34 protein-coding genes, 2 pseudogenes and 1 riboswitch are annotated in these 40,533 nt (G+C 42.7%); of the genes and pseudogenes, 22 read left to right on the top strand and 14 right to left on the bottom strand.

Translation table 11 applies throughout. The features are described from left to right. Positions 1–297: 297 nt before the first annotated feature. The 3 genes and pseudogenes from IM462_RS03475 to IM462_RS03465 all read right to left on the bottom strand — a co-directional run bounded on the left by IM462_RS03475 (position 298) and on the right by IM462_RS03465 (position 1,676). Positions 298–753, bottom strand: coding sequence for a GtrA family protein (locus IM462_RS03475; RefSeq protein WP_287700305.1), 456 nt, complete (start codon positions 751–753; stop codon positions 298–300). A 137-nt stretch (positions 754–890) separates the two neighbouring features. Continuing rightward, positions 891–1,103: pseudogene (locus tag IM462_RS20940) on the bottom strand (glycosyltransferase); the annotation flags it as partial. Between the two features lie 360 nt (positions 1,104–1,463). Continuing rightward, positions 1,464–1,676, bottom strand: coding sequence for an Hfq-related RNA-binding protein (locus IM462_RS03465; RefSeq protein ID WP_002756689.1), 213 nt, complete (start codon positions 1,674–1,676; stop codon positions 1,464–1,466). 61 nt (positions 1,677–1,737) lie between these two features. Here IM462_RS03465 and dapF point away from each other — a divergent pair, with 61 nt between their 5' ends. After that, a complete protein-coding gene (gene dapF / locus IM462_RS03460; protein ID WP_287700301.1) occupies positions 1,738–2,583 on the top strand; it encodes a diaminopimelate epimerase in 846 nt (281 codons plus the stop codon). A 58-nt stretch (positions 2,584–2,641) separates the two neighbouring features. On the opposite strand, the gene IM462_RS03455 is transcribed toward dapF, so the two are convergent. Then, positions 2,642–2,854, bottom strand: coding sequence for a CAB/ELIP/HLIP family chlorophyll-binding protein (locus IM462_RS03455; protein WP_002732553.1), 213 nt, complete (start codon positions 2,852–2,854; stop codon positions 2,642–2,644). Between the two features lie 503 nt (positions 2,855–3,357). On the opposite strand from IM462_RS03455, the gene IM462_RS03450 reads away from it, so the two are divergent. The 3 genes from IM462_RS03450 (at position 3,358) to hisB (ending at position 6,573) form a co-directional block, all read left to right on the top strand. Further along, on the top strand, positions 3,358–4,017 hold the full coding sequence (locus tag IM462_RS03450) for a hypothetical protein (RefSeq protein WP_287700300.1): 660 nt from the start codon (positions 3,358–3,360) through the stop codon (positions 4,015–4,017). 223 nt (positions 4,018–4,240) lie between these two features. Further along, positions 4,241–5,734, top strand: a complete 1,494-nt coding sequence (locus IM462_RS03445; protein WP_287700298.1) for an energy transducer TonB — start codon at positions 4,241–4,243, stop codon at positions 5,732–5,734. A 209-nt stretch (positions 5,735–5,943) separates the two neighbouring features. Next, complete coding sequence (gene hisB, locus IM462_RS03440; protein ID WP_002801689.1) at positions 5,944–6,573, top strand: imidazoleglycerol-phosphate dehydratase HisB; 630 nt, start codon at positions 5,944–5,946, stop codon at positions 6,571–6,573. A gap of 30 nt (positions 6,574–6,603) precedes the next feature. Here hisB and thrC read toward each other — a convergent pair whose 3' ends face one another. Then, positions 6,604–7,713 carry a threonine synthase gene (thrC, locus tag IM462_RS03435; RefSeq protein ID WP_287667207.1) on the bottom strand — a complete coding sequence of 370 codons (1,110 nt, stop codon included), beginning with the start codon at positions 7,711–7,713 and terminating at the stop codon, positions 6,604–6,606. 502 nt (positions 7,714–8,215) lie between these two features. Here thrC and IM462_RS03430 point away from each other — a divergent pair. Together IM462_RS03430 and IM462_RS03425 are read left to right on the top strand one after the other, a co-directional pair. After that, a pseudogene (locus IM462_RS03430) lies at positions 8,216–9,538 on the top strand (hypothetical protein); the annotation flags it as partial. Positions 9,539–9,841: 303 nt separating this feature from the next. Continuing rightward, on the top strand, positions 9,842–10,612 hold the full coding sequence (locus IM462_RS03425) for a class II glutamine amidotransferase (protein WP_353737342.1): 771 nt from the start codon (positions 9,842–9,844) through the stop codon (positions 10,610–10,612). Positions 10,613–10,614: 2 nt separating this feature from the next. On the opposite strand, the gene IM462_RS03420 is transcribed toward IM462_RS03425, so the two are convergent. Next, positions 10,615–11,343 carry an ABC transporter ATP-binding protein gene (locus IM462_RS03420; RefSeq protein WP_149976549.1) on the bottom strand — a complete coding sequence of 243 codons (729 nt, stop codon included), beginning with the start codon at positions 11,341–11,343 and terminating at the stop codon, positions 10,615–10,617. A 75-nt stretch (positions 11,344–11,418) separates the two neighbouring features. Between IM462_RS03420 and IM462_RS03415 the strand changes: the two genes are divergently transcribed. Then, complete coding sequence (locus IM462_RS03415) at positions 11,419–12,129, top strand: Uma2 family endonuclease (protein ID WP_287714832.1); 711 nt, start codon at positions 11,419–11,421, stop codon at positions 12,127–12,129. 102 nt (positions 12,130–12,231) lie between these two features. On the opposite strand, the gene psaC is transcribed toward IM462_RS03415, so the two are convergent. Then, positions 12,232–12,477 carry a photosystem I iron-sulfur center protein PsaC gene (gene psaC / locus IM462_RS03410; protein ID WP_002764973.1) on the bottom strand — a complete coding sequence of 82 codons (246 nt, stop codon included), beginning with the start codon at positions 12,475–12,477 and terminating at the stop codon, positions 12,232–12,234. A 251-nt stretch (positions 12,478–12,728) separates the two neighbouring features. On the opposite strand from psaC, the gene acs reads away from it, so the two are divergent. Further along, the gene (gene acs / locus IM462_RS03405) at positions 12,729–14,699 is read left to right on the top strand and encodes an acetate--CoA ligase (RefSeq protein ID WP_287700294.1); all 1,971 of its coding nucleotides are present in this window, start codon (positions 12,729–12,731) and stop codon (positions 14,697–14,699) included. A gap of 434 nt (positions 14,700–15,133) precedes the next feature. Continuing rightward, complete coding sequence (locus tag IM462_RS03400) at positions 15,134–15,667, top strand: hypothetical protein (protein ID WP_287700292.1); 534 nt, start codon at positions 15,134–15,136, stop codon at positions 15,665–15,667. Between the two features lie 225 nt (positions 15,668–15,892). Here the strand turns inward: IM462_RS03400 and IM462_RS03395 are convergent, their stop codons facing one another. From IM462_RS03395 to rimI, 4 genes are all read right to left on the bottom strand, one after another. Next, complete coding sequence (locus IM462_RS03395) at positions 15,893–16,399, bottom strand: DUF1269 domain-containing protein (protein ID WP_287700290.1); 507 nt, start codon at positions 16,397–16,399, stop codon at positions 15,893–15,895. A 96-nt stretch (positions 16,400–16,495) separates the two neighbouring features. Next, positions 16,496–17,113, bottom strand: a complete 618-nt coding sequence (locus IM462_RS03390) for a CP12 domain-containing protein (RefSeq protein ID WP_002756663.1) — start codon at positions 17,111–17,113, stop codon at positions 16,496–16,498. Between the two features lie 90 nt (positions 17,114–17,203). Beyond that, a complete protein-coding gene (locus IM462_RS03385) occupies positions 17,204–18,394 on the bottom strand; it encodes a glycosyltransferase family 4 protein (protein ID WP_287700288.1) in 1,191 nt (396 codons plus the stop codon). A gap of 38 nt (positions 18,395–18,432) precedes the next feature. Then, the gene (gene rimI / locus IM462_RS03380) at positions 18,433–19,011 is read right to left on the bottom strand and encodes a ribosomal protein S18-alanine N-acetyltransferase (protein ID WP_287700287.1); all 579 of its coding nucleotides are present in this window, start codon (positions 19,009–19,011) and stop codon (positions 18,433–18,435) included. A gap of 787 nt (positions 19,012–19,798) precedes the next feature. On the opposite strand from rimI, the gene IM462_RS03375 reads away from it, so the two are divergent. Both IM462_RS03375 and IM462_RS03370 read left to right on the top strand, forming a co-directional pair. Next, positions 19,799–20,779 (top strand): sodium-dependent bicarbonate transport family permease, encoded by a 981-nt coding sequence (locus IM462_RS03375; RefSeq protein WP_287700286.1) that lies wholly within the window; start codon positions 19,799–19,801, stop codon positions 20,777–20,779. A gap of 73 nt (positions 20,780–20,852) precedes the next feature. After that, positions 20,853–21,170 carry a P-II family nitrogen regulator gene (locus tag IM462_RS03370; RefSeq protein WP_002801670.1) on the top strand — a complete coding sequence of 106 codons (318 nt, stop codon included), beginning with the start codon at positions 20,853–20,855 and terminating at the stop codon, positions 21,168–21,170. Between the two features lie 219 nt (positions 21,171–21,389). Here IM462_RS03370 and IM462_RS03365 read toward each other — a convergent pair whose 3' ends face one another. Beyond that, entirely contained in the window at positions 21,390–21,968 is a 579-nt protein-coding gene (locus tag IM462_RS03365; protein ID WP_002733879.1) for a DUF3172 domain-containing protein, read from the bottom strand. A gap of 188 nt (positions 21,969–22,156) precedes the next feature. Further along, positions 22,157–22,287, top strand: a riboswitch (cyclic di-AMP (ydaO/yuaA leader). Positions 22,288–22,519: 232 nt separating this feature from the next. Between IM462_RS03365 and IM462_RS03360 the strand changes: the two genes are divergently transcribed. From IM462_RS03360 to IM462_RS03345, 4 genes are all read left to right on the top strand, one after another. Beyond that, positions 22,520–23,857 carry an ArsB/NhaD family transporter gene (locus IM462_RS03360; protein ID WP_287700285.1) on the top strand — a complete coding sequence of 446 codons (1,338 nt, stop codon included), beginning with the start codon at positions 22,520–22,522 and terminating at the stop codon, positions 23,855–23,857. Between the two features lie 107 nt (positions 23,858–23,964). Next, positions 23,965–24,573: a glycosyltransferase gene (locus IM462_RS03355; RefSeq protein ID WP_287700283.1), complete on the top strand. Its 609-nt coding sequence runs from the start codon at positions 23,965–23,967 to the stop codon at positions 24,571–24,573. 54 nt (positions 24,574–24,627) lie between these two features. Next, a complete protein-coding gene (locus IM462_RS03350) occupies positions 24,628–26,643 on the top strand; it encodes an ABC transporter ATP-binding protein (protein ID WP_287700281.1) in 2,016 nt (671 codons plus the stop codon). A gap of 238 nt (positions 26,644–26,881) precedes the next feature. Next, positions 26,882–28,252: a DNA cytosine methyltransferase gene (locus tag IM462_RS03345; protein ID WP_287700279.1), complete on the top strand. Its 1,371-nt coding sequence runs from the start codon at positions 26,882–26,884 to the stop codon at positions 28,250–28,252. 16 nt (positions 28,253–28,268) lie between these two features. On the opposite strand, the gene IM462_RS03340 is transcribed toward IM462_RS03345, so the two are convergent. Beyond that, positions 28,269–28,508 (bottom strand): type II toxin-antitoxin system HicB family antitoxin, encoded by a 240-nt coding sequence (locus IM462_RS03340; RefSeq protein ID WP_287700277.1) that lies wholly within the window; start codon positions 28,506–28,508, stop codon positions 28,269–28,271. Positions 28,509–28,646: 138 nt separating this feature from the next. On the opposite strand from IM462_RS03340, the gene prfC reads away from it, so the two are divergent. From prfC to IM462_RS03305, 7 genes are all read left to right on the top strand, one after another. Further along, a complete protein-coding gene (gene prfC / locus IM462_RS03335) occupies positions 28,647–30,281 on the top strand; it encodes a peptide chain release factor 3 (RefSeq protein WP_271931761.1) in 1,635 nt (544 codons plus the stop codon). A gap of 111 nt (positions 30,282–30,392) precedes the next feature. Then, positions 30,393–31,103 carry a lysophospholipid acyltransferase family protein gene (locus IM462_RS03330; RefSeq protein WP_287700273.1) on the top strand — a complete coding sequence of 237 codons (711 nt, stop codon included), beginning with the start codon at positions 30,393–30,395 and terminating at the stop codon, positions 31,101–31,103. Between the two features lie 196 nt (positions 31,104–31,299). Then, positions 31,300–32,331 (top strand): GntR family transcriptional regulator, encoded by a 1,032-nt coding sequence (locus IM462_RS03325; protein ID WP_287700271.1) that lies wholly within the window; start codon positions 31,300–31,302, stop codon positions 32,329–32,331. 246 nt (positions 32,332–32,577) lie between these two features. Further along, the gene (locus IM462_RS03320; RefSeq protein ID WP_287700269.1) at positions 32,578–33,702 is read left to right on the top strand and encodes a vWA domain-containing protein; all 1,125 of its coding nucleotides are present in this window, start codon (positions 32,578–32,580) and stop codon (positions 33,700–33,702) included. Positions 33,703–33,719: 17 nt separating this feature from the next. Next, on the top strand, positions 33,720–36,875 hold the full coding sequence (locus tag IM462_RS03315) for a tubulin-like doman-containing protein (RefSeq protein WP_287700267.1): 3,156 nt from the start codon (positions 33,720–33,722) through the stop codon (positions 36,873–36,875). A gap of 91 nt (positions 36,876–36,966) precedes the next feature. After that, entirely contained in the window at positions 36,967–39,573 is a 2,607-nt protein-coding gene (locus IM462_RS03310) for a coiled-coil domain-containing protein (protein ID WP_287700266.1), read from the top strand. A gap of 22 nt (positions 39,574–39,595) precedes the next feature. Continuing rightward, positions 39,596–40,237, top strand: a complete 642-nt coding sequence (locus IM462_RS03305) for an OmpA family protein (RefSeq protein WP_287700265.1) — start codon at positions 39,596–39,598, stop codon at positions 40,235–40,237. A gap of 1 nt (position 40,238) precedes the next feature. Here the strand turns inward: IM462_RS03305 and IM462_RS03300 are convergent, their stop codons facing one another. Further along, a complete protein-coding gene (locus IM462_RS03300; RefSeq protein WP_287700264.1) occupies positions 40,239–40,430 on the bottom strand; it encodes a hypothetical protein in 192 nt (63 codons plus the stop codon). Positions 40,431–40,533: the final 103 nt, after the last annotated feature.

The raw sequence follows: 40,533 nt of genomic DNA, 5'->3' as shown, positions 1-40,533 counted from the left end.
TATCAACAACTCATGCTTGTAAAGCTTGTACAATAGGGCTTTGAGTTTTTGTTAGATTGATATTTATCAACTTTAGAGCATTGCTGGACAGAGAGGGAGCTTGGGGAATTTTCTACAGTGTAAGTTCGGAAGAACCAAAAAACTTGATAATTATCATTGATAAAATCCCACAAGCAAAGAATAATTTGTTTATATCTTCGCAAAATATTCTCGTCAATAATTGTTTTTTTGCCATAATATTTACTGCACTTAACTAAATTAACAACGCCGAAATTGATCTACTAATAACAAGGAAAACTATCTGCTCTTATGGTCTTTTTTATGCTTATTTAAACCACGAAAACTCCAGTGTTTGTGCAAGAAAAAATTATAAAACATTAAACCTGCACTCACAATTACTACCGATGCCATGTACCATAGTTTAAATACTTCTACCAAAATAAACATCCAAGCCACGTTAATTAATAAGCCAGAAAACATCACATTATAGTATTTTATCAATTCTGGGAAAAACATTTTTATACTTGTATTAAAAGTATAAAACTTATTTAGGCAAAACCCAATAAAACTTGTATAAATTAGAGCAATAACTACCGATGCAATGTAATGAAATTTGATTTTTTCAGTTAATAAATATATGGAAACAGTATAAATAATATTACAAGTTAAACCAAAAATAAAAAATCGTCGAAATTGTTGACTAGATAGTAAAGAACAAAATTTGTAAAAACTCTTTTGAAGTAGATTAATCATAATTTAGATTACTTTGGCAATAACTTGTTTTACACGATAGTAACTACTATATCGAATAGAGATAAACTGTCCTCACATATTCAAATCCCTCATGATCATAGTCCCCTTTCTGGGATAGGAACCACCCGCGCCCCTCAATTAGTGGCAATTTCCTGGGAACCATCGCTACTGCCATTATCGGCGATTAGCACCTCTCCCGCAATTTTCTGTCATTCCAGATAATCTCGTGCTTTGCCGATACAGGTAGCCAGGGTTTCCGCCTCGTTGAGACAAGGCATGACGATCGATAATTCTAGAGTAGGTATCTGCTCCTTAGAGGCGGCATCTGCCATGACCTGATTTTCCAGCATAACAATGGCGGTGGAGTCGTTTTGCCCAAGAGTATAACAGGTTATGTACAGCAGTGTCCCAAATTGTTAGCAGACAATCTGCTTATTCTTTTTCCTCTGAGCGGCAATCTATATCTGAAGTTGAATGGCGATCGCTCGGCTGGACTCTCTGACTTTCTTGATTTGGCAATTTGACCCAAATTTTTGAGCAACTGAAATTCTGATGCTATCCTCGCCATCCCACCTGATTATTTGCTAAAATTCATGGCCAAATCTCCTTAACCCCAACTGACCTTACATTTGCTCAAAAGCTATCTGCTTGCTACTGAATTTTTGATGCGTCCGGGACGCATCCCACGGCCAAATATCGCCAATTTCCCCCTAGGCTTTGGGTCTTAAATAAACTAGAGACTGTTGCCAAATTAAAGTGGGTTTATCGTAGTGATCAACCAGGTATAGACAGTTAACATCTTGCCAAAGGATGCGACCAACGAGCAGATCATCGGTGCTTAACTTAATTTCTACTTCCCGTTTCTCTTGAATATAGCTCTGTACTTGTTTAATACTCGGCAGACCAGGATCGAATTGAGACATAATGAGTTTATCGATGAGGTGTTCATCCTCTATTATTCCTGTTGAGTAGCTTTTATTGACGATGAGAATCCCCTTCACCAAATATCAAGGCCTGGGCAATGATTTTATTTTGATAGATAACCGTCACAGTCCCGAACCCCTGATCACACCAGAAATGGCCGTGGCTATGTGCGATCGACATTTTGGCATCGGTGCCGATGGCGTGATTTTTGCGCTTCCCGGCCAAGCAGCAACCGACTACACCATGAGAATTTTCAACTCTGATGGTTCGGAACCGGAAATGTGTGGTAACGGTATTCGCTGTCTAGCCCAATTTATCGCCCGTTTAGAGGCTAACAACGCCATTGGCCGCACCTATCGTATTCATACTCTAGCAGGAACGATTATTCCCCGTTTAGAAGCCAATGAACAGGTAACGGTTGATATGGGACCGCCGCAACTACTAGGCAGTGAAATCCCTACCACTTTGGTCAATGGATCAGAAAAAGTCCTCGCGGTTCCCCTAGAGGTGGAGGGTAAAGATTGGTTAGTTACTTGCGTTAGTATGGGTAATCCCCACTGTGTCACTTTTGTGGATGATCTGGCCTCTATTCCCCTAGAAACTATCGGGCCAAAATTTGAGCATCATCCAGTTTTTCCCCAACGGACTAATGTGGAGTTCGTGGAAGTAATCGCGCCGGATTATATGAAGATGCGTGTCTGGGAAAGAGGAGCGGGAATTACTCTCGCTTGCGGTACTGGTGCTTGTGCTGTGGTAGTGGCTGCCCTATTGACGGGCAACTGCGATCGCAGTTGTACCGTAGAACTGCCCGGTGGTTGTCTTCAGATTCACTGGTCCCAAACTGATAACCGGGTTTACATGACAGGTCCTGCTAAAGCTGTTTTTGAGGGCATTTACACGGTCTAAACCAACCCGCTAGGACGGGGACTGAACTCCCCGAACAGCGCGACGGGATTGTTAATTCTTAGAGACTGGTAATCCAAGCAATGATTCCTTTACCAGTTAACAATTCAATGGCTAAAAGAGAGACAAAGCCAATCATAGCTAGTCTGCCATTCAATTTTTCAGCTTTTTTGGTAAAACCGAGACTGCTAGAACTATCAACGTACATTTTCGGTTCAACAGCAAAATTATTCAGTCTTCCTTGTTCTTCGGTGGTGTAGCCGCGGGCAGTCATGGGGAGGCTCCTTTTGTATGCTTATGTTAAGAAGTGTAACACATTGTTAAGTTATGTTGCAAGTTTTAACAAAAAATTTCTGGGGACTCAGAAAAACTCGATGAGGTGGTCAGTCAACGGCAGGGTTCTAGGCTGTCAGGGTAGTGCTATAGTTCTACCTTATCTGGGTTTATCGATAAAATTTTGCCTTTTTCTTGACAAATTAGTCAGATTGTGGTACCAAAGAGGTATAAACTCGATCGCCTGATCAAGAAAAAGACAAAAACTATCTTAAGGTTGCCAGAGGACTGCCGTTAAACCCCGTAGGGGTTAGCGGGGGATAAATTGCCACCAAAAGCGAACCCAATCCTAGGGAGTCAACTTGTCTTGAGGGAAGATGCTGGGAAGGGTAAGTGTGGGGAGAATAGGGGAAAAACCGCTAGGAAAAACCTGAATAGAATCTTAGTATATAGAGTGGCTAGTAGCCGTAAGTAACGATCGCGCTCACTGTTTTTGTAAATTCTATGGCAGAGATTAGCCCAGAGATCAACCTCATGCAGATAGCGACTATACTCAACCAATATCGATTTGAAATGAGAGGATACAAAGCGCAGGAATTAATCGAGCGCTGGTTGCCCACCTATTCGCTAAATTGGATTCGCATGGCGATTTTAGAAGCACTCTATCAGGGACGTTACAAAGTCATTTCGGTGGAGGAAATCCTCAAAATTTGGCACCGTCGCGGCCATCCTACCTTTCATTTTACGGGGGAATTCGAGCGATTGGTTTGTAAAAACCTGCCAGATTCCCAGTTAAATGGCAAAAAAACAGCAGTTATCCCTAAACAGGAAAAGATCAATATACTTTCTGCCACCCTTGAGCGGCCTTATCCAGAGCCACAAGCGGAAGCCACAAGGGAAGATTCTCTACTAAACTTAGAAACTTCTCTTTTTAATGATCCTCGCAAAGGTATGAGTGATCTGGAGGAATTATTCTCACAGTTAACCCCAGAAACGTCCAAATTCCTTAAATTAGAATCAGTACCTAAATCGCCTAACGGTCATGGAACTAGGGAGAATTTTTCGGCTAATTTTAAACCGGTAATCGATGAGTTTATCCCTTTGTTAGACCCTTCGGAATTATATCCCAAATTAAAAGCTGTGGCTCGATCGCAGTATAAGTAGGGTTGACTGAAAAAGTTTTTCCTAGGGGCAGGGTGTGGGGTGTGGGCTTCGGCCGTGAGCTCAGCGTTCGACCGAGCTCACGCCGAGGTCCGAACGGGTGTGGGGTGTGGGGTGGTGGGGTACTGACACCAATTAATTCCCCGCCCTCAAGAAAAAAAAATCGCCTTGACGATTAGAATAGAGTTAACTTTTCCCCTCAAGGCTCTGCTCAATTAACTAGATTATGACATCCTCCTATTTTGGTCTAGAAACCGAAGAAAATAAACTAATTAACTCTAATAATCTCTCGTTCGCCGCTTCTCTTGGTATTCACGGCCTAATTTTAGCGATTATCTTACCTAATTTCCTCAATAATCCAGCGCAGGAGCCAAAAAAAGAGTTACGCAACGTCAATCTGATTGAATTGAATCCTCTAGAGCAGTCACGTCTTCCCAGTCTTGACTCCTCCCTGTCCAGCTTACCCGGACTGCCTAACCTCAATTCGTCTTCTTCCTCTTTGCCTCCTCTCCCCCCCATGGATGGCATCCATAACAGCACCTTACCTCCTTTACCCTCGGTTTCTTCCCTTCCCCCTTTACCTTCCTTACCTGCTTTACCTCCCCTCTCCTCTTTACCCTCCGTCAATATCTATTCCCCTCCCGTGGCATCTATTCCCTCTCCGGGTAGATTACCGATTCCTCGCAATTTTCCCACTTCTACCGCCAGTTTACCTAGTCCTCCTTCTGTTCCCACGCTGCCAGAGAATAATAATCTACCTAGGGAGACTAATAACCAGCAGCCCCAGCCTTACTTTGATCCCTACCAAGATAATCTAACTTTAGATAGATTGCGAAATTCGCCCCTTAGTGCATCGCAACAGGCGCAGGAACAATTAAACAATTCCTTGGCCCGCACACCGGAGCCGAATGGTCAATCTCCCCTCGATGAACAGCGTCGTCAACAATTAATGTGGGAAATGCGGGAACGTTTGCGCTCCCTAGAGGCGGACAAAAGCAATACCAGTAACGAGGAGGCCATGAGAAATCAGGTGGATTGGCTGGCCAGAGTCCAAAAAAGTAATCCTAACGCCTTAAATGAACTAAATCAGCCCAATCAGGGCAGCAGAGGCATAACTACCGTCAATTTGACTGGTAATTATCCCGCCACGGCTTGTTCCCGTCAATTAGCGGGGACGGCGGTTTATGGGGTGACGGTGGATGCTCAAGGGCGCCTCAGCAGTGAACCCCAGTTGATTAAAAGTGCCGGCTTCCCGATTTTCAATCAACAGGGGGCTAGGGAAGTACGCTTAACTCGCTTTAATAATCCCAGTGGTGAGTCGAGAATCTATCAGGTGCGAGTCAGTTTTGCCCCTAACCCGGAAGTGTGTCGAGGTGCGATCGCTAATCCCCCAAAACCGGAGGGTAGTAACCTCAATACTCGTAACTCCCCCCCCGTAACGCCAGCAATTGAAACCCCGCAACCCGCCGTTAGTCCCCAACCGGATAACGTCAAGCCGCCCGAAACCACAGGTCCAAATCCAGTCCAAACCCAGCCAGAACCGCCCAAAGAAGCGATAATCGAAGAAAAAGCCCCAGAAGCTCCCCCCCAAACCCCCGCTCTCAATCAGCCGGAGGTTTCCCCCGCTAGTCCCCCCACTAGCCAAAATCCTCAACCCCTGAGCGAGGAAGCCTTGCCCCCGGGTCCGCCGGCGGAAGCTAAAACTGAACCAGAAAGTTAGGCCTTTTCAGTTATCAGTTATCAGTTATCAGTTATCAGATGTGAGTTTTAAGTTTACTGATTACTGAAAAAAACTCTCATCTCCCTAGTCCATAATTCGATCCCTCCTTAATCCCCCCTTAATAAGGGGGGGCCGATCCCCCCTTAATCCCCCCTTAATAAGGGGGGCATCTGATAATTTTTAACGGCTACCTACTTATTTTTACTTAAATGATTTCCACTTCCCAGATACCCGATTCTTTTGTCTCACCTTGCCGTCGCGCCTCCGTTAGTCGTACTACCAAAGAAACCGATGTACAGGTGACGATCGATCTTGATGGTAGCGGCAATTGTCGCGCCCAGACAGGAATTCCCTTTCTTGATCATATGTTGCAGCAAATCGCCTCCCACGCTGCGATCGATCTCGATGTGCGTGCCACCGGAGATCTAGAAATTGATGACCATCACACCAATGAAGACGTGGGAATCACCCTCGGACAAGCTTTACTGCAAGCTTTAGGCGACAAAAAAGGGATCGTCCGTTTCGGGCATTTTGTCGCCCCTCTCGATGAAGCTTTAGTGCAGGTTGCCCTCGATTTTTCCGGTCGTCCCCACCTCAGTTATGGTCTAGAAATTCCCACCCAAAGAGTGGGAACCTACGATACTCAGCTAGTGCGGGAATTTTTTGTTGCTTTGGTCAATCACAGTCAAATGACCCTACATATTCGCCAATTAGACGGGATTAATTCCCATCATATTATTGAGGCTACTTTTAAAGCTTTTGCCCGGGCGATGAGTGGGGCCATAGCGATCGATCCCCGTCGCGCCGGTATAATTCCCAGTTCTAAGGGAGTTTTATAGAAGCGCTGCTTAACCCGAATTAACGTTAGCTTAGAAGCCCATAATTTGAGCCACTTGGGTTAATTCGGGCGCAATCCCAGATTTTAGTTGGTTATTGCTGTATTTTACCGCCGAATCTGGGTCTTTTAGTCCATTTCCCGTTAAAACACACACTACGGTGGCCCCATCGGGAACCTGTTGATGCACTTTTAATAATCCTGCCACAGAAGCGGCGCTGGCTGGTTCACAGAAAACCCCCTCTTGGCCCCCTAAAATCCGATAGGCTGCCAATATTTCCTCATCACTGACTGCGTGAAATTGCCCTTGACTAGCGTGACTAGCAGCCCAAGCTTTTTCCCAGTTAGCGGGGTTGCCGATACGGATAGCCGTGGCTAGGGTTTCGGGATGGTCAACCGGTTGTTTAGAGATAAAAGGGGCGGCCCCGGCGGCCTGAAAACCCATCATCTTCGGCAGCTGGTCACATTTACCTATCTGGTGATACTGACAGAATCCCATCCAATAGGCGCTAATATTGCCCGCGTTACCCACGGGAATACATAACCAGTCGGGGGCATTACCCAAGACATCGACAATCTCGAAAGCGGCGGTTTTTTGACCCTCTAAACGGTAGGGATTGACGGAATTGACTAAAGTTACGGGATAATTTTCTGATAGTTGGCGGACAATCTTGAGGGCATCATCGAAGTTGCCATTAATAGCGATGACTTCCGCTCCGTACAATAAAGCTTGGGCCAATTTTCCTAAGGCTACATAACCGTCGGGGATAATCACAAAGGCCCGCATCCCGGCCCTTCTTGCATAGGCTGCCGCCGCCGCCGAGGTGTTCCCGGTACTGGCACAAATCACCGCTTTTGCCCCTTCTTCCTTAGCTTTCGAGATGGCCATGGTCATGCCCCGGTCTTTAAAGCTGCCGGTGGGATTTAAGCCATCATATTTGACAAAAACCTTGACATCGCGCCCGATTTGTGCTGAGAGATAGGGGGCGGGGATCAGGGGTGTATTGCCTTCTAGGAGGGTAATTACAGGGGTTTTACTGCTTACGGGCAGAAATTGGCGATATTCTTCGATCAAACCGCGCCAGCCGCCGATAGACGAGGATTTAGTGGGTGATTGGGGGATCGATCGAGAAATAATTGTCATAGCCTTAAGGATACAGATTTGATTAGATGGCCTGATTTCCCATTTTATCCAATAAGCAGGCAAAAAAATTAATCTTGATCGCCTGGTTGGGATTCATGGGGGTTAAAACAGGGCTGTGAGGAGATAACAGGCAATAACAGCAAATAAATGGACTTTTAAGCAAAAAAATAGTTATTTTATCGCTATAAATCTGATTTTTTGCCCTTTTTTCTTTCAAAAGTTGATTTAATTAGCTGGTTATAATTAAATTGAAGATGGCTCCCCCCTTAATCCCTTGATAAGGGGGGTTTGATCCCCCCTGCCCCCCTTGATAAGGGGGGTGCCGAATAGTAGGGTTGATTCATGAATCAACCCTACCTTGAGGGGGTTTGATCCCCCCTGCCCCCTTTGATAAGGGGGGTTTGATCCCCCCTTAATCCCCCCTTGATAAGGGGGGTGTTTGACAGTTAACACCTACCTACTTAATAAACCATCACCGGGTAAATAGCTAGAGATAAAAATTATGAAGGAAAGTACCGTCCCCTCCATTAATCTCGCTCCTAAACTCAGACGCGATTTATCTTTACGGAATCCCTTTGATTATCTTTTGCTGTTGTACTGGGTGTTTTATTTTCCCCAAGCAGTGCGCTGGTATGTGGAAACGAGAGACGGCGGCGATAACCATACCGTACAATTGCGTCTAGGGATTCAGGGTCTTCTCTTAACTGTAATTACCCCTCTGATTATCTGTAGCATAGCAGCAAATTTAGGACTTTCTGTTAATTGGGTGGGCGTGGCGTTCGGCGTGGTGTGGGGCGTGGCGTTCGGCGTGGTGTCGGGCGTGGTGTCGGGCGTGGAGTGGGGCGCGGTGTGGGGCGTGACGTCGGGCGAGGCGTTGGGCGTGTTGGGCGTGGTGTTGGGCGTGGTGTGGTGCGCGGTGTGGGGCGTGGTGTCGGGCGTGGTGTTGGGCGTGGTGTTGGGCGTGGTGTGGGGCGGGGTGTGGGGCGTGGTGTGGGGCGTGGTGTGGGGCGTGGTGTGGGGCGTGGTGTGGGGCGGGGTGTGGGGCGTGGTGTGGGGCGTGGTGTTTATATTCGCCTTTTTCCGTCCTGATAATTGGCTAATCGGGCTTTTGGCGGGCCCCCAAGGGCGACTTTTTCCCCGTATTACCCTTCTACCGCTGCCGGGGTTAACCTCGACTCTACAACAATGGTTACAGCAAGACTGGGAAACGGCTATTAATAACCTCAATCAATACCTTCGGTACAGCCGCCAGTTTATTCCTGTCCTTGCCGCCGTTAATCGCGTTTTACCGCAATTCCCAGAGGCAGAAATTATCTATCGCGTCTCCCGTCTGGCAGAAAATCCCTCCGATTGGCAATTGTTAAAATATGCGTCCGCGTCGGCGAAACTGTTTTCTTGGTCTGACAGCCAAATCCGTCTAGATACTCCTGCTCGCGCCGCTGCCGCCGGTTTTTGGTATCTTCACCAACAGGACACCGAAAAAGCCGAAAAAGCCTTTGCTGTGGTACGTTCCCTCGCCTACGGGGAAGAAATGTATAGCCTCGCCCAAACTTTACACCGATTTAGTCAGGCTGCAACTCTCGATAGTATCGCTTCCCTGAAAGTTGCCCCCATTGCCGCAGAACCGTCATTACGTCCGCAAACTTGGCAAGCTATCAGCAGTTTAAATCGAGTTATCGCAGAAATAGCTTTAGTCCAGAGAAGTAGAGATCGGATTATCGGGGAATTAAGCGATATAATCGACCGACAGGCTGCCAATTTACCCCAAGCAGAAAAAGCATTAATCCTTTCTATCGCCCAAAAATGGAAAACTTGCTGTTCTTCTAGCTTGTAAGCTAAGACGCATTTAAACCGCTTTTTCTTAGATTAGCCGAATCTCCCGCCCCTGCCCCTAGGGTTGATTCATAGTAGGGTTGATTCATAGTAGGGTTGATTCATGAATCAACCCTACCCTGCCCCCCTTGATAAGGGGGGTGTCTGACAGTTTTTAACACCTACCTACTTAGTGCCAGATTAATTTCTTAGCTAGGATAGGCAAGAGGCAGCTAGAAAAAATTCTCCTGTCTCCTGTCACGGCTGCTGGCAGTAAGTAATTTTGCCGGCATCTGATATTCAAACTCAAGCAACTATGTGTCAACTTTTAGGCATGAATTGTAATGTCCCCACGGATATCTGTTTTTCCTTCGAGGGATTTTGTGCGCGGGGGGGAAAAACCGACGAACATCGAGACGGTTGGGGAATCGCTTTTTTTGAGGGTTTAGGTTGTCGAACTTTTATTGATGTTAAACCCTCGATCGCTTCTCCGATTGCGGAATTAATTAAAAACTATCCGATCCATTCTACCAATGTTATCGCCCATATTCGCAAAGCCACCCAAGGAGAAATTAAACTAGAAAACTGTCATCCTTTTCGGCGGGAATTGTGGGGAAAATATTGGGTTTTTGCCCATAATGGTCATTTAGAAAATTTCTCACCTCCTGCGGGAGATTTTTATCAACCGGTTGGGGACACGGATTCGGAAAAAGCTTTCTGTTTAATTCTTAATACCCTGCGAGAGACTTTTCCCCAGGGCAAACCCTCCCTACAACAACTCTATCAAGTCCTAAAAACTATCACAAACTCTATCGCTTGTCAAGGAATTTTTAATTATCTTTTATCCGATGGTGAACATTTTTTTGCCCATTGTTCGACAAAATTAAGCTATATAATCCGTCAATATCCTTTTGCCCATGCTCATTTAATTGATGAAGATGTGAGCGTTGATTTTCAAGCTTTAGCTCATCCCGGCGATCAAGTGGCAATTATTGCCACTACACCCTTAACTGATAATGAAGTTTGGACACCGATTAATGCAGGAGAATTATTAGTTTTTCAGGAGGGCGCAGCAATTTTAAGTTAATCTTACCAGTGGTCACTTTGTCGAGATTTTTCTAAGTCAATTAACTGAGTTTTTAGCCCTAACCAATCTAATTGATGGGCGAGGCAATCTGAACCAATTTTTCCCGCTTCTAGATAAATGACTCGCTCGGCAAATTCCTCTAAAAAATCCAGTTGATGATTGACCATAATTATCGTCATTGAACTTTGATTATTTAATACTTCTAATAACCTGCTGGCCGTGCCTGTATCTAAAGCAGAGGTGGGTTCATCTAATAACAGTATGCTCGGTTCTAACAGCAAGGCTCTGGTAATTGCCACTAATTGTCTTTGTCCTAAAGATAATTCTAACTCTCCGCGCTCAAACCACTGTTCGGGAATTTTTAATAGGGATGTCCAACGGTCAATTCTATTATTAATTTCGGCAGGAGTAAGTTTTTTTAATTGCAAAGGATAAGCGAGAGCATCTCGAACAGTCATCCCTAATAATTTCGACTCTTGTAGCAATAAAACTATCTGTTGTCGCAGGGAAATAACCGGTATTTCCCTAATCGATTTACCTTGAAAATAAATATTTCCCGTGCTTGGTTCCTGCAAACGATTTAACAATCGTAAAATAGTCGTTTTTCCTGCCCCAGATGCTCCGACAATAGCTAACTTTTCTCCTTGCTTGATGCTAAAAGTAATATCTTCTAACAGATAAGCACTGCCCCGTCGGATAGCTAAATTTACTTGCTCTAGTTCTAAAATCAAGATCCGTCTTTTCCTTACTTAGTTCAAATTTATTATATAATAAAAATAGCCCAATCAGTTCGGCAGGTATTCCCCATGGTTAGTCAAGTTAACAAAAACGAGATTATCTATCCTGAGAGCGACGGTAAACCGATGGCAGATAATACTAAACAATTTCACTGGATAGTAACGATTAAGCAGAATCTCGACTGGTTATATATCGATGATCCCCAGGTATTTGTAGCGGGGGATCTGTTGTGGTATCCCGTGGAAGGCCAGCCGAAAATTGCCGATGCTCCTGATACGATGGTAGTATTTGGCAGACCGAAAGGCGATCGAGGTTCCTACAAACAATGGCAAGAAGATAATCTTGCTCCTCAAGTCGTCTTTGAGATTCTTTCTCCCAATAATACCTCCATCGAAATGGCCAAAAAATTGCTATTTTATGATCGCTATGGAGTCCAAGAATACTACGTCTATGATCCCGATGATAATAGTCTAGAAGCTTGGCAGCGAATTGGTGACAGTTTAGACAGTGTTAGTGAGGTTAATAATTGGGTGAGTCCCCGTTTAGGCATTCGTTTTGCCTTAACCGACGAGTTAAAAATTTATCGTCCTGATGGTACTCAATTCTTGTCCTACAGCGAAATTAATCAACTACTGGAGCAGGAAAAGCAACGGGCAGAAAATGAACGCCAACGCGCAGAAAATGAACGCCAACGCGCAGAACAGGTCAATCAGCAGTTAGCAGAAATGGAGGCAAAACTGCAAAAATATCGTCAACTTTTTGGGGAATTACCTAACTAAAATCTTCACTAGCGACGGGAGTATAACGAAAAAAGAGGACTGGTTAGTCCTCTTAACAAGATTAGTTTTCGCTAAATGATAAACACAGAATGATTGCCGGGCCTAGTAGGCTAGACCCATGCTGCGGGTGGTTTCTGCTCCGAGATAAACCCGAATGCTCAAGAAATCCGTCGGACAAGCGGTTTCGCAACGTTTGCAACCAACACAATCTTCCGTGCGGGGGGAAGAGGCAATCTGGGCAGCTTTACAGCCATCCCAGGGGACCATTTCCAGCACGTCGAGGGGACAAGCCCGAACGCATTGGGTGCAACCGATACAGGTATCGTAAATTTTAACGCTATGAGACATTGAATTATGACTCCTTACCGAGTGTTCTCCATGTTAAATTTCGGGTTTATCGGTTAGTTTACCTTACAGCGATCTGTTCATCGCTTGATCGGTGACATAACTTTAAACTCTGTAACACTTGGGGCTAAATGGCGATCGCTAGTCGGGGATCGGGTAATCCTAAAATAGCCTTAAAGAATTGCTTGCCGGGGTTACGGGGGGAACCGAAAAAGGTAATCTGGATCGCAAGATAATTTATTTCGTTTGCCAGTATGACAGAAATAGCGATCGAATCGATCCTACAGGAAAATCGGCTGTTTCCCCCCAGTGCCGAATTTGCTCAGAATGCCACCATTAAAAGCTTTGAAGAATACCAGCAACTCTACGCCAAAGCCAAGGCCGATCCCCCAGCTTTTTGGTCCCAATTAGCCGAAAAAGAACTATATTGGTTTGAAAAATGGTCAGAGACTCTTGACTGGCAGCCCCCCTTTGCTAAATGGTTCGTCAACGGCAAGATTAATATTTGTTACAACTGTATTGACAGACATCTCACCACCTGGAGACGCAATAAAGCCGCCATCATCTGGGAAGGAGAACCGGGGGACAGCCGCACCATTACCTACGAACAGTTACACCGAGAAGTCTGTCAATTTGCCAACGCTTTAAAGGAATTAGGCGTTAAAAAAGGCGATGTGGTCGGAATTTATATGCCGATGATTCCCGAAGCGGCCATCGCCATGTTAGCCTGTGCCAGAATTGGTGCGCCCCACAGTGTAGTTTTTGGGGGATTTAGTGCCGATGCTTTGCGCGATCGTCTTAATGATGCGGCCGCTAAGGTGGTAATCACTGCCGATGGTGGTTTCCGCAAGGATAAAGTCGTTGCCCTCAAGGAACAGGTAGATCTGGCTCTAGCCGATAATAGCGCCCCCAGTGTGGAAAAAGTTCTCGTTGTCCAACGCAGCAAGGAACCCATCAATATGGTTGCCGATCGCGATTACTGGTGGCATGATCTACAAAAACAGGTATCTGCTAACTGTCCGGCCGAACCGATGGATAGCGAAGATATGTTATTTATCCTCTATACCAGTGGTTCCACCGGCAAACCGAAAGGAGTCGTCCACACCACCGGCGGTTATAATCTCTACACCCATGTCACCTGCAAATGGATTTTTGACCTGAAAGACACCGATGTTTACTGGTGTACTGCCGATGTGGGTTGGATTACCGGCCATAGTTATATCGTTTACGGACCGCTTTCCAATGGTGCCACTACGGTAATGTATGAAGGGGTTCCCCGTCCCTCTAATTTAGGCTGTTTTTGGGATGTAATCGAGAAATATCGCGTTAATATCTTTTATACTGCCCCCACTGCTATCCGCGCTTTTATCAAAATGGGTGAGGATATCCCCAATAGCCGGGATTTATCCTCTTTGCGCTTACTGGGAACCGTGGGAGAACCGATTAACCCGGAAGCGTGGATGTGGTATCACCGAGTTATCGGTAAGGAAAAATGTCCGATTGTCGATACTTGGTGGCAAACGGAAACCGGGGGAATTATGATTACTCCCTTACCCGGGGCAATTGCCACCAAACCGGGGTCAGCAACCCTACCTTTCCCCGGTATTATGGCCGAAGTGGTGGACTTAGACGGTAATCCCGCCCAAGCGAATGAGGGGGGTTATCTGGTGGTCAAACATCCCTGGCCCGGTATGATGCGAACAGTCTATAAAAATCCCGATCGCTTCCGCAATACCTACTGGGAACATATCGCCCCCAAAGATGGCCAATATCTCTATTTTGCTGGGGATGGTAGCCGTCAGGACGAAGACGGTTATTTCTGGGTAATGGGGCGCGTTGATGACGTGATGAGCGTTTCTGGCCACCGTTTAGGGACAATGGAGATCGAATCAGCTTTAGTATCCCATCCTGCGGTAGCAGAGGCGGCTGTGGTGGGACGACCGGATGAAATTAAAGGGGAAGAAGTCTATGCTTTTGTGACTCTTGAGGGGCATTATGAAGCGAGTCCGGAGTTAGCGCAAGCATTAAAAGACCACGTTGTCAAGGAAATTGGCATTATTGCCCGACCGGGAGAAATCCGTTTTACCGATGTGCTGCCAAAAACGCGATCGGGTAAAATTATGCGTCGTCTCTTGCGAACTTTAGCATCAGGTCAAGAGATTTCCGGTGATACTTCTACTCTAGAGGATCGATCGGTTTTGGATAAATTGCGCCAAGGTGCGTAATTTAATTGGCGGTTTTTCCTAGTAGTTAGGGTGAGGAATAAGAGTTAATCTTATCTCACTCTAACGGGAGTGATTCTCGGTGAACATATTTGCTCAAGCACCAAATCTATAGCTAATAATAATCCTCTTTAAAAGGTATAGGAGAATGGGAAGTGTGGAGTCGGTTGTCAATACCAAATTAGCTAATAAGCTCTCTTAATTTTTTGTGTGATAAGTTTAGATTATCTAGAAGCGATCAATCTTTGTGTCCTTTGTGTCTTTGTGGTTCGTTCCAGTTGGTCTCGCGTAGCGAGCGCGTTGCGACCGCCAGCAGGAATGTATCCTATAATATATTTTACCCACCTAACCCAAGAGAGCCGATCATACTTCATGTTTATAAGAAAGGCTGTAATAATTAAAGATAAGAGCGAATTGAAATTATAGGAGTTTAATCAATGACCACCACCACTACTACCGATAATGATTTAAAAAGACTAGAAGATTTAATCCTTAATGGACAGAAGATAATCGAACATCGATTCAACGAGATCGACAATCGACTCACTACCATGGACAATCGACTCACTACCATGGACAATCGACTCACTACCATGGAAACTCGACTGATTGACGTGGACAATCGACTCGCTACTGTGGAAACTCGACTCACTACCATGGACAATCGACTCACTACCATGGAAACTCGACTCATTGAGGTTGACAATCGATTGAAGGTGATCGAGAATGGACAAGCGGAAATAAAAGCTGATGTCAAAACTATTCAAAAAGATACTACCGATTTAAAGATTGAACTCACGGAAGTTAAAGGTGATATTAAAACTCTTGATAGTAAATTTGATGACATGAATAAACGCTTAGAGAAAGTCGAAGGAACCCAAAAAAATCAAATTTGGACATTGATAACTGTCCTAAGTGGTTCCTTACTAGCCGTGGGATTTAGAAGTTTTTTTATCAACAATAATCCCTAATCTCAGCAAGATAATTGCTATATAACAGTTTTATGAGAAAGGCTGTTAATTAATCGTCGCTGTTCCTTGTTCCCTTCTCTTAGCATTAACTTGAATTTTGTCTGGCTACTTCAAATGACTGATAACTAATATTAATAATTATCGTACCTCATGAGATTAGGAAATTCTCTAAAAAAGCAAAAAGGGAAATATATTCCCTTTTTCTAGCTTTTATGGACCCAGATCCTAAACGATTTCGGGTTTAACACCTCTTTGGTCGAGAACTTTCTGTAATTCCGCTTCGTCGGTTTTGGTCAAAGAAGTGCGTAACACTTTACCTCCGTAGGGGGCCACTTCATCGAGGACCTTATCGGGGGTAACTTTTTGGACGAGAACAAAGAGAGCAGATGTACCTGGCTGCAGGGTTTCTCCCAATTCCCGCATAAAATTGTCATCCACACCGATATCACTTAAAGCACCTCCCAAAGCGCCACCAGCAGCACCGAGGACGGCCCCTAATAAAGGGGATAAAAAGAGCATTCCGATTAATAACCCCCAGAAACTGCCACTAGCGGCTCCCGCTGCCGTTAAATTGACCGCTTGCTTGAGTTTAATCTCACCATCTTTGTTTTTAACCACTACGGCAGCATCTTCTAGCTCGATGAGATGTTCCCGTTGCAGCTTGGCCAAAGTTAAACGAACTTCTTCCGCTTTAAATTCGTCCTCATAGGCGATGACAAATAGATCAGCCATAGTTTTTCCTCGATTATTAACAAATAAAACCTTTATACACTACTTTTGCCGGATTAAAAGTTTGAGGTACGGGAGAATACCGAAAACCCATGGGGATTAGGTGTCATAAATACGCGCTTCAAAAGCATCGGGATTTTCTTGACAGTATTCCTCAAAATAGGTTTTTTCCGGTTTTTTAGCGCGTTGGTGTGCCAATTCTGCCTGTAATTCCTCAACAATATCCCAAGCTGCGGCACAATCGGGAGAATTTCCTCCTTTTTCAGCACAGACTGCCCGGGCAATATCTCTAGCTTTGATAATCTCCGCTTCTAAATCAAGACTGCGGGGCTTTTCGACGGCGTTACCTTTATGGAGAATGTCACTAACAGAGATAACACCGAGCAAACCGCCTTTAATTACCGGTGCGAAACGAATACCGGTATTAGCAAATAAGCGGGCCACATATTCAACCCCGAGGTCGGGATTAATCACGATGCAGGGTTTGCTCATCACTTCATAGACGCGCACTTTTTGCGGATCTTGACCGAAAGCGACGACTTTATAGACAATATCGGTTTCGGTGATAATTCCGTAAGCATCTTCATCGTGACGGCGATCAACAATGAGAGTTCTAATGTTCTTTTCTCTCATCAATTGCACCGCTTTGGCAACGGTTTCAGAACCTTTAATCTTGGCCACCTCCGTGGTCATAATTTCAGCTGCTTTCATAGTCATATTTGGAGAAGTTAAGTTGTGCCTTTGTTATTTTAGGGTATAAACTGACCCCTAATACTGACGGCTGACGGCTAAAAAACCGCTCCCTGATTAACGCCATTCCACCAGTTGTCGTTCTTGGACAACCAAACCATATACTGTCTCGGTTTGACGGGCTAAATTCGCCCAATGAAAGCGTTTTTCTAGGTCTTCATAGGCGTTATTAACTAATTTTTGGGCGTATTCGGGATGATTTAAAACCTCCAAAATGCCCCAAGCGAGGGAATCGGGATTATTGACCCGGGTGACAATTCCCGTTTGACCATGACGGACAACTTCCGGAAAACCGCAGGTATCGGAAACTACCACGGGAACCCTAGCGGCGAAACTTTCCAGGGCGACAATGCCAAAAGGTTCGTAAAGACTGGGAAAAACGGCACAATCGGCCACGGTTTGGAAGCGATCGAGGTTTTCATCGGACATAAAGCCCGTAAAATAACAATGATGCCAGATACCGAGATGCCAGGCCTGTTGTTTAAGTTTGTCGGTATTGCCGCCACCGATAATAACAAATTTAGTTTTAGCCCCAGTCTGAGCGAGGACTTTTGGGGCAGCGTTGAGTAACACTGAAACCCCCTTTTCAAAGGTCATGCGCCCGACGTAATAGACGATTTTTTCGTGATCTTCGGCATATTGACGACGAAAAGCTCGGTAATCAAAGTTAGGGTCTCTTTGCTTTTTCTCGGCCCGAATACCGTTATAAACCACATCGATTTTATCCCAGGGTGCGCCCAAAGCTCGATGGACTTCATGACGCATATAGCCGGTACAGACGATGACGCGCCAAGCATTATAGACGAGGGTTCCCTCTTTGCCGGCGATATAGCGTTGGGTGTCGGTGTGCAGTCCGTTATAACGTCCGTATTCCGTGGCGTGAATCGTGGCAATCAGGGGTATTTTAAAGAGATGTTTCAGGGCGATGGCTGCATCCCCTACTAACCAATCGTGGGCGTGAACAAGGTCAAATTTTCCGTATTCGGCGATTATTTTGCCGCCTTGTTGTCCCATGCTGTTATTCATGTTGACCACCCAATGGAAAAAGTCATTGCCGGGGGGTACGGGGACGCGGTGGATGTGAATACCTTCCACCAGTTCATAACTGGGGGCCTGACCGAATTCGATCGTGATTAAATGGACTTCATGACCGAGTTTGACGATTTCGGGATAGAGTTCGGCGACATGACGGGCGATACCGCCCACTAATCGCGGTGGAAATTCCCACGCTAACACTAAAATCCTCATTTTTCCCTAACCTCGACCTGATTTAAGCTGGTAAGTAATCATTGCATCCCCATGGTATCTATTTTGGCTCTGGTTTCTTCCTCTAATTGCCACTCTCCCTGCGCCAGTCTTAAGAGGATTTCTTGTCGCCACTTGCTTAATTGTTCCTGAAAAGCGGCCGTTTGTAGATCGTTGCGCCAGAAAATTAGGGCTGATTCGCCAGTTTGCGGATAATAATTTTTGCGCTCTCCAGCGATGCGGAAGCCAAAATGCTCGTAGAGTGCGATCGCTGACTGGTTCGATACCCTTACCTCTAGCGTAGCCCTTTCCAGTTGTCTTTGTACAGCCTTTTCAAGCAGTTTGTAGAGAAGCAGTTTTCCTAATCCTTGTCTTTGATAGTCGGGATAAATTGCCAGGAGGGTAATATGCGCTTCTTCGAGAATTGCCCAAAAACAAGCCAATCCGATCAGGGTTTCCTCCTCCTGGTCCGGGGTAAGAATTAATAATTCACTGTTGGGGCTGTTTAATTCCCGTTCATAACCAGATAGGGTCCAAATACCGCCGAGACTGCTGCGATCGAGGGACACCATGGCGGCAAGATGCTCTGATTTTGGGGTTTTAAGCTGGATTTTTGGCATTGATCGGGGAACGGGAGAGGGAGCAGGGTGTGGGGTGTGGGGTGTAGGGTGTAGGGTGTGGGGTGTAGGGTGTAGGGTGTGGGGTGTGGGGTGTAGGGTGTAGGGTGTGGGGTGTGGGGAGAAGCTTTTTTCAGTGTTGCCAAAGGCACGGCGTAGCCGTCCAGTAAACAGTAAACAGTGAACTGAAAACTCACATCTGATAACTGATAACTGATAACTGACTCCTAACCCAATGTTGGTCAAAGATAAGCAAAAGTTATTTATTGACTGCAAAAACTTGAGAATATTTAAATTAACATTTCGCAATATTTATAAATTCTTAAGAATTAATTGAGAAAGATTTTTATTTAACAACGATGTTATCATGGTTACAGCGATTTTACTGAATTTCATAATGGGTTATTTAGTGCTTTTTTGGGCAGCAATGGCTGAAACCCTTGCCACACCTAGAAGGTGATCCTAATTAAGACGGGTAAATCAGTCAATTTCACCCATAACGATGATCTTTTTTTTATGTAGTTTTATTGCAAAAAAAAAGTTTTTTTGACAAAAAGCACAAAGTATGATAGGAACCCAAGTGATTTCTGGCTGCGAGTAATTATTGTAGAGGGGGAGAGGGGAGAAAAGCTGACGGCTTCAAGATAACTGATCACCGATCACTGAAACATCGTCCATCTTAATTTTTTTGAGCGGTCATCGTTAAGCGTTTTAATCTGGTTCTTAACATTTTCCCAGTATTCTCAAAATCGAATAGTATAGATTGAAATAACTCAATGTACGCAAACCTATGGATGGCAGCTTAATCCTGTTCAATATTCTCAATCCGCCGGTTTTGTTCTTTTTCTTGGGAATGCTGGCAGTATTTTTTAAATCCGACCTAGAGATTCCCCAACCACTGCCTAAACTCTTTTCTCTCTATCTGTTGATGGCGATTGGTTTCAAGGGAGGTTATGAACTAGCGGAAAGTGGCATCAATAACCAAATCGCTTTAACTTTGATTGCCTCTGTGGTTATGGCTTGTATCGTTCCCATTTACACTTTCTTTATCCTGAAAATTAAACTCGATACTGCCAATGCAGCGGCGATCGCAGCTGCCTATGGTTCCATTAGTGCCGTTACTTTCATCACCGCCAGTTCTTTTTTAGAAAAACTGCATATTTCCTATGGCGGTCACATGGTAGCGGCCTTAGCTTTAATGGAATCGCCGGCAATTGTAGTGGGTTTAATCCTGGTGCGAGTCTTTAAAGAGAAAAATGGCGAAGAAGAGGCGTTTTCTTGGTCAAAGGTTCTACATGAAGCCTTTTTAAATGGCTCGGTATTTCTCTTAGTCGGTAGTGTTATTATTGGTATGCTCACGGGGGAAAAAGGTTGGGAAAAATTAGAACCTTTCACTCAAGAGATTTTTTATGGTGCGTTAACTTTCTTTCTCCTGGATATGGGATTAGTGGCGGCGAAAAGAATCCGAGAATTAGGCAAAACTGGTTCTTTTCTCATCGGTTTCTCGGTGTTCATTCCCGTTATCAATGCTATGGTGGGGATTCTCATCGCAAAGGTTCTCGGATTTGAACAGGGCAATGCTTTATTATTCGCTGTTTTGTGTGCCAGTGCCTCTTATATTGCTGTTCCTGCGGCCATGAGAATGACTGTTCCTGAAGCTAATCCTAGTTTATACGTTTCTATGGCCTTGGCTTTAACTTTTCCCTTCAATATCATCATCGGTATTCCTCTGTACCTAGAGATGATCAAAATCATTGGCTGCGGAGTCTAAAAGTCCCGGCGGTTTTTAAATAATTCCTGTCCAAATTTTTCTCTTTCACTTGTCCCTTTTTTACTTAACTACCATGCTTGAATCCCCGCATCCTTCCTTACAAACTGTCAAAAAAGTGGACATAATTGTTAGTCATGCTTTTCTGGAAGAAACCTTAAGCGTTCTTGATGTTGTCGGAGTTTCCGGTTATACCGTCTTTGGCAATACTTCGGGAAAAGGTGATCGAGGTTTATCCTGTGATGACTTGGATTGTGATTACAGTGGTAACTACATTATGACCGTTTGTAATAGTGACGAACAACTCGGTCGTCTAATCGATAAAATTCAGCCTTTTTTAAAAAAAGCCGGCGGAATTTTTGTGGTGACTACGGCCCAATGGCTAAGTCATTAGACCTCTTGTAAAAATCAAAAATTGTTCCGGTTGATTAGGAGTCAGTAGTCAGGAGAAAGATAAGTAGCTGGTTATAATTAAATTAAAAATGGATTTTAGGTTCGATCCCCCCTGCCCCCCTTGATAAGGGGGGTGCCGATAGGCGGGGGGATCCCCCCTGCCCCCCTTGATAAGGGGGGTGTCTGATAATTTTTAACGCCTACCTACTTATTTTCTGGTTTAGAATTTATCTGTATCTGGTCTGGGACCAACAGCGCCGGCGGGATTAACAAAAAGATTGCCCCCGGCTTCATTTTGGAAGATACAATCGATTTTCGGTTTGCCTTCCAAGGGTCCGGTATAACCAAAGGTATTCATCCGGTTTTTACAACTTTGTACCTGCTGTCCATCGACTAATTTTTGTTGTTCTAAAATTGACCAGTTATTGCGTCGCAAAACGCAACCGGGTTGCATGACTGGTTGGGTAACAAAAACATTAAAGGGGTTAAGAGTGACATAAACCCGCAAATCGGTGACAATGGCACTGGCCCCAAATTGCACGCATAATTCCGCATTGGGGGCGCTGCGATCAATTACTTCCCGGGAAGCGACGTTTTCGGGGCTAAAATTAGCGGTAGAACTGAATACCAGACCGAGACCCACTCCTAGTACAAAAATACCACCAATCAGGGCGATCATGGCATAGTTCAATTTTGCCAATAGGCCTCCGGGGGACGAAGCGCGGGAGTCATCGCCATAGGAGCGGTCATAATCACGATCACGCGATCGGGGAGGAGTATAACGAGGTCTTCTATTCATAGAAATTGCTGATGTGGCTGCTATGGCGGTCAGTCGTTAGCTATTAGCTTATCATTGTTCTATCCTAGCAACCCAGGGGATAACCGACAGGATAGGTTTAGTATAGGGCTATATAGTTTTTTTTGGGTTAGTATGCTATGGTGGATCACTAAACAGAGTAAGTCAGCCTAATCCAAGTTTCTATGCTAGATATTAGCTAGACAAATTCGGAGCGGAGGAACCACATTTGGGGGCGTATTTCTAGATTTTTTAGCCTAGAAAAGGATATCTCTCTATCCTAGCCCGTCAGCTAACTTCGTCGGCGTGGGGGGGAAGACTGAAGCATCACTACATTCCTAGTAATGTCTTGATCGGTTCAGTTATGTCGCTGGTACTACTTGATAGTCATAACTCAAAGGAGACATTGTTTATGGGGATTCTCATGTCAGCTTACCGATCACAACAATTTTAAGATTTTCTGTAGATAACCATATTTTCTATGGGTTTGCTGTACATTTTTCGAGCAAACTTTTAGTCCTATTGAGAAACCGAGAGTAAAAACAGGATCAAAAATGCTGGAATCTTTACCAATGTGGATTGCTGCGATGACTTTTATTGCAGTCATTGTGGTTATTATGTTCGAGTGGCTTCATATTACCGTAGCGGCTTTACTAGGAGCTTTAATCTTAGTTTTTACCCATATCATGACTCTCCAGGAGGCGGTGGGTTATATCAGTCGTAGTTATGCCACTCTCGCCCTATTTTTTGGGGTGATGGTGTTAGTGAGAGCCTTTGAACCAACGAAAATTTTTGATTATTTAGCAGCACAAATGGTGCTTTTAGCCAAGGGACAGGGCAAATTATTACTAATAGGGATTGTCGCCATTACTACCCCAATCTGTGCGGTATTGCCCAACGCTACCACGGTGATGTTATTAGCCCCGCTGATTCCGCCCTTAGCTCAAGATATAGGCGTGGATTTTGTGCCGCTCTTAATCCTGATGGTTTTCGTGGCCAACAGTTCCGGGTTATTAACTATTGTTGGTGATCCCGCTACTTATATCGTCGGTGATTCTATTAATATCACCTTCATGGAATACCTACAACGGTTGAGTTTAGGTGGTGCCTTGGCAGTGATTACCATTCTGGTTATGTTACCTTGGTTATTCCCCAAAATCTGGCGGACAAAATTCGAGCATTTAGAAGACTTACCCCATCCGAAGATTAATCATCCTCGCGTCTTGGCGGTGGGGGGAATTATCGTCTTTTTGGTCTTATTTTTATTCGTCGTTGGTGAATCTTTTCCCGTACCCATTTCTCCGGCGGCCGTTGCTTTGATGGGGGCCACTTTAGCCCTACTTTTAGCCCAGCAATCGAAAATCGATACGGTGCATAATATTCTCCGGGATGTGGACTGGAGTACCCTATTATTTTTTATGTCGATTTTCGTCCTAATTGGTGGCTTAGAAAAAACTGGGGTAGTTAATAGTGTATCGGGACTTCTGGCGATAATTTTAGGCCAAAATATCTTTTTAGGTTCTCTAGTCTTGCTGTTTTTTGTCGGTTTTATTTCCAGTGTCGTTCCGAATATTCCCCTAGTGGTGGCCATGGTTCCACTACTGAAACAGTACCTTGTTAATGTTAATTTAGTCGGGACGGAGGTTCTTTCTCCCGATTATGCTGGTTCTTTTCCCCCGTCCGTTTTACCGCTTTTCTATGCGATGATGTATGGAGCTACCCTAGGGGGTAATGGTACTTTAGTGGGGGCTTCTTCTAATATTGTCGCCGCCGGCATCGCCGAACAACACGGGGGCAAAATTACTTTTCATACCTTTCTGCGCTACGGTTTACCGGTGATGTTTACTCAGTTAGTCGTCTCGGCAATGTATATGTTAGTTTTCTTTGTCTAGTCTATCTCTGGGGGGCATTAATGTTAAGTTCGCCTAAGATTGACAAAAACGTTAACATTGATTAACATTCCCCTATCGTGCTAGATAATCTGGATTGATCGGCGATCGTGAACAAAAAAATCTCTGTTTTAGCACCAGATTTATCCGGTGGTGGTGGCACAAGAGTCTATAAAGTCTTAATGTTCCCGGGTACAGCTAGACCCCACAAAGGTTTAGAAGATGTCTTAATCGCTTTAGATCAAATTGCTGATCCTGATTTTAAATTGGTGGTGGTCGGTGGTCGCCAAATCGGGGATGGCTATCTGGATAGTTTGTTAGAAAAAGGTCAACCTTGGTTAATTCATTTACCTGCTCAACCGATCAAGCGAATGACAGAAGTTATCGCCGCTGCCCATGCTATTATCGTTGCTCAGAGGGATGAAGCCACGGCTAAGGCCCAATTTCCGATTAAACTCACCGATGCTATGGCGATGGCTAAACCGATTATTTCCACTAAAGTGGCAGATATTCCCGAAATTTTAGCTGATATTGGCTATTTAGTCAAACCTAGATCACCAGAGCAACTAGCTGCTATGATTAGCGAAGTTTTTAATCATCTCGACTCGGCCAATGCACGAGGATTAAAAGCGAGAGAGCGCTGTATTGCCTCCTATAGTACCACCGCCAGGGCGACAACTATCTCTCGCCTAATTATTCCTTTGGAAGGAAAATATTAGATTGTAGCGAGTAGGATAATTGACCGTTCACTGTTTACTTTATTACTTAGAGCGATGAATCCTAATCAAATCCTCCTTAAATATACGCTTAAACACTGGATATTAGTGGTTTCCAGCATTGTTATCGGGTTTGCCAGTACCATATTTAATGGGGTAGGAACTGTTTTAGTTATCCCTTTGCTAATTTCTTTTATTAATCCCGAAAATGATCTCTTAAAAAATGCCCCCCAAATTATCAAAAAGCTGCTCTCAGTTTTTGAGATTTTCTCGGTCGATACTCGTTTTTTCTGGATGTTTGCGGCGATATTATTAATTTTAATTCTCAAGCACATTACCAGTTTTGTCAGTAATTGGCTAGGCACTTACTTGTCTTTGATTATGGCCAAAGATATGCGAATTGATTCAGTTATTCTGCTGCTAGAAGTGGATATAGATTATTATGTAAAAAGTAAAATAGGAGATATTTTTAATCGTTTCATGTCCGAGATTAATCGGGCTGTAGCATCAATAAGAAATTACATAAACCTGATTAAGGTTATCGCCACAGCTTTTATGTACTTGGCTATTTTATTATCAATTTCTTGGCAATTAACTATTCTTTCTAGTGTTTTGGGTGGCTTTTTAGGTCTGCTTAATCAATACTTTGTCAAGAGATCGAAAAAGTTTGGAGAGATTATCACCGTAACGGCTAAACAGCAAACTAATAAACTGTTGGAACTATTAACGGGAATTCGTCTAATTAAAGCAGTAGGAAATGAAAGATACGAATTAGAATCTATTGTGGAAGATATAGAAGCCCGGGAGAAAGCGGGTTTAGATGCCCAGACTAATAATGCTGTAATCGCTCCGCTCAATGAGATCGGTGGGGTAATTATTATTGCTTTAATTATTATTGCTGGTCGTTATCTTTTTAATGAACAAATCCAAGCCTTGGCGACAATTTTATTAACCTATCTCTATGTGCTTTTCCGGGCCTTGCCGATAGTTAGTCAAATTAACAGCGCTAGGGGTAGTCTATTGGGTGATGTTTCCGCAGTGGAGGTGGTAGCAGATTTTCTCATTCGAGAGAATAAACCATTTATGAGCAATGGCTCTATTCCCTATCAAAGATTAGAGACGGGTATTCATTTTGATAACGTCCAATTTTCCTATCCTGGCCATCAAGAATTAGTTCTCAAGGGCATAGATCTTTGGATTCCAAAAGGAAAAATGATCGCTCTTGTTGGTGCTTCGGGGGCGGGAAAATCGACAATTGCTGATTTATTACCACGCTTTTATGATCCTACAGCTGGGAGAATTCTTTTTGATGGTCAAGATTTAAGGGATTATGAGATCAAATCTTTGAGAAAAGCGATGGGAATAGTCAGTCAAGACACTTTTCTCTTTAATAATTCTCTCCGTTTTAATATTGCCTACGGATTAAACGATGTTAGTGATGCAGAAATTTTAGCAGCGACAAAAAGGGCGAATGCCTACGAGTTTATCTGCAAACTGCCGGAAGGACTGGATACGGAAATTGGCGATCGGGGAGTGAGACTTTCGGGAGGACAAAAACAAAGATTAGCGATCGCTCGTGCCTTACTGCGAGATCCAGATCTTCTCATTCTTGATGAAGCTACCAGTGCTTTGGATACAATTTCTGAGCGTTTAGTACAGGAAGCGATCGATGAACTCTGTCGCGAGCGGACTACTCTTGTGATCGCTCACCGTCTTTCCACTGTTCAAAAAGCCTATCAAATTGTGGTGCTGGACAAGGGAAAAGTGGCAGAAATCGGCAATCATGAGGAATTATTAGCTCAAGGTGGTCATTATGCCCGTTTACACGCTCTGCAATTTAGTGATAGCAAAGAGGCCGACTCTAAGAATAGGGAAGATGAGCAAAAAAGAAAAGCTTATTTATCCTACGAAGCGAGAAGCAGTCTTAATAGTCTTTTAGGTTCTTTGCGTCTAGTATCTGAGGATTTAATCGAAGATTCTCAGGAGAAACAGGAAATTTTAGAAGAATCCTGTAGTTCAGCTATGCGACTTCTCCACATTATCGAAGACTACGAGTATTCCTCGACTCGATAGATCTCCTGCAAAAATCAAAAATTGTCGTAGTTAGTGAGGAGTCAGGAGACAGGAGATAGGAGACAGGAGGAGAAAAAACAGAAGAGACAACTATCCTAAGGCATAAAATCTAAGATTATGTCAAATTTATCTGAGTTTTTAGATATCAAGAGGTCTCTGGAAAAAAACTCTTAATTTATACTAAAATAGTTAGTACAGATAGGCATCTTCCCAGACGGTGAAAAGGAATTATTTACCCTTGAAAACCACAGTTAAAGTCAGCACACAAACCCAATTACCCCTACATCTAGTTATCACCCATCCCCAGTATCGTTTTGTCGATTTATTCGCGGGAATCGGTGGGTTTAGAATCGCTTTGGAGAAATTGGGAGGACGTTGTTTAGGCTATTCAGAAATTGATAAACAGGCCATCCAAGTTTATCAACAGAATTTTATTAGCTATCTCAACAGCGATGAAATTGCTTTCGGAGATGTGAGTAAAATCAGCAATTTACCCGATAATCTTGATCTTATTGTCGGCGGCGTTCCCTGTCAACCTTGGTCGGTAGCGGGATGTTTACGGGGATTTGAAGATCCCCGGGGAAAACTCTGGTTTGATGTGATTAAATTAGTCCAGAAAAGTCAACCCAAAAGCTTTATTTTCGAGAATGTCAGTGGTTTGGCTAGTCCTCGCAATCGGGAGAATTTACAATTAATTATCGATGAATTAACCAGCTGTGGTTATCAAGTTTACTGGCAGTTATTAAATGCCTACGATTTTGGTTTACCCCAGAATCGCGAGAGAGTTTTTATCGTAGGAATTAGAAAAAATATAGATAACTATGAGCGGTTTAAATTTCCCTTACCTTTGGGTATCCATCCGAAGGTTTTAGATATTTTAGAAGACATCAAAAATATTCAACCCGTCGAGAAAGTTAAGTTATCAGCAGATACTTTATTTAATGGTTTTGTGCCTCCATCGAGAACTCGTTTTCAAAAAGAAGATGAATTAAATGACTTCTTTATTTTTTCTGATTTAAGAAATGGCCACACAACTATTCATTCTTGGGATATTATCAAAACTACGGAACGACAACAAAGTATCTGTTTAGCTTTGCTGAAATTAAGACGCAGTAAAAAGTATGGCGAAAAAGATGGTCATCCCGTGGCTTTTTCTACTTTTTTGGAAATTATACCCGACCTAAAAATTGAGGAACTAAATCAGTTAGTTTCTCTCGGTATTTGTTGGCAAACGCAGGAGGGTAAGTATGAATTCATTAACTCGAAAAACATGACGGGAATTAACGGCATTTATCGGATTATTTTACCGACGGCCGATATTATTCCTACCCTAACCGCTACGGGTGCTAAAGATTATATTGCTACTATTTCAATTACCGCTACTCATCCCCAAGAATACAAACAATTGTTTTTAAAGAAAATCTATAAACCCAAAAAGTTTCGAGAAATTACTCCCCAAGATGCGCGTAAATTACAAGGATTCCCCGATAATTTTATCTATCATCCACAGCCGGCTATCGCTAAAAAACAATTCGGAAACGCTGTTCCTATCACTGTAGTGGAAGCAGTGGCTAGAAATTTACTAGAAATAATTCGGACTGATTATTAGACTGCGGGATACTGACTCATATTAAAATATTTAAAGGCTTAAAAATCAAATCTTCTTTGGGAATGGGTTGATGATCAGCTATCAAACTTTCGAGGTACAATTCCATAGCTTCTGTAATATTGACAATCGTTTCTTCAAAAGTGTCTCCTTGAGAATGACAACCTTGAAGCACAGGACAAAAAGCGTGATAACCACCGTCTGATTCTTTTTCTAGAATAACGGTGTAGTTATAAATTTGTTTGGTATTATCACTCATAACACTATCAGTTGTGGATTGTAAATTATCCTAGCATAGACTTTTTTTAATGACTTTTCCCGGAGCGATCGATTTTTTGAGCGGATTAACTCCCCAGCTAAACTAGAATAGAAAGATAGGAAAGCGATCGAAATTAGAATGACGACCGAAATTGAAAAAGAACTAGAAACCGGCGAAGCTGTCTTGGAAAAACGGCGAAATTTTGCCATTATCTCCCACCCTGACGCGGGAAAGACCACCCTGACCGAAAAACTGTTACTATACGGGGGTGCAATCCATCAAGCGGGTGCAGTCAAAGCAAGACGCGACCAACGCAAAGCCACCTCCGACTGGATGGAAATGGAAAAACAACGGGGAATTTCGATTACTTCCACGGTTTTACAGTTCGATTATCGTGATTTTCAGATTAATCTCCTCGATACTCCCGGCCACCAAGATTTTAGCGAAGATACCTATCGTACCCTAGCCGCTGCCGATAATGCGGTGATGTTAATCGACGCGGCCAAAGGTTTGGAACCCCAAACGAGAAAACTCTTTGAAGTGTGCAAACTGCGGCAGTTACCCATCTTTACCTTTGTTAACAAAATGGATCGCCCCGGCCGCGAACCTCTGGATTTATTGGACGAAATCGAGCGAGAATTAGGATTACAGACCTATCCCGTCAATTGGCCGATCGGAATTGGCGATCGCTTTCGGGGAGTTTTTGATCGAGCCACCCAGACCATACACCTGTTTGAACGTCGCTCCCACGGCTCTCAGGAGGCGCAGGAAACCGTGATCGAGCTTGGCGACCCCAAAATTGAGGATTATCTCGAAAAAGACCTGTATTACCAGTTAAAAGAGGATATAGAACTGCTCTCGGAATTGGGTGCGGAATTGGATTTGCCAGCAGTCCACGCAGGAGAAATGACCCCGATCTTTTTTGGTAGCGCCATGACCAATTTTGGGGTGAAATTATTCCTAGAATCCTTCCTCGACTATGGATTGCCACCCAGAGGACGCAATTCCTCCCTCGGTGTCCTTGATCCCACCTATCCCGATTTCACCGGTTTTGTCTTCAAACTGCAAGCAAACATGGATCCCAAACATCGGGACCGGGTAGCCTTTGTGCGGGTATGTACGGGGAAATTCGAGAAGGATATGGTAGTAAACCACGCTAGAACAGGTAAAACTATCCGTTTATCCCGTCCTCAGAAACTTTTTGCTCAAGATCGCGCAGTTATTGAAGAAGCTTATCCCGGAGATGTGATCGGATTGAATAACCCCGGGGTCTTTGCGATCGGTGATACGATTTATATGGGTAAAAAGCTCGAATACGAAGGGATTCCCTGTTTTTCTCCCGAATTATTCGCCTATCTCAGAAATCCTAACCCTTCCAAGTTCAAACAGTTTCAAAAAGGAGTCTCGGAATTACAGGAAGAAGGGGCCGTACAGATATTATCCTCGATCGATGAATTTAAACGCGACCCAATTTTAGCCGCCGTCGGTCAATTACAGTTTGAAGTGGTGCAATTCCGTCTTTTAAGCGAGTACGGAGTCGAAACTACCCTCGAACCCCTAGCCTATAGTTTAGCCCGTTGGGTCGCCGGGGGTTGGGCTGCTTTAGAAAAAGCCGGTAAACTCTTTAATACTTTAACCGTCAAAGATTATTGGGGCCGTCCCGTCTTATTATTCAAAAATGAGTGGAATTTACAGCAAGTCAAAGAAGATCATCCCTCTTTGCAATTAAACTCGATCGCACCGGTAGGATCGGGAGTAGAACCGCAATCCTAACCATTAATCCCCCAAGACAATTACCGAACTGGTCAGGATAAGATAGCGACCCCCAGACAACTACTCTAAAGTGGAAGTGGTCAGAAAGTCTCGATCTTTCCTAACACTCGGATGTCTCAAAGCACTATCGTTGACGAGTCCCTCACCATTAGAAAAAGTCCTCCTGTCAATTCCCGAATTAATCCCTGTTTAATTCGCTTTTGTTATTTTCTGGGAAATTATCTGGTTTTACCGGCTTTTTTCGGCAAAATAACGGTGACAGGCCGGGAAAATATTCCCCTAACGGGGGGGGTCATCCTTGCACCTACCCATCGTTCCCGTTGGGATGCGCTGATTTTACCCTACGCGGTGGGACGTTTAGTTAGTGGACGGGATTTGCGCTTTATGGTTTCCGCTAACGAGATGAAAGGGGTACAAGGTTGGTTTATCCGACGTTTGGGGGGTTTTCCCGTCAACACCGATCACCCCGGTATGGGTAGTCTGGTGCATAGTGTCGAACTTTTAGCTGCGGGGGAAATGGTGGCGATTTTTCCGGAAGGGGGTATCTCTCGTGATCGAGTGGTTCATCCCCTGAAACCGGGGGTAGCGCGGATCGCGTTGGAAGTTAAGACTATGAAACCCGATGCAGATATCAAGATTTTGCCGGTAAGCATTAGTTATAATCAGCCTTACCCCGGATGGGGAAGCGAAGCGACAGTAAACATCGGTCAAGGGATTAATGTGCTTGATTATCAACAAAATTCGCTAAAACGGGAAACTGTCCGCTTAACCAAAACCTTGAGCGATCGCTTAAAACTTCTCCACGAGGATCAATCACCTTAATCAGCTGTTGACTATCTACCGCACAAGTGGGATTTCAGGGACGGATTAAAATGATTGTTTTAACTATTTTTAAGTAAAAAAGTAGCTTTTCTAGTTTAAATAAATAATATCTTGTTTTTTTCTGCTTCTAGCTCCTGAATACTGCCTCGGAAACCCATCAGATCAGGGAAGATGTCCGATTACAGCAGAGGGTCTAATGATAGAATGGGCATCAGCGAAAGTAGTTTGTGAGCGAAGTGATCCGATGCAGTTCCAAATCCAGCCCGACAGTGAAATACCCGCCTCTAAGCAATTATTTGACCAAATTCGCTTCGCTATCGCCTCTCGTCAGTATCCACCGGGCCATCGTTTACCTAGCACCCGTCAACTAGCTATGATCACGGGATTACACCGTAATACGATAAGTAAAATTTATCAACAACTGGAAGACGATGGGTTAGTAGAATCGATAGCAGGTTCGGGGATTTATGTCAAGGCTCGCGGGCATGAAAACGATAATTTATCGGGTTCACCCCTATTGGAACAAAATCCAGAAATAGGCCGACTAATTCGCCAGAGTTTGGCTGGTTTTCTCGCTCAAGGTTTAACTTTAGAGCAAATTCGCGAGTTATTACTGGCGGAAATCGATTGGCGATCGCAGTGTAGTTCTCAAGTTCTTGTCACCATTCCCCGTCACGATTTGGGTGCAGGGGAACTAATGTTGAGAGAATTAGAGCAATCCCTCAAAATTCCCGTCCAATTAGTGGCAATGGAGGATTTAGCCCAAGTTTTAGCCAATACTAAATCTGCCACTGTTGTCACCAGTCGCTATTTTATCAGTGTGGCGGAGGAAATTGCTGCTCCTTTTCAGCTGCGAGTCATTCCCATCGATATCTACGATTACAGCAAGGAATTGGCATTAATCAAAAAATTACCCACCGATAGCCGTTTGGGGATTGTCAGTATTAGCACCGGTATTATTAAGGTGGCCGAAATTTTAATTCATAGTTTACGGGGCGATGATTTATTAGTTATGTCTGCCCAAATTCATGAAACGGATAAGTTAAGAGTTTTAGCCCGAACTTCCCAGACAATTATCAGTGATCAAGCTAGTTATACTTTAATTAAAAATCTGATTAAGGAAGTGCGATCGGATTTAATTCGTCTGCCAGAAATTATCTGTAGTGATAATTATATTGGGGATAAATCAATTCAATTGCTCAGACGAGAATTAGGATTAGGTGGTTAGATGATAAGCTAGGACACATTTTAACCTCTGAATCTCCCCCTTGCAAGAGTGCCTTATCTCAACAAGCAATTTAAATGCGCGGGCAGCTTAACTTTAAAATTTATTTTAGTCTATGGTTACTATTGACAATGACCTAGGGCAAATCGAGAATAAAAGCGAAAAAAACTTTTAAGAAGTATTAACTTTTTTAGTACAATGGGGCAAGAATAGGGATAAGCTCAATTTTTCACTCTCGGACGAGGTTAGATGAAAAGTGCTGAATGTTTAACGGTATCCCCCGGTGAACCGCTTACCGATTGGCAAAAACTGGGATTAGATTTGGTGGCTCGTTGGCAGGGACGAGATGTTATCCTAGCGATCGATCTTACCGGTAGTGTTAACTTTAATGATGAAGGACGCACGCGCCTCGGTCAAATTATTCGCGATAGTTTAAAAAATAACGATTCCGTTTATTTAGTCCCCTTTGCTGATAATATCCAACCGATTGCAGAACCGATTTTAATTCGGAGTCAGGAAGATATAGACGCGGTTTTAAAAGCGATTCCTTGGCAATCTAGCCAAAGTGCTAAAAATACCGATATTCAGCGAGCAGAATGGCACGTTTATACTCGACTGGCACGCTTAAATCAGTGTCGTTTAACTGCCAATCAAGCTATCAAACCCCAGTCGGTAGTTTGGATTACCGATGCACCCCTTTCTACCGCTGCGGGGATTACTTCACAACAGTGGATAGAAACCCCAAAAAATAGCCCTTTTCGTCTTGCTAATTCTCCCGAAAGTTTGGAAAGACAAAACTGGCTTAATTCCCTACCAATTAATCTAAGAACTCAAGAAATTACTGCCACTAACGGCAATAAATATAAACTATCAGTGGTCGATATTGCTCCCACAGCACAAGAGTTTTGCACTCCCGCACCGGGAGGACAAGAAACCTGTTTGATTAATCCTTATCTCTTGAGTCAGTTATGGTTGCCAGCATTGGTAATTACATTAATGGGAACTGGGGGAATAGTAGCGAGTATTTTGGGAATTCGTCACTGGTTGCGGTTAAATACTGCTTGGACTATTGAAGTCTCATCTTATCAGGATGAAGATGAAACCCAAAAATATATTTTAAAAACATCCGAAAGAATTAACATCGGTGGTGATGAATATCATAAGAATACCATTCCTTGTCCTGGGGAAGAAATTCGCTGCTATTTAGAAAGACGCGGCAATCAGTTATATCTGAAACCCAGTAAACAAGCAGAGATTTTTTATCGAGGTAATCAACTAACTCAGGAGGTGAAGATAGATAAAAATTACCTGACTTTAACCTATCACCATAACCATCAAGATTTCGACCTACAAATTCAGATTAGCAAAAAATAACTCAGGAGATTTAAACCATGGCTAACACCAGTCAAACCCGCGCTATCAAACGGACAATTATCATCGGATTAGGTGGTACTGGTCGAGATGTGTTAATGAGAATTCGTCGCTTTATTATTGATAAGTATGGGAAGCTATCTAACCTACCCGTTGTCAGTTTTGTTCATATTGACACAGACAAAAACGCTTTCAATGGTTCGGGTTTACCCACAGGAAATAGCTATCACGGGGAAGAAATTCTTCTATCAGCTGCTGAAAGAGTATTCATTAATATGAATGCTCAGGATGTTAACAATCTCACCTATGAACTTGAACACAAAACCCTTTTTGAAAGTCCCTTTTCCCATATTGCAAGCTGGTTAGACCCAAGACTAAAAAAACAAATAACTGCCATTGAAAATGGTGCGGGAGGTATTCGTCCCGTCGGTCGTTTAGCTTTCTTCCATAACTATCAAAAAATTCAGGAGGCAATTGAAGCAGCGGAAAGACGAACTGCTGGTCATGAATCCTTTATGTTTAGCGGTAAAGTTAATGGTCAAAGTTTTAATGTCCAAGAGGGTTTAAATGTCTTTGTGGTCGGTTCTTTGTGTGGGGGAACTGGTAGCGGTATTTTCCTCGATGTGGCCTATACTTTGCGTCATATTTTACAACAAACGGCCGAATATACATCCTTTGGTTATTTGGTAATTAGTCCTAAGCTTTATGGTGATGGGGCAATTATGAGAGCTAATACCTATGCAGCTTTGAAAGAGTTAGATCATTATACCAATGAAAGTAATTCCTTTCAAGTCTGTTATGATAAACAAAATTTCGTCCACATCGATGAAAAACGTTCTCCTTTTGATTTTGCTTACTTAGTTTCTAATCGCACTGCGGGAGATTACCAGATTAATAATAAAGGTAAATTATGTAATGTCATTGCTTACAAGATTTTCTTGGATTTTGCCGATGAGTTATCTCCTCGCATCAAAGGCAATCGGGATAACTATAAAAACTCGATGATTAGTCCAGATAATCATCCTTTTCAGATGTGTCAAGGTTATATGTCCTTTGGACTAGCGAGGATTTATTTTACTCGCGACCGAATTGTGCAGATTGGTCTCAATCGTTTTAGTCTCAAATTAATTAAATTTTGGTTAGAGGGATATGGTCAAAGTCCCAGTGGACAAGAGTTATTAAGTAAGTTCCTAGCTAATTGGAGTACCCAAAGTAATAAGGATTATTTTACTGCCAGATTGGAAGAAGCAACCCTAGAGAATAATAAAACTTTTTCCAAGACTTTAACCTCTTGGAAAAATTCCCTAGAGGAAGAAATATCCAATAGTCAAGATTTGGAGAATTTACCCCAAACCGTCAAGCAATCCCTAGAAAAAGAGTTTCGCAAAGTACAAGGGGGAGAAACAGATAGCAGTCGCGGAATCTGGTTAACTCTGACCCAACAAACTCAACCCAAGTTAATCGAAAAATTTAAATCAGATATTGACCAATTTTTGGAGATTCTTCTTAATCCTGATAGCCTAGAATTTTCTTTGGAAAATAGCCTATCTTTTTTGGTCGCTTTACAAGTACAGATTAATACCTACAAGGGGAATCTAGAGGAATTATCTCAGGATAATAAAGGGTTTCATTCCTCGGAAAAAATTGATAACATTTGGCGAAATGTTAAACAAACTCTCGAAGATATAAACGGGAAAAAGTCTGTCTTCAAGATGTTCAGTAAAAATGCCAATAGCGAGAAAATCAAAGCTGAGTTAAGAGACTACGTTCAAAGCGGACAAAAATTAATTCAGCATAACTTTAATTTCAGCATCAATCGCGAATCCAGAAAGATTGTTGAAGCGATTCTCAAGCATATTTCTAGTCGAATGCTGCAGATACAACAACTGAAAGAATCCCTATATCAGCTAATCGCAGAATACGATAAATACGAACAGGAGTTAATGCAGTTAAATCTCGACGAGATGACTGGGGAAGGTATTTTCCCAGAGGAGAATATTGATAACTGTATCCCTGACAGTAACTCCCGAACTCAATACATTTCCGTTAGCCAAAAAGTCACCAATAATTTAGGCTATAATGCTTCCCTATTCAGTTTATTTAGCCAATCCTTTGTTATTGATAATGAGACTCTCAAAGAGACTCTAACAGCAACAATCGAGAAACAGTTTCAATCAGTAAGCACCAATAAAATTGATGCAGTAATTAAGCGATTTATGGGTCAATATAAACCCCATGATTTTCCTGAACGCTTGGCGCAAATTCTGCGAGAAGCTGATTTAATGTTACCGATAAATGTTAATGATGCTTACTATCGCTTGCATCCAGATAAAAAATTACTAATTGGGACTAAGGACGATAATTCACCCACCATGCAAAGATTTATGAAGACTCTCGAATCTGATTTAAATATTAATCGGGGGACTTCTTTTGAATCAATTCAAACCGACGAAGAAATCCTAATTACCTACGAGTTTGGTGGGTTTCCCCTAAGAATCATTACTGATTTATCTGGGTTACAAAAAATCTATCAAGACCAAAAGAGAATCAGCATTTTACACAATGATTACAGGATAGAATTTGCTGATATTATCCCACCACCTGCCAAATTAATTGAGAAATTAGAGTTTATTTTCTATCCCGCAATTGCTCTCGGTTTACTAGAATACGATGAGGAGGATGATACTTATCAATTAGTCATCGAAGGCGATTTATTTAACAATAAGTCCATCATTGACATTAGCGGTAATTGGAGACTTGCTTTAGAACAATTTGCTTCTCGTAAGGACATGATTAATGCTTTACAGATACTGCTTAATCAGGCAAAAAATGAGATTTTAGCTAATCCTTCTCGATTATTTACTAACGAGGGTGATTATTTTCAGAACGTCAGCTATTTTGTCAACAACGTCGAAAATTTACCCTCCTATCATCCCAATTATCGCTACAAAGATAAGGTAGCTGGACAGAAAGCAGAGATTCAACAGGAGGCAAAAGAAGGAATTATCACCCGTTTTGTTAATCAACTGAAAATGGAACTAGAAAAACGTGCTACTGAACAGAAAAAACTCGAAAGACAACAGCAAAAGCAACAAACTTTACTGGGAACAAACAATAACATTAGTCAACCCAGTTTACCCGCAGAGGTTAGCACTGATGATGAATGGTCAAATTAATCAATCTTAATAATGTTTCCCCAGCTATCTGAGGAAACATTCATCCCCAACTCTCTCTATCAACCACAATTCGAGGTATCCAATAACTATCATGGCATTACTTAACCTTTTTCCTCCCTATCTGATTGTTTTAACTCTAGTCTTGGTTATTTTTCCCACCGTCTTAGCTGTGAGAATCCGGATGACTCTCTATAAACATCTCCAAGATTCAACCAAAAAAGTCAAGGGTTTAATTCCGCGAAACAGTCCCAAGGGTTCACCTAAAATTATCTCTAATCTAGAGATTAAATTTGAGAAAGCCAGTCGTCAACTAGATGATGTTAATACCGCAGCTTTGGTGGATAGTTTATACCATGAAGAAAAATTTACTTTCATGTCTAAATCCCTCAGCTGCGAAAAATGGGATTATTTTGTGAGAGTGTTACCCAATCTCCTCCTCGCTTTTGGTTTGTTGGGAACTTTCTTTGGAATTACTCTCAATCTGACGGGAATCAGCACACTTATCGATATTAATAATGTCGATGTGCAAAGTTTAGGAGAAAAGCTCAAAACTCCCCTAGAAAGTATGGGGATTGCTTTTATCACTAGCTTAATTGGTTTAGCTTGTAGTTCTTTACTGACTGTGATTAACTTAATCTTTAACACCAACCTTGCTAAAGTAAATCTAATTAGTTCCCTAGAAGACTATTTAGATAACATCTTGCAGCCGACTGTAGAAGGGAATAGTCGCTTGGATAAAGCGGTTAATCGCATGGTGGAGAAACAGGAAACATTTCTAAATAACTTTCATAAGGAGGTGAAGATAGTATTAGAATCTTCTTTAGGAAAAGTTGCTAAAGAAATTGCTGATGGTAATCAGGAAACTGCTAAGTTAGTCACCCAGGTTTGTGAAAGATTAACTGAAACTGCGGGAACTTTATCTACCGGTGCGACGACTTTTCAGCGTTCAGCTTTTGAACTTAACGAGCAAGTACCAATTATCACGCAAGCGAACCGAGAGTTTACACAATCCTCTCAGGAACTAAAAAATAGTGTACTGCTTTTTAAACAAGCGTCAGAGTTAATTGAAAAAAGTAACTTCTCTGGTAATATCGAAAGGTTTACCGCTAGTTTAGCAGAAACCCAAGGGAGATTTTCTCAATCCACTGCAATACTAGAGCAGAATATCGGGGAGATTATCAGCAGTAATAAAAGAGCTAACGATTTAGCAGAACAAGTGTATTTAAATATCCAAGAATCTTCTCAAAAATTACAAAATAGTGCGCTAGGTTTTCTGGAAGCTTCCGAAAAAATCGAAAGTAGTCAATTTGCCGATAAGTTAGTGCAAGCAACCGCAGATTTAATGACTGCTCATCAACAGTTTGCCAATTCTACTACAGATTTAAACCAATCAACTCAATCTCTAGCTTCTTTAACTCAAGACTTCCAGCGTTCAATGACAAGTATGGTTGAGTTAGGAATAAAAATTACTGACTTGAATCAAAAATCTGAGACAATCCTAGAACAGAATCAGCAACGCTCAGTCACCGAACAAGAAAAGTTATCCAACATTCAGGGAGAATTAGTAAAATTAATCGAAACCGTGAAAACCTATCAAGACAGTTTTAACTCCGAGTCGAAACAATTAGGAAACCAACTTATCAATAGTCTCGATGAAAGACTCTCCCAAACCTCCGATAAAATCCTCACTGCTTCCCAGGGGATTGAGCGCTCTAGTAATAATCTCGATGTGACTAATGCTAACCTGTCTCAGTTAATTGATACAGTGACAGAGCAACTTACTCAAGTCTCTGAGACAATCCTAGAACAAAATCAGCAACGCTCAGTCACCGAACAAGAAAAGTTATCTAACATTCAGGGAGAATTAGTAAAATTAATCGAAACCGTGAAAACCTATCAAGACAGTTTTAACTCCGAGTCGAAACAATTAGGAAACCAACTTATCAATCGTCTCGATGAAAGACTCTCCCAAACCTCCGATAAAATTCTCACTGCTTCCCATGGGATTGAGCGCTCTAGTAATAATCCAGAGGTGACTAATGCTAACTTGTCTCAGTTAATTGATACAGTGACAGAGCAAGTTACTCAAGTCAAGGAAAGCTTACAGTCTGATTTAAACCTTTTAAGCAATAACTTAGGGATGGTAGTTGATGATAAATTAACTAAGAACTCAGAACAATTAAAAGCAGTTTCCCAATCTATTGAGAAAACAGCCAATCAATTTGGCAGCCTTAAATCAGATTTTTCTCAAGTAATTAACGCAGTGAACACCAACACCAGTCAATTAACTGCTAACTTAGAATCTTTGCGAGATAAGTTAGAGAAAGTTATCGCCAAGGAAAATAAATCGAATCAAAAAATGATTGAACACATCTATGGAGAAATTCACAAATGTTTAGCAGAACTGGAGAAAATTAACGATATGCGTTCTGACTTTTCTAATTTAAAGGGTGAGATGGAAGAGCTTTTTGAGACAATCCCTAATCTTACTCAAAAAGATGTTCAGGATGACATTGATAAGTTAAGTAAGAAGTTGGAAGAACTTAAAAACCTTTTTGAGACAATCCCTAATCCTCCTCAAAAAGATGTTCAGTCTGAATTTTCTAGCTTAAAGGATAAGATAGAAAAACTTTGTGAGACAATCCCTAATCCTCCTCAAAAAGATGTTCTGGATGACATTAACACCCTATTTGAATAACTTCACCAACATATAAGCAATTATGTCTAGACGTACCTACTACCGAGATGAAGATAAATCGGTGGATGTTTATCCCGCATTTACCGATTTAATGTCCAATGCTTTCATGATTCTGAGTTTATTTCTCCTCTTGGCACTTTTTCAGTCCTATAATCTCATCAGCAAACTGGAGGAAGCTAACCGAAAACTGCAAACAGCAACCCCGATAGTTATCGATGAAAAATCAGGAAAATTCAAATTTCAGTCGGGAAGTGCTGAATTAAACCCCGCTTTAAAAACCTATATTCGTCATCGCATTATTCCCGCTATCGAAACCATTACCAAAGACAGAGAAATCGACTTTATTCAAGTAATTGGACACACGGACGGACAGGGAATACAGCAGACAAGTAATCTCGATAAAAATATCGAATCGGTTGCCAGCAGAAAACAATCTGTTAAAATGCTAGTACCCGGTTCTAACACTGATTTAGGATTAATGCGAGCTTTAGCAGTAGTCCAAGAAATCGAAAACACAGGTAAACTCAAAAATGTCAAATTTCGAGCTTTTTCCGCAGGACAGTTATACCTCCCATCGGGTAACTTAGCTGCGGTTAATCGTGACGCAGATGCAAGCAGACGCAGAATTGAAATCCGTTTTATTCCCCCCGGTAAAAAACAATGATTTATTCTATTTCTTCCACGGAATAATTAACCGTTTCTAGGGTGACATCCTCGTATAAATCCCGAAAAGATGCCGTCAGATTAATACTCTGCAAACTAAAACTTTCTTCCTGATAGGTTTGCAGAATCCATAAACCCTGTTCACCCCGTCGAAAAGTGGTTCTTCCGAACTTACACTGTAGAAAATTCCCCAAGCTCCCTCTCTGTCCAGCAATGCTCTAAAGTTGATAAATATCAATCTAACAAAAACTCAAAGCCCTATTGTACAAGCTTTACAAGCATGAGTTGTTGATAGTT

The organism is Microcystis sp. M144S2, assembly GCF_020246065.1.
Lineage (GTDB): Bacteria > Cyanobacteriota > Cyanobacteriia > Cyanobacteriales > Microcystaceae > Microcystis > Microcystis ichthyoblabe_A.
Note: the sequence above shows the minus strand (reverse complement) of the source record. Positions and strands in the feature narration are given on the sequence as shown.

Coding starts and splice junctions, on each gene's coding strand:
- IM462_RS03465 (WP_002756689.1), bottom strand. CDS start 1,676: ATGTCTCAATTCGATCCTGGTCTGCCGAGTATTAAACAAGTACAGAGC.
- IM462_RS03350 (WP_287700281.1), top strand. CDS start 24,628: ATGAATCCTAATCAAATCCTCCTTAAATATACGCTTAAACACTGGATA.
- IM462_RS03320 (WP_287700269.1), top strand. CDS start 32,578: ATGAAAAGTGCTGAATGTTTAACGGTATCCCCCGGTGAACCGCTTACC.
- IM462_RS03330 (WP_287700273.1), top strand. CDS start 30,393: ATGTCTCAAAGCACTATCGTTGACGAGTCCCTCACCATTAGAAAAAGT.
- IM462_RS03425 (WP_353737342.1), top strand. CDS start 9,842: ATGTGTCAACTTTTAGGCATGAATTGTAATGTCCCCACGGATATCTGT.
- IM462_RS03395 (WP_287700290.1), bottom strand. CDS start 16,399: ATGGCTGATCTATTTGTCATCGCCTATGAGGACGAATTTAAAGCGGAA.
- IM462_RS03360 (WP_287700285.1), top strand. CDS start 22,520: ATGCTGGAATCTTTACCAATGTGGATTGCTGCGATGACTTTTATTGCA.
- dapF (WP_287700301.1), top strand. CDS start 1,738: ATGAGAATCCCCTTCACCAAATATCAAGGCCTGGGCAATGATTTTATT.
- IM462_RS03370 (WP_002801670.1), top strand. CDS start 20,853: ATGCTTGAATCCCCGCATCCTTCCTTACAAACTGTCAAAAAAGTGGAC.
- IM462_RS03415 (WP_287714832.1), top strand. CDS start 11,419: ATGGTTAGTCAAGTTAACAAAAACGAGATTATCTATCCTGAGAGCGAC.
- prfC (WP_271931761.1), top strand. CDS start 28,647: ATGACGACCGAAATTGAAAAAGAACTAGAAACCGGCGAAGCTGTCTTG.
- IM462_RS03455 (WP_002732553.1), bottom strand. CDS start 2,854: ATGACTGCCCGCGGCTACACCACCGAAGAACAAGGAAGACTGAATAAT.
- IM462_RS03475 (WP_287700305.1), bottom strand. CDS start 753: ATGATTAATCTACTTCAAAAGAGTTTTTACAAATTTTGTTCTTTACTA.
- IM462_RS03310 (WP_287700266.1), top strand. CDS start 36,967: ATGGCATTACTTAACCTTTTTCCTCCCTATCTGATTGTTTTAACTCTA.
- IM462_RS03445 (WP_287700298.1), top strand. CDS start 4,241: ATGACATCCTCCTATTTTGGTCTAGAAACCGAAGAAAATAAACTAATT.
- rimI (WP_287700287.1), bottom strand. CDS start 19,011: ATGCCAAAAATCCAGCTTAAAACCCCAAAATCAGAGCATCTTGCCGCC.
- IM462_RS03390 (WP_002756663.1), bottom strand. CDS start 17,113: ATGACTATGAAAGCAGCTGAAATTATGACCACGGAGGTGGCCAAGATT.
- IM462_RS03385 (WP_287700288.1), bottom strand. CDS start 18,394: ATGAGGATTTTAGTGTTAGCGTGGGAATTTCCACCGCGATTAGTGGGC.
- psaC (WP_002764973.1), bottom strand. CDS start 12,477: ATGTCTCATAGCGTTAAAATTTACGATACCTGTATCGGTTGCACCCAA.
- IM462_RS03450 (WP_287700300.1), top strand. CDS start 3,358: ATGGCAGAGATTAGCCCAGAGATCAACCTCATGCAGATAGCGACTATA.
- IM462_RS03325 (WP_287700271.1), top strand. CDS start 31,300: ATGATAGAATGGGCATCAGCGAAAGTAGTTTGTGAGCGAAGTGATCCG.
- IM462_RS03340 (WP_287700277.1), bottom strand. CDS start 28,508: ATGAGTGATAATACCAAACAAATTTATAACTACACCGTTATTCTAGAA.
- hisB (WP_002801689.1), top strand. CDS start 5,944: ATGATTTCCACTTCCCAGATACCCGATTCTTTTGTCTCACCTTGCCGT.
- IM462_RS03375 (WP_287700286.1), top strand. CDS start 19,799: ATGGATGGCAGCTTAATCCTGTTCAATATTCTCAATCCGCCGGTTTTG.
- acs (WP_287700294.1), top strand. CDS start 12,729: ATGACAGAAATAGCGATCGAATCGATCCTACAGGAAAATCGGCTGTTT.
- IM462_RS03315 (WP_287700267.1), top strand. CDS start 33,720: ATGGCTAACACCAGTCAAACCCGCGCTATCAAACGGACAATTATCATC.
- thrC (WP_287667207.1), bottom strand. CDS start 7,713: ATGACAATTATTTCTCGATCGATCCCCCAATCACCCACTAAATCCTCG.
- IM462_RS03365 (WP_002733879.1), bottom strand. CDS start 21,968: ATGAATAGAAGACCTCGTTATACTCCTCCCCGATCGCGTGATCGTGAT.
- IM462_RS03400 (WP_287700292.1), top strand. CDS start 15,134: ATGACCACCACCACTACTACCGATAATGATTTAAAAAGACTAGAAGAT.
- IM462_RS03305 (WP_287700265.1), top strand. CDS start 39,596: ATGTCTAGACGTACCTACTACCGAGATGAAGATAAATCGGTGGATGTT.